This window comes from Dietzia sp. 111N12-1, assembly GCF_001658045.1.
Taxonomy (GTDB): domain Bacteria; phylum Actinomycetota; class Actinomycetes; order Mycobacteriales; family Mycobacteriaceae; genus Dietzia; species Dietzia kunjamensis.
In genome coordinates, this window is sequence record NZ_LSSV01000022.1 from 1 (window position 1) to 57,671 (window position 57,671).

General features: G+C 70.4%; 53 protein-coding genes (1 of these 53 running past the window's edge). 25 read left to right on the plus strand and 28 right to left on the minus strand.

Going from position 1 to position 57,671, the window contains the following annotated elements; genetic code table 11:
* Positions 1–197: Ku protein (locus AYO52_RS18815; protein WP_371517259.1), on the minus strand; the 197-nt coding region annotated here is incomplete at its 3' end.
* Between the two features lie 73 nt (positions 198–270).
* Here AYO52_RS18815 and AYO52_RS03835 point away from each other — a divergent pair.
* The 6 genes from AYO52_RS03835 (at position 271) to AYO52_RS03860 (ending at position 4,096) form a co-directional block, all read left to right on the plus strand.
* Positions 271–855: a YdcF family protein gene (locus tag AYO52_RS03835; RefSeq protein ID WP_253701847.1), complete on the plus strand. Its 585-nt coding sequence runs from the start codon at positions 271–273 to the stop codon at positions 853–855.
* Positions 856–973: 118 nt separating this feature from the next.
* Complete coding sequence (locus AYO52_RS03840; protein ID WP_067713474.1) at positions 974–1,252, plus strand: hypothetical protein; 279 nt, start codon at positions 974–976, stop codon at positions 1,250–1,252.
* Positions 1,253–1,616: 364 nt separating this feature from the next.
* Positions 1,617–2,480, plus strand: a complete 864-nt coding sequence (locus AYO52_RS03845) for a hypothetical protein (RefSeq protein ID WP_156523517.1) — start codon at positions 1,617–1,619, stop codon at positions 2,478–2,480.
* A gap of 18 nt (positions 2,481–2,498) precedes the next feature.
* On the plus strand, positions 2,499–3,008 hold the full coding sequence (locus AYO52_RS03850) for a GNAT family N-acetyltransferase (protein WP_067713479.1): 510 nt from the start codon (positions 2,499–2,501) through the stop codon (positions 3,006–3,008).
* A gap of 62 nt (positions 3,009–3,070) precedes the next feature.
* Positions 3,071–3,415, plus strand: coding sequence for a hypothetical protein (locus AYO52_RS03855; protein ID WP_067713481.1), 345 nt, complete (start codon positions 3,071–3,073; stop codon positions 3,413–3,415).
* Positions 3,416–3,538: 123 nt separating this feature from the next.
* Positions 3,539–4,096, plus strand: a complete 558-nt coding sequence (locus AYO52_RS03860; RefSeq protein WP_067713484.1) for a hypothetical protein — start codon at positions 3,539–3,541, stop codon at positions 4,094–4,096.
* 644 nt (positions 4,097–4,740) lie between these two features.
* On the opposite strand, the gene AYO52_RS03865 is transcribed toward AYO52_RS03860, so the two are convergent.
* Entirely contained in the window at positions 4,741–5,847 is a 1,107-nt protein-coding gene (locus AYO52_RS03865; protein ID WP_067713486.1) for a Ku protein, read from the minus strand.
* A gap of 186 nt (positions 5,848–6,033) precedes the next feature.
* On the opposite strand from AYO52_RS03865, the gene AYO52_RS03870 reads away from it, so the two are divergent.
* From AYO52_RS03870 to AYO52_RS18155, 11 genes are all read left to right on the plus strand, one after another.
* On the plus strand, positions 6,034–7,242 hold the full coding sequence (locus AYO52_RS03870; protein ID WP_067713489.1) for an Ig-like domain-containing protein: 1,209 nt from the start codon (positions 6,034–6,036) through the stop codon (positions 7,240–7,242).
* A 28-nt stretch (positions 7,243–7,270) separates the two neighbouring features.
* Complete coding sequence (locus tag AYO52_RS03875) at positions 7,271–8,512, plus strand: Ig-like domain-containing protein (RefSeq protein ID WP_082923746.1); 1,242 nt, start codon at positions 7,271–7,273, stop codon at positions 8,510–8,512.
* A gap of 40 nt (positions 8,513–8,552) precedes the next feature.
* Positions 8,553–10,739, plus strand: coding sequence for an Ig-like domain repeat protein (locus AYO52_RS03880; protein WP_067713495.1), 2,187 nt, complete (start codon positions 8,553–8,555; stop codon positions 10,737–10,739).
* Positions 10,740–11,042: 303 nt separating this feature from the next.
* Positions 11,043–11,810: a sulfite exporter TauE/SafE family protein gene (locus AYO52_RS03885; RefSeq protein WP_067713497.1), complete on the plus strand. Its 768-nt coding sequence runs from the start codon at positions 11,043–11,045 to the stop codon at positions 11,808–11,810.
* Between the two features lie 72 nt (positions 11,811–11,882).
* The gene (locus AYO52_RS03890) at positions 11,883–12,440 is read left to right on the plus strand and encodes a hypothetical protein (RefSeq protein WP_253701850.1); all 558 of its coding nucleotides are present in this window, start codon (positions 11,883–11,885) and stop codon (positions 12,438–12,440) included.
* A 216-nt stretch (positions 12,441–12,656) separates the two neighbouring features.
* Complete coding sequence (locus AYO52_RS03895; protein ID WP_067713504.1) at positions 12,657–13,622, plus strand: NADP-dependent oxidoreductase; 966 nt, start codon at positions 12,657–12,659, stop codon at positions 13,620–13,622.
* A 285-nt stretch (positions 13,623–13,907) separates the two neighbouring features.
* The gene (locus AYO52_RS03900) at positions 13,908–14,900 is read left to right on the plus strand and encodes a Fic family protein (protein WP_067713507.1); all 993 of its coding nucleotides are present in this window, start codon (positions 13,908–13,910) and stop codon (positions 14,898–14,900) included.
* A gap of 84 nt (positions 14,901–14,984) precedes the next feature.
* A complete protein-coding gene (locus AYO52_RS03905) occupies positions 14,985–17,627 on the plus strand; it encodes an ATP-dependent DNA ligase (RefSeq protein WP_067713511.1) in 2,643 nt (880 codons plus the stop codon).
* A 350-nt stretch (positions 17,628–17,977) separates the two neighbouring features.
* Entirely contained in the window at positions 17,978–18,625 is a 648-nt protein-coding gene (locus tag AYO52_RS03910) for a SipW-dependent-type signal peptide-containing protein (protein ID WP_067713514.1), read from the plus strand.
* A gap of 85 nt (positions 18,626–18,710) precedes the next feature.
* Positions 18,711–19,304, plus strand: a complete 594-nt coding sequence (locus tag AYO52_RS03915) for a signal peptidase I (RefSeq protein ID WP_067713516.1) — start codon at positions 18,711–18,713, stop codon at positions 19,302–19,304.
* Positions 19,297–21,009, plus strand: coding sequence for a hypothetical protein (locus tag AYO52_RS18155; protein WP_156523518.1), 1,713 nt, complete (start codon positions 19,297–19,299; stop codon positions 21,007–21,009). Before AYO52_RS03915 ends, AYO52_RS18155 begins: the two co-directional genes overlap by 8 nt.
* A 279-nt stretch (positions 21,010–21,288) precedes the next feature.
* On the opposite strand, the gene AYO52_RS03925 is transcribed toward AYO52_RS18155, so the two are convergent.
* A complete protein-coding gene (locus tag AYO52_RS03925) occupies positions 21,289–21,822 on the minus strand; it encodes a DUF6328 family protein (RefSeq protein WP_067713522.1) in 534 nt (177 codons plus the stop codon).
* 224 nt (positions 21,823–22,046) lie between these two features.
* On the opposite strand from AYO52_RS03925, the gene AYO52_RS03930 reads away from it, so the two are divergent.
* The 4 genes from AYO52_RS03930 to AYO52_RS17575 all read left to right on the plus strand — a co-directional run bounded on the left by AYO52_RS03930 (position 22,047) and on the right by AYO52_RS17575 (position 24,614).
* Complete coding sequence (locus tag AYO52_RS03930) at positions 22,047–22,595, plus strand: hypothetical protein (protein WP_067713640.1); 549 nt, start codon at positions 22,047–22,049, stop codon at positions 22,593–22,595.
* 34 nt (positions 22,596–22,629) lie between these two features.
* A complete protein-coding gene (locus tag AYO52_RS03935) occupies positions 22,630–23,163 on the plus strand; it encodes a CdaR family transcriptional regulator (protein ID WP_082923748.1) in 534 nt (177 codons plus the stop codon).
* A gap of 6 nt (positions 23,164–23,169) precedes the next feature.
* Entirely contained in the window at positions 23,170–23,568 is a 399-nt protein-coding gene (locus AYO52_RS03940) for a helix-turn-helix domain-containing protein (RefSeq protein ID WP_067713528.1), read from the plus strand.
* Positions 23,569–23,648: 80 nt separating this feature from the next.
* Complete coding sequence (locus AYO52_RS17575; protein ID WP_172812108.1) at positions 23,649–24,614, plus strand: DUF3039 domain-containing protein; 966 nt, start codon at positions 23,649–23,651, stop codon at positions 24,612–24,614.
* A 226-nt stretch (positions 24,615–24,840) separates the two neighbouring features.
* On the opposite strand, the gene AYO52_RS03955 is transcribed toward AYO52_RS17575, so the two are convergent.
* From AYO52_RS03955 to AYO52_RS04010, 12 genes are all read right to left on the minus strand, one after another.
* Positions 24,841–25,545: an EcsC family protein gene (locus AYO52_RS03955; protein WP_067713533.1), complete on the minus strand. Its 705-nt coding sequence runs from the start codon at positions 25,543–25,545 to the stop codon at positions 24,841–24,843.
* A 307-nt stretch (positions 25,546–25,852) separates the two neighbouring features.
* The gene (urtE, locus tag AYO52_RS03960; RefSeq protein WP_082923750.1) at positions 25,853–26,554 is read right to left on the minus strand and encodes an urea ABC transporter ATP-binding subunit UrtE; all 702 of its coding nucleotides are present in this window, start codon (positions 26,552–26,554) and stop codon (positions 25,853–25,855) included.
* The gene (gene urtD / locus AYO52_RS03965; protein WP_253701854.1) at positions 26,551–27,429 is read right to left on the minus strand and encodes an urea ABC transporter ATP-binding protein UrtD; all 879 of its coding nucleotides are present in this window, start codon (positions 27,427–27,429) and stop codon (positions 26,551–26,553) included. The genes urtE and urtD overlap by 4 nt, the downstream gene beginning before the upstream one ends.
* A complete protein-coding gene (gene urtC / locus AYO52_RS03970) occupies positions 27,426–28,580 on the minus strand; it encodes an urea ABC transporter permease subunit UrtC (RefSeq protein WP_067713651.1) in 1,155 nt (384 codons plus the stop codon). The genes urtD and urtC overlap by 4 nt, the downstream gene beginning before the upstream one ends.
* Before the next feature lie 146 nt (positions 28,581–28,726).
* On the minus strand, positions 28,727–29,611 hold the full coding sequence (gene urtB / locus AYO52_RS03975; RefSeq protein ID WP_061228856.1) for an urea ABC transporter permease subunit UrtB: 885 nt from the start codon (positions 29,609–29,611) through the stop codon (positions 28,727–28,729).
* A gap of 118 nt (positions 29,612–29,729) precedes the next feature.
* Positions 29,730–30,977 carry an urea ABC transporter substrate-binding protein gene (urtA, locus tag AYO52_RS03980; RefSeq protein ID WP_096907488.1) on the minus strand — a complete coding sequence of 416 codons (1,248 nt, stop codon included), beginning with the start codon at positions 30,975–30,977 and terminating at the stop codon, positions 29,730–29,732.
* A 441-nt stretch (positions 30,978–31,418) separates the two neighbouring features.
* Complete coding sequence (locus tag AYO52_RS03985; RefSeq protein ID WP_253701858.1) at positions 31,419–32,375, minus strand: urease accessory protein UreD; 957 nt, start codon at positions 32,373–32,375, stop codon at positions 31,419–31,421.
* On the minus strand, positions 32,372–33,007 hold the full coding sequence (gene ureG, locus AYO52_RS03990) for an urease accessory protein UreG (protein WP_061228858.1): 636 nt from the start codon (positions 33,005–33,007) through the stop codon (positions 32,372–32,374). Before ureG ends, AYO52_RS03985 begins: the two co-directional genes overlap by 4 nt.
* Before the next feature lie 175 nt (positions 33,008–33,182).
* Positions 33,183–34,043, minus strand: coding sequence for an urease accessory protein UreF (locus AYO52_RS03995; RefSeq protein WP_082923753.1), 861 nt, complete (start codon positions 34,041–34,043; stop codon positions 33,183–33,185).
* Positions 34,043–36,235, minus strand: a complete 2,193-nt coding sequence (ureC, locus tag AYO52_RS04000) for an urease subunit alpha (protein WP_082923754.1) — start codon at positions 36,233–36,235, stop codon at positions 34,043–34,045. Before ureC ends, AYO52_RS03995 begins: the two co-directional genes overlap by 1 nt.
* Positions 36,236–36,308: 73 nt before the next feature.
* On the minus strand, positions 36,309–37,193 hold the full coding sequence (locus tag AYO52_RS04005; RefSeq protein WP_067713534.1) for a hypothetical protein: 885 nt from the start codon (positions 37,191–37,193) through the stop codon (positions 36,309–36,311).
* Positions 37,190–37,510: an urease subunit gamma gene (locus AYO52_RS04010; RefSeq protein WP_067713537.1), complete on the minus strand. Its 321-nt coding sequence runs from the start codon at positions 37,508–37,510 to the stop codon at positions 37,190–37,192. Before AYO52_RS04010 ends, AYO52_RS04005 begins: the two co-directional genes overlap by 4 nt.
* Positions 37,511–37,879: 369 nt before the next feature.
* Here AYO52_RS04010 and AYO52_RS04015 point away from each other — a divergent pair, with 369 nt between their 5' ends.
* Together AYO52_RS04015 and uraH are read left to right on the plus strand one after the other, a co-directional pair.
* Positions 37,880–38,422 carry a 2-oxo-4-hydroxy-4-carboxy-5-ureidoimidazoline decarboxylase gene (locus AYO52_RS04015; RefSeq protein WP_156523519.1) on the plus strand — a complete coding sequence of 181 codons (543 nt, stop codon included), beginning with the start codon at positions 37,880–37,882 and terminating at the stop codon, positions 38,420–38,422.
* Entirely contained in the window at positions 38,422–38,745 is a 324-nt protein-coding gene (gene uraH / locus AYO52_RS04020; RefSeq protein ID WP_067713539.1) for a hydroxyisourate hydrolase, read from the plus strand. The genes AYO52_RS04015 and uraH overlap by 1 nt, the downstream gene beginning before the upstream one ends.
* Positions 38,746–38,819: 74 nt before the next feature.
* On the opposite strand, the gene AYO52_RS04025 is transcribed toward uraH, so the two are convergent.
* The 12 genes from AYO52_RS04025 to AYO52_RS04080 all read right to left on the minus strand — a co-directional run bounded on the left by AYO52_RS04025 (position 38,820) and on the right by AYO52_RS04080 (position 53,804).
* Complete coding sequence (locus AYO52_RS04025) at positions 38,820–40,121, minus strand: amidohydrolase family protein (RefSeq protein WP_082923763.1); 1,302 nt, start codon at positions 40,119–40,121, stop codon at positions 38,820–38,822.
* A gap of 17 nt (positions 40,122–40,138) precedes the next feature.
* Complete coding sequence (locus tag AYO52_RS04030) at positions 40,139–42,814, minus strand: molybdopterin cofactor-binding domain-containing protein (protein WP_067713542.1); 2,676 nt, start codon at positions 42,812–42,814, stop codon at positions 40,139–40,141.
* On the minus strand, positions 42,808–43,677 hold the full coding sequence (locus tag AYO52_RS04035) for an FAD binding domain-containing protein (RefSeq protein ID WP_067713669.1): 870 nt from the start codon (positions 43,675–43,677) through the stop codon (positions 42,808–42,810). The genes AYO52_RS04030 and AYO52_RS04035 overlap by 7 nt, the downstream gene beginning before the upstream one ends.
* Before the next feature lie 5 nt (positions 43,678–43,682).
* On the minus strand, positions 43,683–45,095 hold the full coding sequence (locus tag AYO52_RS04040; RefSeq protein WP_067713544.1) for an 8-oxoguanine deaminase: 1,413 nt from the start codon (positions 45,093–45,095) through the stop codon (positions 43,683–43,685).
* Positions 45,092–46,489: an amidohydrolase family protein gene (locus AYO52_RS04045; protein WP_067713547.1), complete on the minus strand. Its 1,398-nt coding sequence runs from the start codon at positions 46,487–46,489 to the stop codon at positions 45,092–45,094. The genes AYO52_RS04040 and AYO52_RS04045 overlap by 4 nt, the downstream gene beginning before the upstream one ends.
* Before the next feature lie 23 nt (positions 46,490–46,512).
* Complete coding sequence (locus AYO52_RS04050; RefSeq protein WP_082923757.1) at positions 46,513–47,118, minus strand: pyridoxamine 5'-phosphate oxidase family protein; 606 nt, start codon at positions 47,116–47,118, stop codon at positions 46,513–46,515.
* Positions 47,115–47,945, minus strand: coding sequence for a creatininase family protein (locus AYO52_RS04055; protein ID WP_067713549.1), 831 nt, complete (start codon positions 47,943–47,945; stop codon positions 47,115–47,117). The genes AYO52_RS04050 and AYO52_RS04055 overlap by 4 nt, the downstream gene beginning before the upstream one ends.
* Positions 47,933–49,285, minus strand: coding sequence for an FAD-binding oxidoreductase (locus tag AYO52_RS04060; protein ID WP_067713552.1), 1,353 nt, complete (start codon positions 49,283–49,285; stop codon positions 47,933–47,935). The genes AYO52_RS04055 and AYO52_RS04060 overlap by 13 nt, the downstream gene beginning before the upstream one ends.
* A gap of 70 nt (positions 49,286–49,355) precedes the next feature.
* Positions 49,356–50,531 carry a nitrate ABC transporter substrate-binding protein gene (locus AYO52_RS04065; protein ID WP_067713555.1) on the minus strand — a complete coding sequence of 392 codons (1,176 nt, stop codon included), beginning with the start codon at positions 50,529–50,531 and terminating at the stop codon, positions 49,356–49,358.
* Between the two features lie 149 nt (positions 50,532–50,680).
* Entirely contained in the window at positions 50,681–51,646 is a 966-nt protein-coding gene (locus AYO52_RS04070; protein WP_253701864.1) for an ABC transporter permease, read from the minus strand.
* Positions 51,646–52,422, minus strand: coding sequence for an ABC transporter ATP-binding protein (locus tag AYO52_RS04075; protein WP_067713558.1), 777 nt, complete (start codon positions 52,420–52,422; stop codon positions 51,646–51,648). The genes AYO52_RS04070 and AYO52_RS04075 overlap by 1 nt, the downstream gene beginning before the upstream one ends.
* On the minus strand, positions 52,419–53,804 hold the full coding sequence (locus AYO52_RS04080) for an amidohydrolase family protein (RefSeq protein WP_082923758.1): 1,386 nt from the start codon (positions 53,802–53,804) through the stop codon (positions 52,419–52,421). Before AYO52_RS04080 ends, AYO52_RS04075 begins: the two co-directional genes overlap by 4 nt.
* A 345-nt stretch (positions 53,805–54,149) precedes the next feature.
* Here AYO52_RS04080 and AYO52_RS04085 point away from each other — a divergent pair, with 345 nt between their 5' ends.
* Together AYO52_RS04085 and AYO52_RS04090 are read left to right on the plus strand one after the other, a co-directional pair.
* On the plus strand, positions 54,150–54,764 hold the full coding sequence (locus AYO52_RS04085; protein ID WP_067713561.1) for a helix-turn-helix domain-containing protein: 615 nt from the start codon (positions 54,150–54,152) through the stop codon (positions 54,762–54,764).
* Positions 54,765–55,191: 427 nt separating this feature from the next.
* On the plus strand, positions 55,192–56,826 hold the full coding sequence (locus AYO52_RS04090) for an HNH endonuclease signature motif containing protein (RefSeq protein WP_082923759.1): 1,635 nt from the start codon (positions 55,192–55,194) through the stop codon (positions 56,824–56,826).
* Between the two features lie 11 nt (positions 56,827–56,837).
* On the opposite strand, the gene AYO52_RS04095 is transcribed toward AYO52_RS04090, so the two are convergent.
* Positions 56,838–57,671, minus strand: partial view of a SidA/IucD/PvdA family monooxygenase gene (locus tag AYO52_RS04095; protein ID WP_082767711.1) — the 3' portion only. It continues 720 nt past the right edge of the window; 834 of the gene's 1,554 nt are visible here — the last part of the coding sequence; the start codon falls outside the window, past its right edge; it ends in the stop codon at positions 56,838–56,840.

The following is a 57,671-nucleotide window of genomic DNA, read 5'->3' on the forward strand; positions in this document are numbered from 1 at the left end:
TAAATCCGGAAGGGCCCGATATCGGAGAACTCGATCTCCTCTCCGTTGTCGTCCCGCACCTTCTTGCAGCGGATGCGGACCCCGTCCTTCTTGTCCACCTGCCGCGCGTGCAGATCGTGGTCCTCCGTCACCGAGTACACCTTGACCGGCACGTTGACCAGACCTAACGAGACCTCGCCCTTCCAGATCGATCGCAGGCGTGGGCCGACAAAAGCGGGCCGGGGCAACCGGGCGGACTACCCCCGGGTTCACGCTCCGTAGCCTAAATCCGTGAGACCACGCTCCCGCCGCCGCAGCAGCATCATGGCGCTTGCCCTTGCCTTGCTCTCAGGGCTGCTGGCGACTGGGTTAACTGCGGCGCAGGCCGTGCTCTTCCCGCAGGTCGACTCTCCAGGGCCCGTCGACGCGATCGTGGTGGTCGCCGGCGCGAATGATGATCGCTACGTCTACGCCCGTCACCTCGCCGAGAACGGAGTGGCCAACCACATACTTGTTTCCCGGCCGCCCAGCGCCTCCGACCGCTACGACGCCGCTATCGGCTCCTACTGTGCCTCCACGCCGGTGTTCGCCCGCGGCGGTCGTCAGATCAACGTCGAGTGCTTTTCCCCCGACGTTGACACCACCGAGGGCGAAACTACCGCCGTAACGCGCATTGCACGACAGCGCGGGTACGACTCGCTCCTCGTGGTGACCTACTGGGGGCACGTTTCGCGGGTCCGTATCTACTTCGAACAGTGCTTTGACGGACCTGTCTATGTTACGGACACGCCCCGTCCAACTCAGATTTCCCGGCGTCACGCCCTCCTCCACGAGACCGGCGGCTACTTCAAGGCATTCCTCAAGCCGGCCTGCTGAACCGCGCTGTTGGCCCGGCAACGACAATCCGCCCTAGGGCCAGACCGGTTGATCGGAGGCGACCCCGGTGGTGCCATCGGAAGGGACACACCGCCTCACTTCAGAAGGAGTGTCCGACATGTCATCCGAGTCCACCACCACGACCGACCACGACGAGATCCGTAAGTGGGTCGAGAGCAACAACGGCAAGCCCGCCTGCGTCCGCGATACCGGCAAGGGCGACGACCCCGGCGTCCTGCGTTTCGACTTCCCCGGCGGCGCCGGCGACGAATCGCTTGCGCAGATCAGCTGGGACGAGTGGTTCGAGAAGTTCGACTCGCAGGGGCTCGCCCTGCTGTACCAGGAGAAGAAGGCCAGCGGAGAAGGCAGCACCTTCTTCAAGCTCGTCAACCGCTGACCCACCACAGGGTCCGGCGCTGGCGCTCCACGGGGGTGAACCGCCAGCGGCCGCGGAAGGGGGGTCAGCGACCGCCGGCGATTCCATCGCACGACGCGCGGGTCGCGACCGGGGATGGTCCGCGTGTTCCGCGCGACGCGGCGGGGTCGGCGAGATGAGGGGGGATCATGTTTCGCCAACGAGGCCCACTATAGGAACGGCCGCGCCAGTTCACAAGCGTCAGTTATACGGAGCAAGGCTAAGTGTTTCATTGTCCGCTGTTTCGACGGTCCGAGACGCGGACAGCGACCAGCGGTGTCGCCCGGGCGCAGCGTTCCCGACCTCGGCCGACACTTCTCGCCATAAGCGTGAAATCCTCGAGGGCATGTCGGGTCCTCACCACTCCCCCTGGGCACGACCGCCCGCAGACGACCAGCCCGCCGGGCCGGCGCCGCACCGCCACCCCGCTCCCCCGCAGGGATGGCCGCAGAACGCGGCCGCGGCGTGTGCGGTGACGCAGCGCAACACTCTCGGAATCGTCGCGGTGGTGCTCGCCGGGCTCGGCATCCTCCTGGCGTGCGTGCCCGGCATCATGCCGCTCGGCTGGATCGTGCTGCTGATCGCGTTCGTCCTGAGCCTGGTCGCCGTCACCTCCACCCACAAGCGCACCGGCGTCGCGATCGCGGGCATCGGCGCCTCCCTCGGCGGGGTGCTCGTCGCCGCGCTCGCCTTTGTCGTGGCGACCGGCGTCTCCCCCACCTCGGTGCTGACCGACGACGACGAGGTGGTCGCCTCGGGCCAGGCCGGCGGCAGCACCGCGGCCGGCGGTGCAACGGGGAGCCGCGAGGACCCCGCCGCGCCCGGCGACACCGTCAGCGTGGGCGACTGGGAGATCGTCATGAACTCCTTCGACCGCGACGCCACCGAGCAGGTGATGGGCACCAATCGCTTCAACGACCCGCCGCCCGCCGGCAGCGAGTGGGCCCTGGTCGACCTCACCGCCACCTATGTCGGCGACAAGCTGGGTTCCACGACCCTCATCGGCGTCTCGTCCGTGACCAAGGACGGCACGGTCATCCAGTGGTACGACCACGTCGCCGTCGTCCCCCACGCCCTGAACGGCGAGCTGTACCCCGGCGGCACCGCCACCGGCAAGGTAGGAATAGCTATACCTGTCGACGACGACGAGGGCCTCCTCCGCCTGGGGACCCACGGTCACGCCGAGCTCGTGCGTGTCGAGGCGGGCTGACCCCGTCTTGGAAAGCGCATGACCACCTGGACCACTCGAGCAGAGACCGACGCCGACATCGCCGCGATCCGCGACATCATCCTGCGCGCCTTTCCCACTGCCGCCGAGGCCGACCTCGTCGACGCCCTCCGCGCTGACCCGGCCGCGTGGATCGACGGGCTGTCGGTGATCGCCGCGACCGCCGACGGACGTCCGGTGGGCCACGCGCTACTCACCCGCTGCCACGTCGGGGGCGAGCCGGCCCTCGCGCTGGCGCCGTGCTCGGTGCTGCCCGAGTTCCAGCGCACCGGCGCCGGCTCGGCCGCCACCCGCGCGGCCCTGGCCTCGGCTCGGGCGATGGGCGAGCAACTCGTCGTGGTGCTGGGCCATGCCAGCTACTACCCGCGATTCGGCTTCCGCCGCGCCTCCAGCTTCGGTATCCGCGCGTCGTTCGACGTCCCCGACGAGGCGTTGATGGCCCTGCCCCTCGACGACTCCTCTGCCGTCCCGGGCGGCGTCATCCGCTATCCCGCGGCGTTCGGGGTGTGACCGCGTGCGCAGTCACGGTGACCGCGGGGCCGTGAGGGGGGCGTGACCTCGTCGTCGTAGGCTTGTCGACCACGTCTGCGACCGCGAACCTACGCCAGGAGCTCGACGCCGCCCGGGATCGGTTCGAGCAGTACCGCGTCTCCGTGAGTGCGGCGTTCGACGATCGGCCCGCGGGCGAGCTGTCCCGGGCCGTCGAGGCGGTGCTGCCGGATCTGGCGTTCCATGAGGGGCAGGCGGTCGCGGCGGCCGTGGCGCTGGATCGGTTGGAAGCCGGCGCCGATCTGGCCGCGGTGATCCGGGCGCTGGATCTGCTGCTCCTTGAGCAGCAGGCCGCGCGGCGCAGCCGGGACTTCCTGGCCGGCGTGGCCCGGGTTCTCGCCAATGTGAGGCGGCGCGAGGCGGGTTAGTCGGGTGGTCGGGCGCGGGGCACGGGCTTGTCGGCCGGAGGGCGACCGCACGCACCGGCGGCCGATCGGGCAGGCGGGGGCGGCCGCGCGCACCCTGGCGGCACGACCGGAGACAATGGGTGCATGGCATCCCCGGATCAGCGCGCACAGTTCGAGCTCCTCGCCCCTCTCCTGGCCCGCGAAGGCGTCGATGTGTGGACCGCGTCCGTCGCCGACCTCGACGCCGGGATGGAGCGCGCCAAGCAGCGCCACTCCGCTGCGGTCGGCCGGGTCCGCGCTGTCCTGGACGCCCACGCCCGCGACGACATCTCCGCCGCCGGCGCCCTTCTCGAGGAGCTGGAGCTGAGCGCCGAGACCACTCCCCCGCCGATCCCCGACGCGCTGACCGTGGCGACGCGCTTAGCCCAGCTCGCCCAGACGCTGGCGCCGCAGCTACCGGCGGACGTCATCGGCGCGGTTCGGGACAAGGCACGTGTGGCCGACGTTCCGGAGGGCATGGCCGAGCTGTGCGCGACGGTCCTGCTCGACTGCGACGCTGCCACCGGCATCCGCACCGTGGTCCGCGAACACGGGCCGGCGTCCGCCCTCTACGCCGCCGCGGCCATGACAGCGGCGGTCTTCAGCCGGTGGGCCGCACACACCGGGGACACGATGGACACGGTCGTCAGCGCGCACGCCTGAGCGGCGGGCGCGCGTGGCAACGGTCAATCGCCTGCCACTCCCGGCTCGCAGAGTGGTCGCAAAGGCCGCTTTCCGGCCGGCCATGCGTCCTGGGAAAACGTGGGCGGGTTCGACCGCTCGGCGGGCCCCGCCAGGCCAACTTCACCGCCCTAATCTGCCGCGGCCATTTTGGCGGGCCCCTTTGTCGCTGCAGTCTTCTCGGCCGGCGTCTTCCCTGCCGAGCTGCTCGCGCTCATCGGGCTGGCGGCCTCACTGGCGGAGCCGGTGCGCTCGTCGTCGTTGTCGTCGTTCTCTATACGCCCCGGCGCTCCGCGCCCAGGTAGGCCAGCACCGCCACCACCTGGGCGCGTGGCCGTGAGTAGCGTCGGCTCCTCCTCCGGCGAAGTGCGGCGAGTGGTTGGCCGGGATCTCCTGACTCACCGCCCCGCGGGCGACCGCGGGGCGGTAGCGGGCGGGATCGACCGAGCCGACGGTCGGCGGGGTTGGAGGGGTGGCCATGGCGACCAGCTTGCCCCTCACGAGCGGAGAGTTGCACCGGTCCGAGGCTCACCGAGTGGGCGAAAACGCAGCCGTTCCGGCGACGCGTCCTGGGAAAACGTGGGCGGGTGTGACCGCGCGATGGGACTGCTACACGGTGGGCGCGGTCAGGCCGACTTCTTGGCCGGCGTCTTGCGGGCCGTCGACTTCTTCGCCGGGGCCTTCTTGGCCGTGGACTTTGAGGCTGTCGACTTCTTAGCCGTGCTCGAGCCGGAGCTGCCGGAGTCTGACTTGGAGGACGTCGACTTCTTGGCAATCGACTTCTTTGCCGCGGCCTTTTTGGCGGGCGCCTTCTTCGCCGCAGTCTTCTTGGCCGGAGTCTTCTTTGCCGAGCTACTCCCGCTCTTCTTGCTGGCGGTCTTCTTGGCGGAGCCGGAGTCCTCGTCGTCGTCGCTCTCGTCGTCCTGGTCGTCGGCGTCGTCCGCCTTGCCGCCCCGGTCCTTCACACTCGCCCGCAGAGCCGCGAGGAGGTCGGCCACCTCGTCGTCGCCGTCATCGTCGCCCGAGGTGTCCTTCTCCTCCACCGTGAACGCCTCTCCCCCGGCCGCCTTGGCCTCGATGAGTTCCTTGAGCTGGAGCTGGTAGTCGTCCTCGTACTTCTCCGGCTCGAAATCCGCCGCCATCGTCTCGATCAGCGACGCCGCCATCTTGACCTCCTGCGGCCGGACCTTGGCCTCCTTGTCCAGGCCCTCCAGGATCGCCGGGCGGATCTCATCAGGCCACAGCAACGTCTGCAGCATCAGGATGTCCTTGTACACCCGCAGCGCGCATAGGCGGGTCCGGTTGCGGAGCGTGAACGTGCAGATCGCCAGGCGATCAGTGGACTCCAGCGCCTCGCGCATCAGCACGTACGCCCGGTTCGAGCGAGACGCCGGCTCCAGGAAATAGGCGTTGTCGAAGGCCACCGGATCCACCTGGTCCGCCGGGACGAACTCCGTCACCTCGATCTCGTGGGACTGCTCCACCGGCAGACTCGCTAGGTCCTCCTTGGTGAGGATGACCATCTCGCCGTCCTCGGACTCGTACGCCTTGGCGATGTCGGAGAACTCGACCTCCTCGCCGTTGTCGTCACGCACCTTCTTGTAGCGGATGCGCACGCCATCCTTCTTATCGACCTGCCGCGCGTGCAGATCGTGGTCCTCCGTCGCCGAATACACCTTGACCGGCACGTTCACCAGACCAAAGGAGACCTCGCCCTTCCAGATGGATCGCATGGGATGAGTATGCGACAGACGGGGGCTCGTGGCAGCCGGACGCCGGTGCCCACGGTCGCTGTCACTTGGACCTACCTGTCGGACAAAGGTGACAGATGTAACACCAGGATGGTGCGGATGCGATGTTCTCAGTGTTCCTTTAAGCTCTTACTTAGCTTTCGGCCGACAACATTCGCGGAGACCACCATGAAGTCCTACCTCAAGCCAGCCGGCGTGCTCGCCAGCGTGCTACTCATCCCCGCCCTGGTACCTGCGGTGTCCACCGCGGCCACGATGCCCGTCACCTCCACGAAGTCCTTCGACATCACCTGCGAAGTAACGCCCTCCGCCTCCATCGTCGACCCGCTCACGGTGACGACGGAGGCAGCGATTCAGGTCACCGCTCCGGAATCGGTCGAGACCGGAGAGGTCTTCACCGTGGACCTCCAGGTCGACGGTGTCACCGTCCCGACATCGTTCGAGGGGATCAGCGCGACCGACGTCTCGCGGATCAAGCTTGACCTCGACGTACCCGACAACGCCGAGTTCATCAGCGCCCAGATTCTCGACCCAGGCTCGTTCACGGCGGGCGTGGCACCGAGCATCATCCGGATCGATGAGAACGGTGTCCCATCGACAACCGGTGACTACCTCCGACTGTCGGGGGCCAACCAGACCATCGGCAACGGGCCGAACGTGTCACGGACCTCCCCCGCGGGAATGGCGGTTCGGCCGTCCGGCGGCGACGAAACCACACTGAGTTTCCCCCGACTTCGGCTCGTGCTCGAGGCCGGTGAGCCGGGCGTCGTCGAGCCGGGCATCCGCACCGATGGACAAGCCGGCGTGTTCGGCTCGGACGAGTCGTTCGTCAGCCTTCTCGCCCGCGCCAACGCGCCGATCATCGGAACCGTCTCAGCTCCGGTGACCTGTCAGCCGCGCAGCTCGGCAACGGCCCCACTCAACGAGGGCGCGGGACCGCTCACGACTATCGACGTGCTCGAGCCCGGCCCGGTCGACCCCGGCTCCGTGATCACACGCCTCGAGGGCCCCGGCTCGACCGACGTCGGCCAGTCGGCGTCCTTCGCCGCGAATGTCGGGGTCGCGGAGGACGAAGACACCATCGCCGATGTCGACGGCGGCTCCATCCAGTTCTTTGCCGACGGCGCCCCCATCGGCGCCCCTCGGCCGGTCGTCCGCGGGATCGCACGCCTCGACGTGACCTTCAACGTGCCGGGCACGAAGCTCGTCACCGCCGAATACACCGACGCAGACGGGAACAGCGCCCCGCTCTCCAACACCCACGTACTCGCGGTCATCGGATCCGACCCAGAACCCACTGACCCCGTCGAGCCGGCTCCGGCCGAGCCCACCGGCGGCTCCCTGTCCTCCATCTTCGGCAGCCTGTCCGCCTCCTGACACCGACCCCACCTGAAGGAGCCCACCGATGACGTCTCGTCGCTTCGGTACCGCGCTTGCACTCCCCGTGCTCACTGCCGGTCTTCTCGCCACCCTCTCCCCCACCGCTACGGCGCAGGAAGCACAACCCCGCCAGGTACCGGTGACACATTCCTGCGTCGGGGTGCCCTACCCGAACCCGAATGAGGTCCTCCAGGACCCCCCGAGCTGGATCCCAAGTTGGGCGGTTGGCGCCCTCCGGCCTCTCATCTCGACCACCACGTTCAACACGAGCGAGATCTCGGACTCCGTCACGGTGACGGCTCCCGAGCGCGTCGAGCCGGAAACGGAATTCACCGTCCGACTCCAGCCGGGCGCCATGATGCGGGACCGCGAGGTCTCCCGACTCAATTACGACTTCCGAGTCCCAGCCGGTGCCACGCTCGTCGGTTCCCGCATCGTCCCCGGCACCGCACAAGGCCTCACCGGCAGTCCAACGTTGACTCGCATCAACGCCGCCGGCCAACCCTCGTCGACGGGCGAGTTCCTCAGGGTGTCTGCTGGCAACCTCACTGTTCACAACCGACCGGCATGGGACCGGACACTGAACAACGGCGGCGGCTGGGGCGAGGGGCTTCGCACCGGCGCCAATCAGCAGTTCCGCTTACCCGCCATCGAACTGACCCTGACCGGTGTAGACGGTGCCACCGTGACCACCGGCCTGCGCACCGGCCCCGTCGCTCCCGCTGCTGGGCAGGACATAAGCACCGGATTCCTCACGGAGTACAACACATACTCGGTCGGAGCCTTCGGGGTGAACTTGACGGCAACCGTGGGCCACGCGAACTACTGCTCGGCCACTGGTCTGGGCCGACAGGCGCTGTCCACCACGAAGGTCCACTCGACTTACCAGACCGACACCGAGATCGAAGTCCAGCTGGAAGCGCTCACCGGTGACGATGTCCGCGTTTCCGCAGAGGTGACCCCGAACCCCGGACGCGGTGTGGTCGAGTTCTACGACGGGGACACCCTCATCGGTCGGTCCGCCGTGGGCGAGGACGGTACCGCCGAGCTCGTGTGGAAGTTCCGCGACCCCGGCATGCATCCCGTCACCGCCCGCTATGTCGGAGACGACGAGTACCTGTCGTCCGAATCCGACGCACGGACCGTCGAGGTCACCGTCCCGGGCGAGGTCGTCGTGGAGCCCGAGCCGGAGGAGCCGGTCGACCCCGTCTTCCCCGAGCCCGAGCCCGCTCTGCTCGGCAGTCTCACCGGCAGTCTCGGCAGCTGACGCCCGCTCCATACCCATCCCCAGAACCCAGGAGTCACGTATGATCCCCACACCCACGGGCACACTGAACACGCCCCGGCAGACCTTCGCGTGGTGGACGCGCGCCACCCTCATAGTGACAGCTGTCCTCGCCCTCATGATCGGTGTTGTGCCGGGCATCGGCCCGAACACGGCAGAGGCCGGTACGGCCACGCTCGGCAACTTCCGCACCACCGTCACGGTGAACCATGCGCAGAGTGACCTCCGACCCGGCGGATATGTCCGGTACGACATCACAGCGTTGAACACTCAAGCCCGGGACACGGTCACTCGGCCAGTGTCGTGGCTCCCGCCCGTTACGACCCCCAATTACACGGCGCTTCTCTTGTACGGCATCGACGCCCCAAACGGGCTGACCTACCGCAGTTCGGGCGGAGCACTCTACTCCCCGGGGAACTGGGAGCAGGGCGGCAACTTCGTCGGTGGGCTCTCCGCAAACCTCAGCGGCATCAACGGCATCGGCGACCTGCTCCGTAATGTCGGTGACCTGGGCCCGTCATTCGTACGGGGTCAGGATTCTCGTGCAGGGTGGGTCTCCTTCAACATTCCCGCCAACGCTCAAGGCGGGACCGTCTACCGGGCGGGGGCCCGTCTTATCGAGTCGCGCATCTTCCCGTCGCCGTCAGGTCCCGCAACTCGGACATCCGCCAATATCGAGTCGTTCAGCCTCGGCGCGGTCAACTCGCAAACCCAGGTGTCCGTCCCGCCGACGGTTGCTCGCGTGGGCCAGCCGGTCGACCTCACCGCTACGGTCTCCGCCGCCGCCGGCTCCAACACTCCGGCCGGCACGATGACTTTCGCTGCAGATGGCCAGAGTGAGACCGTTCCGGTCATCAACGGAGTCGCGAACACCACCATGACGTTCGAGACGACCGGCCCCAAGCCGGTCACAGTGACCTTCACCCCGACGAACACAACCCAGTGGCAGGCGTCGTCGGGCACCGGGACAGTCCAGGTCGAGGCCGAAGCAACTGAGACGAACCTCGAGCTCGACGCCGTGGACGTCATCTCGGGTGACACCATCTCGGCGACCGCCACCGTGACTCCGACCGACGCCGCCGGCGAGGTCCAGTTCACCGTCGGCGACCAGTCGCAGACGGTACCCGTCACCGGCGGGTCCGCCAGCGCGCAGTTCACGCTCGACGTCCCGGAGAACGCCACCGTTACCGCGACGTTCGTTCCCGAGAACCCGCAGCGCTACACCACCTCCTCCGACACGGAGGGAGTCTCGGTGAGCAGTGAGCAGACCGAGACCGCCGTCGAGGTCACCCCGGAGATTGCCCGCGTGGGCGAAGACTCGACCCTGCGGGCGAACGTCACTCCCGCTGATGCTGCCGGCACGGTGACCTTCACGGTCGAAGGCGAGACCTACACTGTCGACGTCGCCGACGGAGAGGCCACCGCTGTCCACCAGTTCGGTGCCACCGGTGAGGTCCCGGTGACCGCCCAGTACACGCCAACCGACAGCAACCGGTACGCATCCAGCGCCGGCCAGACCACGGCGAACGTCCAAACGGAAGCGACCGAGACAAACCTCGAGCTTGATGCGGTCGAGGTCATCTCCGGAGACACGCTCTCGGCGACCGCGCGGGTCGCTCCGGCAGATGCCGTGGGCGACGTCGAGTTCGTCGTCGACGGTCAGACCCAGACGATTCCGCTCGTTGCCGGTGTCGCCACCGCTGAGTTCACGCTCGATGCGCCCAGCGAGGCGACCGTGACCGCCACCTTCGTACCGGCCAACCCGGACCGGTACACCACCAGCTCGGACAGCGAGAGCGTCTCCGTGACCACGGAGACCACGCAGCTGGCGATCGCGGTGGGCGACGCCGTCGTCCTGGACGAGCCCACCGCGCTCACCGCCACCGTCGCCCCGGCCGGCGCGGAGGGGACCGTCACGTTCACTATCGACGGGCAGGACTACGTCGTGGACGTGGTCGACGGTGTGGCCGTTGTCGAGCACACCTTCACCGAGTACGGCGAGTACCCGGTGACTGCGGTATTCACACCGACGGACTCCAATCGGTACTGGTCCAGTGAGGTCGAGACGACCATCGTCATCGACCCGATGACTGGCTCGCTCGACCTGGGCTCGCTCGCCATTGGAGGCGGCTCGGCGGACTGGTTCGCAACACTCGATCTGGGCAGCCTGAACGCCCTCGCCGGTAGCGCCGCTCAGCTCCCCAACTGACAGCGGCACAACGCGCGGCAGACGCCGTCGACCCTCCCGGGTCGGCGGCGTTATCCGTTTAGCGCCGCGAGCAATACACGTCGGTGCCGGTGGTTGCGATGCGCGTGGGGTGCCGGCGCTCGGTCTCTGTCAGCGTATCGCCCATGCGCTCACGGCTGGATTTCACACCGGCCCGGGCGCCCACGTGGTGTCCGGGCCGGACCGCATTTTCCGGGAAATGCGGTCGTTGTCGTTGTCGTCGTGATCACCCCCTGCACACCACCAATCTCGCAAGCGGCGCACCGCCACTGGAAAGCTGTCCCCATGCCCGCCGACGTCGGTCCCCTCCTCCTGCTCGTGGCGGCGGCGTCCGTCATCCTGGGCACGGTCCTGCAGCGGGTCAGCGGGATGGGCGTCGGGCTCGTGGTCTCGCCGACATTGGCGCTGCTGCTGGGGCCCGTCGCCGGAGTGCTGCTGACCAACATCACGACCACCGTATCCGCGGCCCTCATCGCGATCACGCTGTGGCGTGACATCGACTGGCGCCGCTATCTCCACCTGGCACCGCTGATCGTCGTGGGGTCCGTGCCCGGCGCCCTCCTCGTGGGCGCTGCCGACCGCAGCTGGCTCGAGGTGGTGATCGGCGCTGCTCTGCTGGGCACCCTCGTCTTCACAGCACTCGTGCGCATCCCGCAGGTGGGCGGCCGGTGGCCGGCTACCGTGGCCGGCACGGCCGGAGGATTCCTCAACACCGCGGTGGGCGTGGCCGCGCCCGCGATGCTGGTCTACGCGCAGGCGACGGGCTGGAACCAGCGGTCCTTCGCCGCCACCCTGCAGCCGATCTTCTTCACCATGGGCGCGACCTCCGTCATCACCAAGGTCGGCCTCGGTGCCGCCCCGATCTCCGGGTTGCCGCCGATCGGCGTGATCGGGCTGGTGGTGGCGATGGTTCCGATCGGCATTCTCCTGGGCGGCATGGTGGCCACGCGAGTGTCCGCGACGGTGGGGCGACGGGTCGCCGTCGTCGTCGTCACCCTCGGGGCTCTCACCCTCCTAGGACGAGGGATCGGGGGGTTGGCCGGGGTCCTCTGAACGGTGGGCCGGCCTCGCCGTGACGGCCGATGCGCCGCGGGCCTGTTCGCGCCGAGGGGACACAATGGGGCCATGGCATCCCCGGAACAGCGCGCACAGTACGAACGATTCGCCCCGCTCCTGGTCCGAGAAGGCGTCGATGTACAGACCGCGACCGTCGCCGACCTCCAGGCCGGGATGCAACGCGCGCAGCAGCGCCACAAGGCCGCCGTCGATCAGGTCCGGGCGGTTCTTTACGCCCACGAACGGGGCGACACCTCGGCCGCCGGCGAGCTCCTCGAGGCCCTCGAGCTGACCGCCGACGCCTCGCCCCCGCCGATCCCCGACGCCCTGACCGTGGCCTCCCGCTTCGCGCAGCTCGCCCAGTCGGTGGCGCCGGAGCTGCCCGCCGCCGTCATCGCCACGGTTCGCGACAGCGCACGGCTTCCCGACGCCCCGGACGGCATGGCCGGCCTGTGCGATGCGGTCCTGCTCGACTGCGACGCAACCGCAGGCATGCGCACCGCGATCAGCGAGCACGGGCTGGCCTCCGCCCTCTACGCGGCCGCCGCCATGACCAGCGCGGCGTTCAGCCTGTGGTCGAAGCAGTCCGGGGAGTCGATGGACGAGCTCATCGGTAGCCACGCCTGACCGGCGACGTGGCCACGCGGGTGTCGGTGACGGTGGGGCGACGGGTCGCCGTCGTCGTCGTCACCCTCGGGGCTCTCACCCTTCTGGGGCGAGGGACCGCGGGCCCGGCCGGAATGTTCCACACAGGCGCGTGGTTACTCGGCGGGGAAGCAGTCACTCGTACCACCAATCCAGCGGAGCCGTCCGGACTCACGGGGCCCGCGGGAAAGAGGAACAATGACCGTCTCAACCAGCACCGTCCGCGCCGTCGGAGTGACGACCTACGGGGGCCCCGACGCCCTGCAGGTCGTCGACGTCCCCGCCCAGGAACTCGGGCCGACCGAGGTTCGCGTCCGCGTCACGGCCGCCACCGTGAACCCCACCGACACCTACACGCGCAACGGTTCCCGTTCGAAGACCGGAACCCCGCGCGGGACAGCAGACGTCCCGGGCATGGACATCGCGGGAACGCTCGTCGAGATCGGCGAGAACGCGCAGACCTCCCTCTCGGTCGGCGACCGGGTCATGGGGATCGTGGTGCCCCGCGACGAGCACGGTGCGTACCGCGAGGACATCGTCCTGCCCTCACAGTCGATCGCCGCCGCGCCCCGCGATGCCGACGACGTCGCCGCGTCGACGCTTCCGATGAACGGGCTCACCGCCCGGCGCGCTCTCGACCTGCTGGGGTTGAAGCCCGGTGAGGTGCTCGCGGTCACCGGAGCGGCCGGATCGACCGGTGGGTACGTGGTGCAGCTGGCCAAGCATGCCGGCCTCGTGGTGGTGGCCGATGCGTCCGAGTCTGACGAGGAGCTGGTGCGGTCGCTCGGCGCCGACCAGATCGTGCGGCGGGGCGAGGGCGTCGCCGACCGCATCCTCGAGCTCTACCCCGACGGTGTGGACGGACTCTTCGACGGAGCCGTGCAGGACGCCGCCGTGCTCCCCGCGGTCAAGACCGGCGGCGCGGTCGCGACGGTGCGCTGGTACCAGGGCGACGGCAGCCGCGACCTCAAGGTCCATGCCGTGAGCGTTGCGGATATGGCCGAGGAGCAGGGCAAGCTTGACGAGCTACGGCAGCTGGCGGAAGACGGCGTCGCCACTCTCCGCGTTGCCGACAGCTACGCGCCCGAGGACGCGTGGCGCGCCCACGAGCGGCTTGAAGCCGGCGGGACGCGGGGGCGGTTGGTCATCGACTTCACGCGGTGATGGTGGGGGCGCAGCGTGGGCCCGTCGCGAGCCGGTTTCGGTCGCGGGCCGGCGTCGTCAGTCGTACCGTTCTCCCGCCGACCTCTCGCCGGCAGCGCCAACAGCTCCGATCGGTCAGCAACACCGCCGAGCCCCTCAGCGGAGTGCGAAGCCTGCTTGCCTCACCATAGCTGTACGCTCCCCGGAAAAAATTCGTACCGTACACTTTGCGAACGCCCACCAGCAATTTCACCACCAAGTCGAACGGTTCGATTACTTCTTCCCACGCGTACACATTGGAGCGACATGGCACGAGGCCGACCATCGCGTTCAGACATCTACACCCGCCTCGACACCCAGATCGCCGAACTCTGGCAGCGTCTCGGGGGACTACCGAGTCCCGCCGAGGCAGCGGACATCTGGACCGACATCTGGACAGAGGAGGCCCATCATTCGACGGCGATCGAAGGCAACACGCTCATTGGCCGCGAGGTCGAGCAACTGCTGAAAGAGGGACGAGCCGTCGGAGGGAAGCAATTGCGGGAGTACATGGAGGTCCGCGGGTACGCCGATGCCTCGGAATGGGTGTACAAGCAGGGAATTCAACCAGAGAGCTTCGACCCCGAGCGGGCCATAACACTGACGGAAATCCGCAACATCCACCACCGGGTCATGCAGCCAGTGTGGGATGTCGAGCCGCACCCCGAGGCGACCCCGGCAGAGGGGCCCGGCTCGTTCCGGCAGCACGAAATCGCCACTTTTCCGGGCGGGATGAAGCCACCGAGCTGGCCTATGGTGCCCGCCGAGATCGACAGCTGGCTCGAGCGGGTAAGCGCACTCAAACCCCGCACCCCCACGTTCGCTGAGGATATCGCCTCACTCCATCGCGATTTCGAATACATCCACCCCTTCCTGGACGGAAACGGGCGGACGGGCCGCCTGGTCCTCAACCTGATGCTTGTTCGGCTGGGCTACCCGCCCGCGATTATCTACAAGAACGACAGGTCGCGTTACCTGCGGGCGTTGCAACGAGCCGACGGCGGCGATGGTGGGGCTTTGGGGGAATTCATCGCCAGAGCAATTCTGGACAACCTCTACAAGTTCATCGTTCCAGCGATCGCCGGGCCCGCGCGGATCGTCCCGCTCGCTGCACTCGCGACACCCGAGGTGTCGGCCAGCGCCCTACGAACCGCCGCCAACCGAGGAACTTTGCAGGCGACCAGAGGGGCCGACGGACAATGGCGTTCCAGTGCCAAGTGGGTCGAGGACTACCTGACGAGTCGCTACAAGCGGCAATGACACCGAGCCCCGACAATGTGAACTGAGCCTCTAGCAGCGGGCGGGCCGGTCGCTGATGTCCGACCCGAGTGCCAGAGTGGACCCATGGCGAGCAAGGGGACCAAAGAGTCGGTCGAGGTCGACGGGCGGACCATCCGGTTCACCCACGCCGACAAGGTGCTCTACGAGGCCACCGGCACCACCAAGGCCGATGTGCTGGAGTACTACCTGGCCGTCGCCCCGCTGCTCATGACGTACGCGGGGCGGCGGCCGGTGACGCGCAAGCGGTGGCCCGACGGCACCAACGCCGACTCGTTCTTCGAGAAGAACCTCCCCTCCCACGCGCCCGACTGGGTGCCGCGCGTGGCGATCGAGCACTCCTCGCGGTCCGTCCGCTACCCGGTGCTGGACTCCCCCGCCACGCTCGCGTGGTTCGCCCAGCAGGCCGCGCTCGAGCTGCACGTGCCGCAGTGGACCCTGGAAAATGACGAGCCGGGGCGGACACGACGGATAGTGATCGACCTCGATCCGGGCGAGGACGTGGATCTGGATACGACGGCGAAGGTGGCCCTCCGCGTCCGCGACCTGCTGTCCGAGGCGGGACTCGATTCCTTCCCGGTGACCTCCGGGTCCAAGGGCATCCACCTCTACGCCCGGCTGGACAAGGCCGTCACCGCCGCCAGCGCTTCCAAGGTCGCCAAGCAGATCGCGCAGTCGCTCGCCAAGCAGACCCCCGACCTGGTCACCGCCACCATGAAGCGCTCCATCCGCGAGGGCAAGGTGTTTGTCGACTGGAGTCAGAACAGCGGCGCCAAGACCACCGTCGCGCCGTACTCCCTGCGTGGGCGGGCCGAACCGTGGGTCGCCGCTCCCCGCTCGTGGGAGGAACTCGGCGACGGCGGGCTCGCGCACCTGCACTGGGATGAGGTCCTCAAGAGCCTGGACTCCGCCGGCGACCTCCTCGACGGGCTCGAGGGGCCGGCCACAAAGAAGCCCACCAAGAAGAAGTCGACCTCCTCCACCGGTTCGGCATCGCGGGCGAAGAAATCGGGGGGCAGCAAGAAGAGCTCGTCGTCGTCGTCCGATGACGAGGACCCCGAGCGCTCCGACACCGGCTCGACCGACGCCGCTCACTCCACAGACGTGGAGGGCTGCGACGCCGAGCCCACCAGCGAGGACGCGGTGGTCACCAGCCTGGCCGAGTACCGGCGTAAGCGGGACCGTCGGAAGACGCCGGAGCCGTTCGACGGTGAGGTCGAGACCGATCGCGACGACGTCGACGGGCCGATCTTCGTCATTCAGGAGCACCACGCCCGCCGACTGCACTTCGACCTGCGGCTCGAGCACCACGGGGTGCTGGCGTCGTGGGCCGTGCCCAAGAACCTGCCGACCGAGCCCAAGGACCGGCGGCTGGCCGTCAACACCGAGGACCACCCGCTCGGTTACGAGACGTTCGAGGGCACCATCCCCAAGGGCGAATACGGCGCCGGCCACATGACCATCTGGGATCGCGGCTGGTACGAGTGCGAGAAATGGCGCGAGGACGAGATCATCGTGTGGCTGCACGGCGACAAGGTCTCCGGCCGCTTCGTGCTCGTGCGCACCAGCGCGGAGAAGAACCAGTGGATCGTGCAATACATGAAGGACCAGTCGCCGGACTCGTTCTACGGGGGGCGCGACAACCCCAAGTCGTCGTATCCCGAGGGCGATAAGCGGGCGCGGTCGGGCGGCCCGTCGTCCGGCGGCTCGGGGGGCGCGGCGTCCCGGGGCTCGTCCCGCGACCCGGACAGCGCCGACCGCCCCGACGCTCCCCCGCTGCCGATGATCCCCACCGCCGCCACGGTGACCGAGCTGCCCGACGACAAGTGGGCGTTCGAGGGCAAGTGGGACGGCTACCGGGTGACCATCGCGACCAGTGGCGCCGGCGGGCAGGCGCGCCTGGTCAGCCGCAACGGCAACTCGATGGACTGGCTGACCGACGGCTTCCCCGGGCTCGCCGATGCGCTCGAGCGGCCCGCGGTGCTCGACGCCGAGCTGGTCATCCTGGGCTCCGACGGCGTCCCGGACTTCGCGTCACTGGCCAAGCAGGCCGCGGCCGAGGGGCAGGATTCGTCGCTCCCAGCGGTCGAGCTGTTTGTCTTTGACGTGCTGGAGGTGGACGGCGTGGACCTGCGGACGCAGGCCTGGGAGCGGCGGCGCGAGGTACTGGACCTGCTCACCCCGGCGCTGACCAGCGTGGACCGGGTGCACGTGCCCGAGGTGCTCGACGGCCCCGGCGACCGCGCGCTGGCCGAGGCGGAGGACGCCGGCTGGGAGGGCATCGTCGCCAAGCGCCGGGACTCGCGCTACGAGTCGGGCCGGCGATCCAAGGCGTGGCTCAAAGAGAAGCTGCTCACCACGACCGAGGCCGTGGTGGGCGGCTGGCGGCCGGGCAAGGGCGGGCGCTCCGGATCACTGGGCTCGCTGCTGCTGGGCCTGCCAACCGAGACCGGACTGACCTACATCGGCCGCGTGGGCACCGGCTTCACCGACAAGCAGGCCCGCGCGCTGCTCGAGGAGCTCGAGCCGCTCAAGCGCAAGACCAGTCCGTTCGTTGAGCAACTGCCCGCCGACGCCCGCCGCGACGCCATCTGGGTCCTGCCCAAGCTCGTGGTGGAGGTGCGCCACCAGGGCTTCACAGACGACGGCCACATGCGCCAGTCCTCCTGGCGCGATATCCGCCGCGACAAGCTGCCCGGGGATCTGTAGGCACCGGTGCGCACCCTACGGCGGCTCTCACCGGCCGCCCGGTACTGACGGGGGCTCCCGCTGAGCCCTACCTAAGGGCGGGGAGCGCTACCGCTCCGTCGCGCTCGTTCCGCACGCTCCAGATCCGTCAATCAGGACGAGCGTCCAGACTGGTCTGTTCACCCCCGCGAAAGCCGAGGACCGCCTCAGATGCGGTGCAAATTAACGGTTGTCCCAGGTTCTGGCGGAATGTGACTTTCTGAACACTTCCCCACGCAACGGTTGCTACCCGACGGTAGATAAGCAACACTAAATGAGATGCATCAACAAGTTGAGTTGGTGCCCCAGTCGCTCTCTCAGAAAGGCTCGCCATGAGCACTGCGCCCCAGACCCCCCAGCCCGCCGCCAAGAACCAGAACCGCCGCAAGAAGGCCCGCGCCATCATGGCGTCCGGTCTCGTGCTGGGCGTCGGCGCCGCCGTCACCCTGGCCGCGTGGTCGGACACCGTCTGGGGCGCGGGCACCTTTGGTACCGCGGGCAGCGACTTCAACATCCAGGGCAACTTCACCGGCACCGAGGAAGGCTGGGATGAGTTCGTGACCGCTGATGATGCGGGCCCCATGACCTTCACCCAGAACGCCAACGCCCTCATCCCGGGCGTGCCCGTCTATCAGCTGGTCGGCCTCCGCGAGACCAAGGAGAACCTCGGCGCGGACATCACGCTGACCCGCACGACCTCCGACGCCGGCAAGCTCGCGAACCTCGTCAAGGTGGCCGTCGCCGACGCCGGCACCGCGCTCACTGCGCCCACATGCGATGCAGACGCCACCTTCGGCACAGCGACGGCCATCGGCGCAGCGATGACCGATCCCGTGCTGACAACCGACGTCGAGGCGGGCGGTTACCGCTGGCTCTGCTTCTCCGCGACCCTTGACGCCGGAGCCACCCTCGATGTCGCGAATGTGACTTCCGAGAAGATCCAGTGGCAGTTCGCCGCGACCTCCCAGGATCCCGTCTGATCCACTCGCATTGCCGTGGTGGGCGCATCGAGCCCACCACCGCAATGACTGAACACTCTTGTTCACGTTCCGGTTAGGAGACCGCATGAGCACGCCGACCGCGCCGACGCCGTCTGAGGCCCCCGCCGTTGCCACCTCGCACCGGGCCCCGCGAGGCCGGTCGGTGTGGTCGTACATCGGGGCAGGCATCGGCAATGTCCTGGCCGCCGGCGGCGTCCTCTGCGTGGTGCTGGTGATCCTCGCGATCACGATGAACATCTCCCTGATCATGTTCAAGACCGGGTCGATGTCCCCGACGATCCCCACCGGGTCAGTGGCTGTGGTCAAGGAGATCTCCGCCGACGAGATCCGGGTGGGCGACGTCATCACCGTCGATCGCGGAGAGGGCCAGCTCCCGGTCACCCACCGGGTGGTCGAGGTGTTTCCCCAGACGCCGGGCGAGGCGCTCGTGCAGATGAAGGGTGATGCCAACCCCGACGTCGACCCTGGCATGTACCGGGTAGAGACGGTGCGCAAGGTGCTGTGGTCGGTGCCCGAGTTGGCGAACGTCATCGTCTGGTTCAGCAACCCGTTTGTTCTGGGCGGGATCACCTTGCTCGCCGCGCTGGGCGTGCTGTGGGCCTTCTGGCCGAGGGACGAGAGTGATGACGAGGTCGAGAGGACGAACGCAGATGCGTAAGTTTCACCCGCAACTGCGGACCTCCTTAACGATCGCCGGAGTGTTCCTCCTCGTCGCCAGCGTTGCCCTGGTCGTCGGCTCCGTGCGTCCGACAGAGGCCAGCTGGCAGGACACCGTAACCGGAACGTCGTCATTTACGACCCACAAGGACGTCGGCAGAAACAGTGCTCGCGCGACTGCGGCGTACGGGAGCATGACCTACCGGATCGCTGACCAGGAAAACCTTCGCAAGGTCGAGGCGCTCGGCAAGTCCGATAGTGCGGAGCTCGGGCTCTCTACCGGCCCGACCACACGTAGTGTCCGGGGCGCGCTCCTCAGCATTCCCGCATCGGTCGCCGGAACCGTCTGTGCGCGTTCCACAACGACCGGTTTGATCTGTTCCGAAGACCCGCAGTCGACAGCCACCGCCTTCGCCCAGGCGCAGTCGTCCAAACTGGAAGTGTCGAGTGTGGGCCTACCACTCGTTCGCTACGCCACCGCGGACGACGCCAGGCCTTCCATCGCAACGGCAGCATGTACGCCGGGAAAGCCGGGAGTGACAGGGTTTACAAAGAACGGTTCCGTATATGAGTCCGTGTATCTCGGACGCGGGAACAGCCTTGTAGAAGTGCCAATGCCGGGTCGGAACAGCGAGACGCGAAAGCAACGGACGTACGGGAGCGTCACTTACACCGCCCGCCTACAACGCACTGAAGTGAGCGGACTCGGGTACGCCAGAGCTGAGCTCAGACTCCACGTGACCGCAGATGGTGCTACGGGTGATCCCTGGACTCTCCACCTCATCCTGGCCAACGCCGAGTGTGGTGTCTCGCGGGGGATTGAAGAGAACCTTGCACAACCGACCGCCACGAACTTCCAGTCTTTGGCACCGTCAGTTGCGTCCTTCCGCACCGCTCAGGCACTCACTGCGCTCGAGCCGATCATCGATATCGTCGACGAGGATGCGCCCGAAGGCCCTGACGACGGGAACTCCCTCCCGTCACTCGACGACGCCGCGAACGACTCGGCCACCGGTGCCACTACGAGTGCGACCACATCCGCCGAATCCCCGGGTCCGCTCGACGCCGAGACCGCGGATCTTGATCCCCGAGCCGAGTCAGGCGAGTCCGCCGGCGCGGAGACCGCAGTCCCGACAGAGAACGCTGCGCCCACAACCAGCGAGCCGACTACAGCCCTCACCGCCCCCACCGGCCCCCAGGAGCCTGAGTCAGTGCGCGTCGGGCGAGAATTCGCAGTCGTGAACCGCGACGGCGTCGAACTGGGCACCGCGAAGGTCGACGACATCGTGCGGACGCCCGGCTGCGGAGTCGAGCTCACGCTGAGCATCACCACCTCCGCCGAGGCGGGCCCGGACCGGTGGGCGTCCGTCGCCCCGGACGACTTCGCCGAGGTTCGCCCCGGCGGGTCTACCCGCGAGGCCTCACGGATCAGCTCGGACTGCGAGCGAGCCGCGCGTTCGACGACCACTTCCCTGTCACCGGGACGGGACTACGAGATCGTCATCGCCTTCCAGCTCGACGACTCCGCCGACCAGGCCATGCTCCGGCCCGACGGCACCGCCGGGTGGATCTTCGACCTACCGTCGCTGACCACTGTCGCCGTGACGACCAGCCCGACGGCCGCCACCGCCACCGAGCAGGCCCCCGGCGCGAGTACCGACACCGGCACCGAGCTGACGAGCGCGGTCGAGACAACCGAAGCGTAGGAGCCCCGCACGGAAAGCTGCCCCGGCCACGGAAGGATCGTGGTCGGGGCCGAGCCCGTCCGCCGGTTCCGCACACCGGGTGGCGGCGAACGGCGGCCGGAGCTGACCTCGTCGTCGTACTCTCCGGCGACGCACCCACAGCCCCGAACCAGGACCGCTCTCGCGGACGAGTAGTCACCCACAAGTCGCTGACCTGCGGCGCCCTGCACGGGCCCTTCACGGCACCGCAGGTCAGGGCAGTGTTCAGGGGGCGTCGTGTGCCGCGGTCCGGCTCGGCGGTCAGTCAGAGACGTACGGATTCGTCGCGGCATGACGGCCGACACGGACCGGGACCGCGAACAACATGACCGCGACGAACGCGGCCATCACGGCCGCCGCGACGAGGCCCCACGCGGTGCCCAGAACCAACGGGAACACCAACGCCACCAGACCCACCAGCGCGATGGCCAGGATCGCCAACCCGGTACGGGCCAGCCTCGCCGACAGCCGCAGCACCCGATCCTTGCGGTGGGAGCGGAACACCGCGCGGTGGATCATCACCGGCGCCAGCAGGAGCACCGTCGACGCCAGCGTCAGCGAGAGCACCGCCAGGTAGAGGGCGCGAGCGCCGTCGCCGATCTCAGCGAAACGATCCTGGAACGGCAACACCAGCAAGAAGCCGGTGAGCACCTGGCCGCCGGTCTGGACGATGCGCAACTCCTGCAGCAGCTCGATCCAGTTGCGGTCGATGCGCTGCGCTTCGGTCTCGTTGCGTTCAGAGGCCTCGTGGTGTTCGGTGGCCCGTCCGGGCTCGTCGGCTCCTTCGATGTCCATGCCGCTCCCCTCCCTCCTACGCGTGCCCTCGATGATCGTCCGGTTGCCGCGGCGGTGGGGTCCAACCGGCGATTCGCCCGGCCGGGCCGCTGACCTGGGGTGCCCTGAACGGGGTCTGCAGGGCACCCCAGGTCAGCGCGGTTGTCGGTCGCGGCTGGCGGCGTGGCAGTGGGTGGCGACGGCAATCGACGACCGCGGGCCCGGTGGTGCGGCACGATGAGCGCATGGTCAAGCCGTCCAACACCGCCGCCATCGCCTCCGCTACCGGCCGCCCGTGGGACGAATGGGTCGACTTGCTCGAGCAGGCCGGGGCTCGGGAGATGGCCCACACCGCGATCGCGCGGCTGACGCTCGAGCACATGCCGGAGTCGGTGGAACGGGCCGAATGGTGGGCGCAGGGCACCGCCATCGCCTACGAGCAGCACGCCGGCCTGCGCGTTCCGGGTCAGTCCTGCGACGGTGACTTCCAGCTCTCCACCTCGCGGACGGTCGCGGGGGACAAGGACTCGGCGCTGCAGGCGTGGGGGGAGCTCGTCGCCGGGCGCGAGGAGTTCGGCGGGATCCCGGTGGACTGCGAGGCGTCGGTGACTCGGTCGGAGAAGTGGCGCTACTGGCGCGTCCCGCTGGCCGACGGCACACGGGTCGCGGTGAATATCAGCGACAAAGCCGGCGGAAAAGCCTCGGTCGGGTTGACCCACACCAAGCTCGACTCGGCCGAGGCGATCGACTACTGGCGGCCGGTGTGGAAGGAGCTGTTGGGGCAGCTCAGCTGACCACCCGGCCGGTTCGGCCGGAGCGAGCGACTGCGTGCGGGGGTGGCGGTGGCGGCCGTTGTCGTCGTCGTACTCCCCCGATGGCTACGCGCTGCTGTTCAGTGAGGTCGACCGCGAGTTCGTCACGCAGTTCATCGAGCGCAACCTCGGCCCGGTGCGCGACTTCGACCGCACCCGCGGCACCGCGCTACTCGACACCCTCGGGGCGTGGTTCGGCGCCGACGGCAACCCCTCCGCCACCGCCGAGCGACTGTTCGTGCACGTCAACACGGTGTACCAGCGGCTCGACCGGCTCGATTCCGTACTGGGCACCGGCTGGCGCCGCGGCGACCGGGCGCTGGAGCTGCGGCTGGCGCTGCGATTGGCGGAGTTGCCGGGGGGCGTGAGACGCGGGGTGTTAACGCCGCGGCCGGCTCCCAGTGATCCACGCACCCGCCCCCTCACGAGCGACGGATGGTCTTGGCATGGGCGCTCGCCTGCCGTACGCTTGCGTCATCTGCGACATATACGACACGTGCAACATCTGCATTCAACGAAATCCCGCCTTGTCAGCGGCGAGCAGGAGTGACCTCTAATGCATGCTCTCGCGACCGAGAACGTTCCCGTCGATCAACTCGACGCCCTCGAAGATTTCGCGCGATCCGACGCTGGCCCTGAACTGCGCGACCTTCTCCTCGACCTGACCCGCCGAGTGCGTGACGGCGATGAAGTCATCACAATTGACGCTGATTCCACGCTCACCCCGAACCAGGCGGCCGAGCGACTCGGGATGAGCCGCTCCCACCTCTACAAGCTGCTGGACCGCGGGGAGATCCTCTTCCATCGAGTGGGCCGCGACCGACGCATTCGCGTGCGCGACCTTCTCGAATTCCAGTCACGCCATAACCGCGATCAGCGCGAGCTCGCCGAGCGCTTCGCGCACCAGCAGAAGACCACCGCCTCTGTCGAGGACGAAATCGCCGACCTGCTCTGACGAAGACCTCGCCCTGAGTGTCTTAGGCGTCGTGCAATATGGACGGCGTGCACAATCGTCGCGCTCGGCCAACCCTCCGCGTGCTCCGCGAGGACCTGACGTCAGATTGGGATTCGGCACTCCCGCGGCGAGCCCTGGCTGATGAGCGGTTGTCCGACCTACATCCACTCAGTGAACTTCCGCATCCGATCGTTGCGAAGGCGATGGAGTCCTTCGGCCCCGACAACGACAACGACAACTACGTCGGGCCCATAGGAGGCTCGACACGGTTGCCGCTCCTGGAGATCAAACAATCGCAGTGGCGGGGCGGGGTCTGGATAGACAGCGAGACAGGAGTCTGCTGGCTTCTGGTTGCTGGACTCGCGAAAGGCAACCATGAGGACCGCGACGACTTTTACAAGCAGGTCGCGCGGGCTGACAAGCGCGGGTCCGTCGATCACTTGCTTCCGAACGACGCTGATGTGCGACTTCTCAAGCAGGAGACTGCAGCACGCCTCCGTACCGAGTGGGAACTGGAGGCCCAGCGAACAGTTCTTGACGCACTGCGCAGTGTTCACTCCGGTGGGGAGTACCGAGCCCGAGTCCACCATCCGATCCCCGGAGTAGGCGATCTCGCTCACGTGAACTTCAGCGTGGAGGCCGTGCGCGAAGATGACTATCGAGCGGACGAAATCACCGTGGAGATCACGCCTGAGCCACGCTTCGCTGCGAGTGATCTCTTATGGCAATTGACGATTCGAATTTTGATCTCGATTGATCCGCCAGAGCAGGGCTGGGATCGCTACGGGGACATCTACTCCAACATCGCGGACCCGGGGGCATGGGCGAAGCGACGGGAGGCTCTGGCGACCTTGGTGGCAGCGGGCGACCTGGCTCTCTCTGAGCCGGGGTCGATGAGCCACTACACCCATCGTGAGCACCTTGCGGGCAAGACGATTAACGGGGAAGCCGTACGCGCACTCTGCGGCCCTTTTTTCGTCCCGCGGCAAGACCATCACTCTTTGCCCCTCTGTCCGAAGTGCGCGGAGAGATACGCGGCACTCTGAGTAGGCATCGGGGCATCGGGGCATCAGGATAGTGACACACGCTGAGGTAGCCTCATGGCCCTGCGCCGCCGACCCCCAGTGGACAACCAGCGACCCGATTGGGGACGCGGGCCCCGCTCTCCCGGAGGCGCTGACCTGCAATGCCCTGAACGGGCCCTGCAGGGCATCGCAGTTCAGCGGGGGTTTCGACGCAACGCGACAGGGGGCCGACTGTCAGACGGCAGGCTCAGACCACAGTGCCCGGAACGACCACCGGGTCAACTGCCGGGAAGTTGCTCTTCGCGTAGCCGGCGATCGATCGGATGCCCGCGATGTTGATCGTCCCGCCGACGGCCGCGCCCGCCACCGGCACGACCTTGACCAGATTGATGAACCCCGTGGTGCCGAACTTGGTGACCAGACGGAAGCCCACCGCCTTGTTGATCTTGGTCAGGACGGTGCCCGGCACCTTCTTCAGGGCCGCAATCGCCGTCTTGGTACCGATCTCGACTCCGGCCTTGGACATCGCCTCGACACCGGCGGATCCGATCAGCGACACCGCGATGACACTGCGGACCTCCTCGCTGTGGACGTCATAGCCACGCAGATGCGCAACCGCCGCAATCATGCGGGTGGCGCGGGTGTAGAAGACTGTGACGTCCGTGGGAATGGCCACCGCCATCGTGGCCAGGCCACCGAGTCCGGACACGAACCCCGACGCGCCCACGACCCGTGTGTGCGTGGCGATGATCCGCTTGATGGCCTTCTCGGCGTCGCCACCGGAGTGCTTGAGCGCCTCGTCGGCGATGGTCTCCGCACCCTTGACTGGCCCGAAGCCGTTCACTCCCGAATCCAGGATGAAGTTGATGGTCGACGTGGCCGCCGATTCCATATCGCCTTCGGAGATCGACTTGGTGATCTCCTTGACACGCTTGGGTTGGGCAATCGCCATGAGGGGGCGCCTTTCGCACAGGCCGGAGGGAACGGTTCGCTCTCACTGCGGCCGATCAGTCAGCCCGCGGCGCCGGGGAGGGAGTCTCGGCGCCGAGAAGAGAACAAGCAGTCTTTGCCCCGAGCGGTTAACGGTGTCGACAATTCGGTGTGGGACGCGCGCCCGCGGCGTGGCCGGTCCGACCCCTCTGACCTGGGGCGCCCTGCACGGGTCGTCCAGGGCACCCCAGGTCAGCGGCGGTTTCGGCGGGCGGCGGCCCGGGTGCAGGCGGAGGCGCTGTCGGGCGGCGCGGTCGGTCGGCGCGGACTCAGATCGCCAGCGCCGCCGACACCTCGTGGGCGGCGGTCGCATCAGAGGCGCCTGAGTGCGAGATCCGCCCGGACTCCATGACGTAATAGACGTCCGAGGCCCGCAGCGAGAAACCCACGTGCTGTTCGACGAGCAGGACCGACAGGTCGCCGCGGGAGGCCAGGTCCACGATGATGCGCTCGATCTCGGCCACGACGTTCGGCTGGATGCCCTCGGTGGGCTCGTCCAGCACCAGCATCCGCGGTTCGGTGATGAGCGTCCGGGCGATCGCCAACTGCTGCCGCTGGCCGCCGGAGAGCAGTCCGGCTTTGCGGTCGAGCAGCTCCTTCAGCGCCGGGAAGAGGTCCAGCGACTCGTCGATCAGCGCCTTGCCGCGCTTGCGCCCATCGGCGACGAGCTGCAGGTTCTCGGCCGTGGTGAGCTGGGTGAACGACTGCTGTCCCTGCGGGACGTAGCCGATCCCGCGGGCCACCCGAGCGTGTGGACGAAGGGAGGTGATGTCCTCGCCGTCGAACTCGATCGTGCCGCCCTTGCATGGCAACAGCCCCACCGCGGTCCGCAGCAGCGTCGTCTTGCCGGCGCCGTTGTGACCGAGGATCGCGGCCACTCCCCCGGCCGGAACCTCGAGGTCGACACCGTGGACGACCTCCGAGCCGCCGTAGCCCGCGCGGACGCCGGTCATCTTGAGCAGTGCGGTCATCGTGGGCTCTCCTCGGTCGCGGCGGCGGTGCCCAGGTAGACCTGCTGCACCTTGGGGTCGGCCTGGATCTCGGCGACGGTGCCCTCGGCGAGCACCTTGCCCGCGGCCAGGACGGTGACGGTGGTGGCGAAGGCCCGCATGAAATCCATGTCGTGCTCCACCACCACGACGGTGCGGTCGGCGGCGATCCGCTGCAGCAGTTCCCCGGTGGCCTGCCGCTCCTCGGCGCCCATCCCGGCGACGGGCTCGTCGAGCAGCATGACGTCGGAGTCCTGCACCAGCAGCATGCCGATCTCCAGCCACTGCTTCTGCCCGTGCGCCAGCACCCCGGCTTTGGTGCCGGCCAGGTGCTCGAGCCCGATGGTCTCCAGCGCCTCGGTCACCTTGTCCTCCCGGCCGTGGCGGCGCCGCAGCAGGGTGAGCGGGCCGCGGCGGGCGCCGGCGGCGATGTCGAGGTTCTGCTCGACGGTGAGGTCCTCGAACACCGACGCCGTCTGGAACGTGCGGCCGATGCCCATCTTGGCGATCTTGTGCGTCTTGAGCCCCAGCACCGGCTGGCCGGACTTGTCGACGGTGCCGGTGGCGGGCACGAGCCCGGTGATCGCGTCGACGACGGTCGTCTTGCCGGCGCCGTTCGGGCCGATGAGGAAGCGCAGGTCGCCCTGGATCAGGGTGAGGTCGACACCGTCCACGGCCTTGAATCCGTCGAACCTCACCGTCAGGTCGCGGACCTCGAGGTAGGTGCCTGCGCCTCCTTCACCGGAGCGAGTGCGGGCGGACGCGCGGGCGGCGGAGCCGGGCAGGCCGATCTCGGCGCCGGTCAGGGTGCCGGCCGACAGCGCGGCACCGATGCCGAAGGCGGTGGACGGGGTCATCGGGACTCCTCGGGGGAAGCGGCGCCTGACGCCGTCGCATCGGGTTCAGGTTCGGCGGTGCCGGTGGTGGCGGGCCGGTCGGAGGTGGCGGAGTTCGTCGTCGTCGTGGTCGTCGTGGTCGGCTCCTGGCCCTTGGCGCGCCGACGTCGCATCACGAACAGCGACGCCAGGCCGCCGGGCAGGAACCCCACCACCACGATGAACAAGATGCCCTGCAGGTAGGTCCACTGCGACGGGTAGGCCTCGGAGAACGCGGTCTGCGCCCACGCCACCCCGATCGCGCCGAGCACCGGGCCGAGCAGGGTGGCGCGGCCGCCGATCGCGACGCCGATGAGGAACGCGATCGAGGGCGCGATACCGATCGCCGACGGCGAGATGATCCCCACGATCGGCACGAACAGCGCCCCGGCGAGCCCCGCGGCGAAGGCGGCCACGGCGTAGGCGAACGACTTGACCATCGCCGGGTCGTAGCCGAGGAACCGCACGCGCTCCTCCTGGTCGCGGACGGCCACGAGCAACTCGCCGAACCGGGAATTCATGAGCTGGCGCACCAGCAGCACCACGAGAAGCAGCGCGCCGCCGGCGAGGAAGTACAGCATCCGCCGGTTGGCCGGGTCGGACAGCGCGAACCCGAAGAACCCGGTGAAGCGGTTGAGCCCGTTGGACCCGCCCAGCTCCGGCCGGCTCACGAGGAAGATCGCGGCGGCCGCCGCCAGGGCCTGCGAGAGGATCGCGAAGTAGGCGCCCTTGACCTTGCGGTTGAATACCAGGTAGCCGAACCCGAACGCCAGCAGCGGCGGGACCAGCAGGATCACCGCGAGCGTGAACCCGGGCGAGGCGAACGGCACCCAGTACCCGGGCATCTCGCGCATCCCGGCGATCTGCATGAAGTCGGGCAGCGCGTCGGCGCCTCCGCGGTCGCGGGCGTCGGAGATCTTGAGGAACATCGCCATCGCGTAGGCGCCCACGCCGAAGTACACGCCCTGGCCGAGGGTCAGCATGCCGCCGCGCCCCCACGCCAGACCGATGCCACTGGCGACGATCGCGTAGCAGAAGAATTTGGCCAGCAGGCTCAGCCGGAAGTCGCTCAGCAGCGCGGGCGCGAGAGCGAAGATGATCAGCGCGGCCACCGCGAGCGCGGCCCAGAACATCCACCGTGGCCGCTCGGCGTCGCCGGTGAGCAGGCGTCGGGCGCGGGTGCGCCGGGGCAGCGAGGCTGCGGGATCGGGGGCGGTGGTGGCAGCGGAGTCGGCGGAGTCGGCGCCGCCAGCCGCTCGGGTGACGGAGATGGTCTTGGTCATGCCAGGCTCCTGGTCTTGACGGCGAACAGGCCCTGCGGGCGCACCTGCAGGAAGATGATGATGGCGACAAAGACGAGCACCTTGGCCACCGACGCGGTGGTGGAGTACTCGAAGAACGAGTGCAGGACCCCGAGCGCGAACGCCGCGATCACGGCGCCCCGCAGCTGGCCGAGACCACCCACGACCACCACGAGGAACGCGTCGATGAGATACGACTGGCCGATCGTCGGGCTCGTTGAGCCTATGAGCGTGAGCGCCACCCCGGCGACGCCGGCCAGGCCGGAGCCGATGAAGAACGTGGTGATGTCGGTGCGGCGGGAGCTGATGCCCGACGACTCGGCGAGGTCACGGTTGAGCGTGACCGCCCGGATGCGGCGGCCCATGGGCGTGAACTTCATCGCGGCCATGACCGCGGCGACGCAGGTGATCGCCAGGACGAAGATGAACACGCGAGTCAGAGGCACCGACGCACCGAGCAGTTCGACGCTGCCGCGCAGGAACTCCGGCACCGCCACGTTGACGGCCGGCGCGCCCCAGATGTCTCGGGCGATCTGCTGCAGGACCAGGCCCACACCGAACGTGACGAGCAGGGTGTCCAGTGGACGGGCGTAGAGGCGCCGGATGAGCGTCACCTCGAGCAGCACGCCGAGCAGGCCGCCGACGACGAAACCCAGGGCCAGGGACAACAGCAGGCTCATCCCAGAGGCGGCGGTGATCTGCTGGACGACGTAGGCGGTGTAGCAGCCGGCCATGATGAACTCGCCGTGGGCCATGTTGATGACGCCCATCTGGCCGAACGTCAGGCTCAGGCCGAGGGCGGCGAGCAGGAGGATGGAGCCGATGCTCAATCCGGTCGCGAGTTGTCCGATGAGGATGTCCACATCGGCTCCTTTCTCCGGGTCCCGCCCTCCCCCTCCCCCCCTCCCGACTGACGGGCCGGGAGCGGGGTGGGTCGGGCGGGGTGGGCGGGGCTGGGTGATCCGGGCTGACGGTCGGGCGTCAGTTCCCGGACAGGTCGCCGGCCCAGTCGTAGGACTCGAGGAACGGGTCGGGCTCGATCGCCTCGCCGGAGCTCCACACCTCGTAGATCAGGCCGTCGGGGCGGATCTCGCCGACGATCGCGGTCTTGGAGATGTGGTTGTTCTCGCCGTTGATGGTGACGGTGCCCTCGGGGGCGTCGAAGCTGACGCCGTCGGCGGCGTCCTGGATGGCGTCGACGGCGAAGGAGTCCGCCTTCTCGACCGTGTTCTTCCACAGGTAGACCGACGTGTACGCGGCTTCCATCGGATCGGAGGTGACGCGGTTCGCGCCGTACTTCGCCTTGAACGCGTCGACGAACGCGGTGTTCTCCGGCGAGTCGATCGTCTGGTAGTAGTTCCACGAGGTCAGCTGGCCGTCAATATTCGCGGCGCCGATGCCCTGGACCTCCTCCTCGGCGATCGACACGCTCACCACCGGGGTGTCCTCGGCGGACAGGCCGGCGTTGGAGTACTCGCGGAAGAACGCCACGTTGGAGTCGCCGTTGAGCGTGTTGAACACGGCGTCCGGGTTGGCGGTGCGCACCTTGTTGACGATGGTCGAGAAGTCGGTCGAGCCGAGCGGGGTGTAGTCCTCGCCGAGGATCTCGACCTCGTTGGCCTCGGCCCACGCCTTGATGACGCGATTGGCGGTCTGCGGGAAGACGTAGTCCGAGCCCACGAGGTACATGGACTCCACGCCCTGCTCCTTGAGGTACTCCAGGGCGGGGACGATCTGCTGGTTGGTGGTGGCGCCGGTGTAGAAGATGTTCTCCGACGCCTCGAGGCCCTCGTACTGCACCGGGTAGTAGAGCAACGCGTTGGCGTCCTCGACCACGGGCAGCATCGCCTTGCGGGAGGACGAGGTCCAGCCGCCGAAGATCGCGGCCACGCAGTCACTGGTGATGAGCTTCTGCGCCTTCTCCGCGAACACGGCCGGGTCGGAGGCGCCGTCCTCCACCACGGGTTCGATCTGCTTTCCCAGCACCCCGCCCTCGGCGTTGATCTGCTCGATCGCCAGCGCCACCGAGTCACGCACGGTCTTCTCGGAGATGGCCATGGTGCCCGACAGCGAATGCAACGAGCCCACCTTGATCGTGTCGCCGGAGGTGTCCACGCAGGACTCGGCGGCGGCCGCGGCGGTGTCGCCGGTCCGGCTTCCGCAGGCGGTGAGCGCACCCGCACCCAGGATCACGAGGCCGGCGGTGGCCAGTGCACGCCGGGTGCGGATCGAGCGCGGCGTCTGGCTCGCGCGAGCTGTCTTCCCAGAGGAGATGGAGGTGGAGTTCACGTGGTTGACCTGACCTTCACTGACCGGCTGTCGAGTGCTCCCGCGGGCTGCGGGGCTCGAAGCGCGATGTGGATAAAGGTAAGGACATGATGTGAGTCAGCTGAGTCGCCGGTGTTTCGCCACCGTTGCCTCTACCGGTGTTGTGTGAACGCTGTGTTTCTCGTCCACCCCGCGATACAAGTGCGCGGGCGCGGCCGGCTGAGCCCGCACGCCGCTCCTGCGCGGGGTTACGCGTCCCCTTCGGCTTGTGATGCCTCTATGTACGCGTACGCGCGGGATGTGCTGGCGGAACGGTCCATAGAGGGCGCATACCTGGGCGTCGGCGGGCTGGGCGTCGGCGGGCTGGGCGGCGGCCGTCGTCTCTCGGGGCCGGCCCGGCTCTCAGCTCTTGCGCAGGTCCGGCGCCGGCGCACCGAGGAGATGGACTCGCGCGGCGGACCAGACCGCGCGCACCGCTGCCTCCACGTTCTCCTGCCCGCGGCCGAGCACCCGCAGCCAGGCGCCGCAGCCGTCGGGCAGGGTGCTCACCCCGCACCGCACCGCATCAAGGCCATCCGAGTTCGGGGTCGCGGACCCGATCGCCTCGGCCGCGTCGCGCATGACCGCCGCGAGCTCCTCCGCCGGGCCGGGCGCCACGACGAACAGGGTCCCGATCGCGTCGGCGTCTCCTGTGACCAGCGGGTGGCCGGCCTCGTCGCGGGTGATGTGGGTGGTGTCCACGGCGAGCAGGGTGCCGTCGGGGCGGGAGATCTCCACGGCCGAGACGTAGGCGGCCACGTCCCAGCTCTCCCCGCGGGCCACGCGTCCGGCGGTGAGGACGTCGCCGGCGATGAGCACGGCGTCCTCGTGCACCTCGGCCCGCAGCCGCTGCTGGAACCTGCTGCCGCCGTACGGAATGAGCGGGTCCGGCAGCCACTCGCACACCGCGCCCTCGCCCAGCGTCAGGGAGACGGTCTGCGTGGCGTAGCCGACGTCCATCCGGTGCACCCGGTTCGCGGCCTGCGTGGTGACCAGCGCCTGCGCGCCCTCGGCCAGACGGACCTCCATGTCCAGCCGGTCGCCGCCGACGATCCCGCCGCCGGTCGACATCACGTACACCGTCGGCATCTCGCGGAGGACCGGGTCGATGTACAGCGACCGCATCACCTGCAGCGGCGACTTCTGGAACCGTTCGGCCAGTACCGTGCGGCCGCGGCCGTCCCGGCGGAAGGCCAGGTCCAGCACGCCGACCTTGCCGGGCGAGCCGACGGGCAGCGCGCCGGGCCCGGACTGCGGTCCGGCGGCGACGGCGGGCCACACGAACCCCGGGTCGGCGGCCCGGGTCAGCCGGTCGCTCACCGTGCGGGCAGCAGTTCCACCCGGCGGGACTCGAAATAGTCGAGCACCTCGGCGATGCCGGTCCCGGAGAGGCAGTCGGTGAGCGCGACGGGCTTGCCCGAGCGGACGCGGTCAGCGTCCGAGGACATGATTCCCAGATCGCAGCGCACGTACTGGGCGATGTCGATCTTGTTGATCACCAGCAGGTCGCACTCGGTGATGCCGGGCCCGCGCTTGCGGGGCATCTTCTCGCCTTCGGCGGTGTCCAGGACGAAGACGAACAGGTCGACCAGTGCCGGCGAGAACGTCAGGGTGAGATTGTCGCCGCCGGACTCGTAGATGAGGGTGTCGACGTCCGGGTGGTCCTCGAGCATCTCCGCCCCCACCGCGAGGTTCATGGTGGGGTCGTCGCGCACGGCGGTGTGCGGGCACGAGCCTGTCTCCACGCCCACCACCCGGGCGGGATCGAGGACTCCGGCCAGGGTGCGGCGGACGTGCTCGGCGTCCTCCTGCGTGTAGATGTCGTTGGTGATGACGGCCGGGGTGCGTCCCCGGGCGATCAACTCTGGGACCAGCGCCTCGATGAGAGCGGTCTTGCCTGAGCCCACCGGCCCACCGATCCCGATCCGCAACACCTGCTGTGCCTCTGCCATGCAACGAACGCTAGTGCAGCCGTGTTTCGGCAGTGTTGCGCGGCGTACGCAGCGCGGCCCTGCCCTCGGCGGGATCCGCCCTGACCTGGGGTGCCCTGCAGCGCACGTTCAGGGCACCCCAGGTCAGAGCGCTACCGGGTACGCAGGTACTCCGGTCAGGAGGGTGGAGGCCGGGTCACGAGGCGAACAGCCGGGCGTCGGCGCGTTCGTGGTGGCAGGACGCCAGGTCCAGCACTGGCGCGAACCCGCCGAGTTCCTCCAGCGACCGGCTCACCGCGGCGTCGGCGACCTCGGCGATCACCGGAGCCGCCCCGCGCACCAGCGCCTGCGCGGTGCGGTGATCGGCCAGTCGTAGTCGCAGCGCGGCGCCGGACAGGCTGATGACCAACGCTGTGAGGTCTGCGGCCACGGCCTCCCGCCGGCTCAGCCCGCCGCGGGCGTAGACCACGCCCATGACCACCGACTGCGACCCCGGCGACCGGCGGGCCCGGACGTGGTCGTTCCATGCGGACACCACCGGGTCGTCGAGTAGCTCGGCGGCCAGGTCGAGCACCTGTTTGCCGGTCCGGGTGGCGCCGTCGCGGAACTCGCGGGTCAAGCGGGTGGCGTGCAGCCGCCGGTCGATGCGGGTCAGCGCGGCGAGCAGAGCAGCAGTGTCAGTGCAAGCAGGATTGGCGGCCGGCGGCGGGGCGAGCTCGTGGGTCGCCGCCCAGGCGAGGGCCAGCGCGGTCGCCTCGGCCGGGCCAGCGGAATACCGCAGGATCCCGTGCACGGCCTCGGCCACGGACCGCGCCCCGGCCCCGGCGCCGCCCTTGACAGCGCCTCCCTCCACAGCGCCCAACTGCCGGAGCCCCTCGAGCCCGTGCGAGAGCGTGTACATGCCCGAGGGGAACGAGGAGTCGGTGAACTGCAGCGCTAACAGCAGAGTCGCCAGTTCGGCACGACCCGCATCCGGCACACCATCCGGGACGCGGCGGCCCTCGTCGTCGTGGTCGTCGTGGTCGTCGTGGTCGTTGTGGTCGTCGTGGTCGGACATCACGCGAGGTAGTGGAGCTGGGCCAGCGGCAACGTGGTGGCGGGGGCGATGGTGGCGGGCTCGCCGTCGACGGTCACCACGTAGGTCTCGGGATCCACCTCGATGACCGGGCAGCGGTCGTTGCGGACCATGTCCTTCTTGCCGATCCCCCGGCAGCCACGCACGGGCAGGCACGGCGAGGTCAGGCCCAGCTCCTCGGGCACGCCGGCCTCGATCGCGGCGGCGGACAGGAACGTCACCCGCGTGGACTGCAGCGCCCCGCCGTACGCGCCGAACATCGGGCGGTAGATCACCGGCTGCGGCGTGGGCAGCGACGCGTTGGGATCGCCCATCGGCGCCCACACGATCATCCCGCCCTTGATGATCAACGACGGCTTGGCGGCAAACGAGTCGACCGGCCACAACACGAGATCGGCGAGCTTGCCTGGCTCGATCGAGCCGAGGTGGTCGGCGATGCCCGCCGCGATGGCGGGGTTGATGGTCATCTTGGCGACGTAGCGCAGGACGCGCTCGTTGTCGTTGCGGTCGCTGTCCTCCGGCAGCGGGCCCCGCTCGACGCGGCAGTGGTGGGCGGTCTGGAACGCGCGCTGCCACGACTCCCCGATCCGGCCCATGGCCTGCGAGTCCGACGAGAAGATCGAGATGATCCCCTCGTCGTGCAGGACGGTCTCGGCGGCGATCGTCTCGGCGCGCACGCGGGAGTCGGCGAAGCTCACGTCCTCCGGGATGTCGTGCGACAGGTGGTGGCACACCATGACCATGTCCAGCAGTTCGTCCACCGAGTTCACGGTGTACGGCAGCGTCGGGTTTGTCGAGGCGGGCAGGACGTTGGGCTCTCCGCACACCCGCAGGATGTCGGGGGCGTGGCCGCCGCCGGCGCCCTCGGAGTGGAAGGTGTGGATGGTGGAGTCGCCGAACGCGGCGCGGGTGTCCTCGTAGAAGCCCGACTCGTTGAGGGTGTCGGTGTGAATCGCAACCTGCACGTCGTAGGAGTCCGCGACCTCCTGCACGCAGCGGATCGCTGCGGGCGTGGTCCCCCAGTCCTCGTGGATCTTCAGCCCCGCCGCGCCGGCCACGATCTGCTCGACCGCCGACTCGGGCTGCGACGTGTTGCCCTTGCCCAGCACCCCGATGTTCACCGGCAGCCCGTCGGCGGCCTGCAGCATCCGCCCGATGTTCCACGCGCCCGGCGTGCAGGTGGTGCCCTTGGTGCCCTCGGCGGGGCCGGTGCCGCCGCCGAACAGGGTGGTCACGCCGTTGCTCAAGGCTTCCTCGACCTGCTGTGGCGCGATGTAGTGGATGTGGGTGTCCACGCCGCCGGCGGTGACGATCTTGTGCTCACCCGCCACCACCTCGGTGCCGGGCCCGATCACCAGCTCCGGATGCACCCCGTCCTGCAGGTGCGGGTTGCCTGCCTTGCCCACGGCCACGATCCGCCCGTCGCGCACACCGATGTCGCCCTTGACCACACCGAGCACCGCGTCGACGATGATCGCGCCCGTGATCACCAGGTCCAACGCGCCCGACGCCCGCGTGCCCGCCGGGTCCTGCGCCATCCCGTCGCGGATCGCCTTGCCGCCGCCGTAGACGGCCTCGTCGCCGTAGCCGCTGCTGCCGTCGGTGGTCACCGCGTTGTGGTCGGTGGCGATCTCGATCACCAGGTCGGTGTCGGCCAACTGAAGTCGGTCGCCGACCGTGGGTCCGTAGATATCGGTATAGGTGGCGCGCGAGAGCACGGTCGGCGGGCCCTCGGCTGCGGGCACAGCGTCCGGGGCGGGCGCGACCTCGTCGTCGTTGTTGTCAGGGCTGTCGCCGCCCCCGCCGCTGTGCAGGAACCCCCCGGCGACCATCCGCTCCAGCGCGCGCTCGCGCACGGCCGGGTCGTCGAGCGGGCCGTCGACCAACCCGGAGAACCCGTGGCACACGCGCTCGCCCGCGAAGTCGACCAGTCGCACCGTCCGCGTCTGGCCCGGTTCGAAGCGCACCGCCAGGCCCGCGCCGATCGCCAGGTGCCGCCCGTACGCCGCGATCCGGTCGAAGCGCAGCTCCCGGTTGGCCTCGAAGAAGTGATAGTGCGAACCCACCTGGACGGCGCGGTCGCCGGTGTTGGTCACGCGCACCTCGAGGGTCGCGCGGCCGGCGCCCAGCTCGATGTCCCCGTCGCCGTAGAGGTAGTGCACCGAACCGGACATGTGTGGCTCCTGGGGTCGTCGGGGTGGGGTGAGTCGGGGGGTGGGGTGAGTCGGGGTGGAGTGGCTGGGGCGGCTAGTGGGAGTGGGTGTAGACGGTGCCGTCGGCGGCGACGTGCGAGTGGGCGTACCCGTGGCCGTCCTCGGCGTCGAGGGCGGCGTCGATGCCATCGTCGCCGTGGTCGAGCCGGTGCACGGCCTCGCGGACGCGGGTGTCGATCACGCTGCGCAGCACGGCCGGGCTGAACAGGTACTCGCCCTCGCCGGGCAGCTCGAGTCCGGTGACCGGCGCGGGGGCGAGGGTCGCCGAGACCAGCACCGGCCGTCGGCCACCGAGGGCGCGGACGCGCTCGAGCCCCTCGGGGAGGTCGGGGTCGGGTTCGTCGCCACCGTGGAACGCCACCTCGACCAGGCCGGGCTGCCCGTACTGCCGCGCGAGCCGGGCGAGGCGGTACAGCTCGGCGTCGGCGAACGGGTCGATCGCGCGGCTCACCAGAAGCGCCGAGCACACCGCGCCGTGCCGCCGGATCACCGCGCGCAGGCGGGTGACGAGCATGGTCGCGTCGCCGAGCGGCGCCGCCAATGCCACCGGGCCCATGGAACCAGCGGAGCCCGGGGCGAGCCGTGCGCGGTCGGTGCTGCCCCGGACGTCGCGCAACGTCCGGGAGCAGTCGGCGACCATCGCGGGCGCGCGGCCGAACGTCATGGGGACGACGACGACGACACCGGCACCCTCTCCCGCCGGATCCGGTCCCCCGGGCCTTCGCGCCTGCTCCTCCACCAGGTCGGCCAGGTCGCGGCCCGGCCGTGCGGCGGGGATGTCCAGGTCCGGCATCTGCTCGGACTCCGGGCCCAACGCGAGGACGATCCGGGCGGTCGCCGGGTCGGTGTGGGTGTGGCTGTGGCCGTGCTCGTGGGTGTGGCCGTGCCCGTGGGCGTCGCCGTGCCCGTGGCCGCTCACGCGCTCTGCTCCACCGGCCCGATGGGGTCGTGCACGGTGACGAGTTTGGTCCCGTCGGGGAACGTGGCCTCGACCTGGATCATCGCCAGCCGCTCGACCACGCCGTCCATCACCCGGCCGGCGTCGAGCACCTGCCGACCGAGGTCCATGCACTCGGCGACGGTGCGGCCGTCGCGGGCGTGCTCGACGATCTCCCACGAGATGAGCGCGGTGGCCTCGGGGACGTTGAGCAGCACCCCGCGCTCGAGCCTGCGGCGCGCGACCTCGGCCGCGGTGAACAGGGTGAGCTTGTCCAACTCGCGGGGGGTGAGCTTCATCCTGGGGTCCTCTCGTGCTCGGGCGACGGCGCGTCCGGGGGCCGGCATGCGCGTCTGCGCGCGTCGACGCTTCTGAACGCTAGCGACGTTGTGTGTCGGCAGTGTTACTTGCCTCCGGTCCGGCCCTTCCTCCCGCCGTGCCCTCGCCGCGCCCTCGCTGCACCCTCACCGCGCGAGCCCCTGACCTGCGGTGCCCTGCGGGCGGCGTGCAGGGTACCGCAGGTCAGGGCGCCGGGGCCGATTGTTACGCCGTGTTACGGCTGCCGCGTCGGCGGTGTTCCGGGCCCCCGCCGCTGCGATGATGAGCCCGTGCCCGAGACCACCACACCCCCCGTTTCCTCTGATTCTGCCGAGACCGTCGATCCCGCCGTGAGCGGATTCGATGCCGCGCGCGCAGAGGAACTGATGCCGGTCCTGACCGAACTCTCCGGGTCGAAGACCTGGGCGCGCGCGGTGTTGGAGGGGCGGCCGTACGGCTCCCGCGACGCGCTACATGCGGCGGCCCGGCGGGTGCTCGACGAGCAGAAAGACGCCGAGGTGCTGGCCGCGGTCGACGCGCATCCGCCGATCGGCGCGGGTTCGGGCGGCGCGGGCTCGGGCGGCGCGGGCGGCGGCGCAGACACGGGCGCGCCCCGGGAGGTCGGTCAGGCCTCGGCGCGGGAGCAGAGCGCAGCCGCCACCGCGGACGCCGAGCTCGCGCGCCGGCTCGCCGAGGGGCAACGTCGGCACGCCGAGCACTTCGGCCACGCGTTCCTCGTGTGCGCGACCGGGCTGTCGGCCCGGGACATCGTGGCCGAACTCGACCGGCGGATCGACCTCACCCCGGCAGAGGAGCTCGCGACCACCCGTGACCACCTGGCCGCCATCAACGCCCTGCGGCTGGACCGACTGCTCGAGACCGGAGCCCTCTGATGTCGCTGAGCACCCACGCCCTGGACACCGCCACCGGCACCCCGGCGGTCGGCCTGGGCTACCGGCTCACCGACTCCGCTGGCACTGACCTCGCCTCCGGGGTCACCGACGTCGACGGCCGGGGCCCCGATCTGGCGCAGGTCGAGGTCGGGGCCGGGGTGTACCGACTGGCCTTCGACACGGGCGGCTATCACCGGGCCGCCGGAGTGAGCGGCTTCTACCCGGAGGCGGTGGTGTGCTTCGAGGTGACGGACCCGGCCGCGCACCACCACGTGCCGCTGATCCTGTCGCCGTTCGGGTACAGCACCTACCGCGGATCCTGAGGCGCGGGGCTCTCCGACGCTCTGACCTGCGGCGCCCTGCACCGGGCCTGCAGGGCACCCCAGGTCAGCGCCGGTCAGCGTCCGATGCCCCGCCGGGCGCACTGCTCGCGCAGATCCGCGGCCAGGGCCCGCTCGTCGGCGGTGACGAGCTCGAAGTCCCGCACCACCACCTGGCCGCCCACCACCACGTGGCGGGGCCGGCGCCCGGGTGCGGCCCACAACAGTCCTCGGATCGGATCCGCGACGCCGGCGTCCGCGACCCCGCTGACGTCCCACACCACCAGATCCGCCACCGACCCCGGGGTGAGCCGGCCCAATTCGGGGCGCCCCAGGCCGTCGGCGCCGCCGGCGGTGATCATCTCCAGCACCTCGAGCGCGTCCAGTGGTCGCCCGGCGAGCGGGGCGACCTGCATCGCCAGGCGCGCGTCGGCCAGGAGGTGTCCGGCGTCGTTGCTGCCACCGCCCGAGGTCCCGAGTCCCACGGTCACCCCGGCGTCGCGCAGTCGGGCCACCGGCGCCACGCCCCACCCCATCGGAAGATCGCAGGCCGGGGCATGGGTCGCGGTGACCCCGCTCCCGGCGATCGACGCGATCTCGGGGTCGGTGATGTCGCAGAGGTGGGCGAGGGTGACGTCGGGGGCGAGCCAGCCCCACTCCTCCAGCAGGTCCAGGGGGCGACGGCCGTACAGTTCGGCGGCCCGGGCCACGTCGACCTGCTCGTTGGCCTGGGTGCGCCGCCGCAGACCGAGCCGGCGCGCGACCTCCCCCATGGCGGCGAAGGTCGCGGGCCCGTCTGCGTGCACACCCGACGGCCCCACGGCCAGCTGGCGCATCCCGTCGGCGGTGGTCCCGCCGGACGCGCCGGGCAGGTGCGCAGCGTGGATCGCCTCGACCGACGCCGCTGCGGCATCCGGGTCGTCTCCGGCGGTGCCGCGGACGAAGGCCAGTCGCGATCCCAGCGCCTGCGCGCCGGCGTACGCAGCACCGGCGATCTGCACGGGGTCCGCGCCCGCCGGCCAGGTGAGGTGGTGGTCGGCCACGGTGGTGACGCCGCACAGCAGTGACTCGGCCAGCGCCACGCGGGCGGACAGTTCGACCAGCTCATCGTCGACCCGCGCGGCGACGTAGGCCTCGCGCATCCGGGCCAGCCACACGGCCATCTCCACGCCGCGGGTACCGGGCAGGGTGCGGAACGCGCTCTGCAGCAGGTGATGGTGGGCGTTGACCAGGCCCGGGGTGACGACGCCGCCGCCAGCGTCGAGGGTCTCGACCACAGCACCGTCCGGCGCGGCGGCGATCCGCCCGTCCACGCACTCCACCGTGGCGGCGACGCCGGACTCGAGCCCCGGCGACCAGACCGCCGAGGCACCGGTCATCCGTAACACCCGCGCGCTCACGCGCGGCCGCCGGTCGACACGGCGGCGGACGGGGTCCGGCCCGTCGCCGCGGGAGACCCGCCGTCGCGCGGCGCGAACGACCTCATCCACACCAGGTCCGGGGTCAGGGGGATGAGGTCCTGCCGGACTCCGGTGGCCCGCCGGACCGCGATCCCCACGGCCGCGGCGACCGGGCAGTACGGGGCCTCGGACATGGACTTGGCGCCCAGGACGCCCTCGGACTCGACGGTGTCGGCGAAGAACACCTCGGTGCGCGGGACGTCGCCCATGCGGGGTGGGTGGTAGTGCCGCAGGGTCGCGTTGGTGACCGCGCCGGTCTCGTCGAGCATCACCTGCTCGTACAGCGCCGCCCCGAGGGCCTGGGCGACGCCGCCCTCCACCTGCCCCCTCAGCTGCTGCGGGTTGAGGACCCGCCCGGCGTCGACGGCGTGGACGCTGTGCAGGACCTTCACCGTCCCGGTGTCGGGGCACACGGCCACCCGCACGCCCTGCACGGTGAACGCGGCCTGCCGACCCAGCCCGTCGGCGCACCCCTCGGCGGACACCGGCAGGTGGGCTCCGGCGCGGAGCAGCTCGGCGACCCGGGTTGCCGCGCGGTGCAGGGCGCGCCCACCGACCACGGTGCCGGCGGAGCCGAACGCACCCGTGTCGTGGGTGAGCAGGGCGGTGTCGGACGCGTGCAGGACCACCGAGTCGGACGGCACGCCCAGCGCCTCGGCGACGATCTGGGTGTGCACGGTCGCTGTGCCGTTGCCGAATTCGGCCGTGCCCACGTAGGCGTGCACGGTGCCGTCGGCGGTGATCTCGACGCGGGCCGAACCGTGGTGGCCCCCGGGCGGATTGGTGGCGATCATGCACAGCGCGATCCCGGTCCCCTCCGCCCACCCGGGCGGCGCGGTCTCCCCGCGACCGGAGGCCAGGGCCCCTGCCACCAGGTCCAGGCAGTGGTCGAGTCCGTAGGAGGACAGGGCCAGCTCGTCGTCGTCGCCCGCGGAGCTCACCAACGCGTCACCCGGGCGCACCACGTTGCGCCGCCGCAGCTCCACGGGGTCCAGCCCGGCGGCATCGGCGAGTTCGTCCAGCGCGCTCTCCAGGGCGAACCCCACCTCCCCCAGCCCGTACCCGCGGAAGGCCCCCGACGGCACGGTGGTCGTGTAGACGGCCTCGGCGGTCACCCGCTTGGCCGGGCAGCGGTACAGCTCCACGGACTCGGTGATGGAGTGGAACATCACGCCCGCGGAGTGGCCCCCGTAGGCGCCGGCGTCGGACAGCACGTCCAGCTCGAGAGCGGTGAGCCGGCCGTCGTCGTCGCAGGCCACGGTGACGGTGGTGCGGTACGGGTGGCGCACGGTGGCGGAGGTGAACTGCTCCGCGCGCGAGTACTCCCACACCACGTCGCGGCCGGTGCGCAGGGCCGCGAGCACGGCCAGGTCCTCGACGATCATCTCCTGCTTGGCGCCGAACCCGCCGCCCACCCGCGCGGCGTGGACGCGCAGCTCATCGCGGTCGAGGCCGAAGATCCACGCCAACTCGTCGCGCACGAGAAACGGCACCTGGGTAGAGGAGCGGATGTCGAGCGACCCACCGACCCGGGGCCCGCCGTCGACGTGCCGCACGATCACCGCGTGGGTCTCCAGGTGCGTGTGCTGGACCCGCGAGGTGCTCCACGTGCCGGTCACCGTGTGCGCCGCGCGGGCGATCCCGGCGTCGACGTCGCCCACCTCGCCGGACCAGTCGGCCACCACGTTGCGCGCGGGGTCGGCGATCCGGGACTCCGGACCCTTGTCGCCGTGGATCGCCGGCGCTCCGGGAGCACGCGCCGCCCGCGGGTCGAGGACCGACGGCAACACCTCGTAGCGCACCTCGATCAGCTGGCAGGCACGCCGGGCTAGTGCCTCCGACTCGGCGACCACCGCCGCCACGCGCTGACCGTGGTAGCGCACGACCGGGTCGAGCACGCGGGTGTCGTCGGGATCGTCGGTACGCCGCTGGTGGCGGGCTGTGGAGAACAGGACGTCGGGGTCGTCGTGGTGGGTGAGCACCGCGACCACGCCGTCCATCGCGAGCGCGCGGGAGGCGTCGATCGACACGATGCGGGCATGCGCGTGGGGGGAGCGCAGCACCGCGAGATGCGCGCAGCCCGTCACGTCGGTGTCCAGGGTGAAGGGTTCGGCGCCGCGCACCACACGGTCGGTGGCCGGGGCGGCGACCGGGGCCCCGATCCCCCCGGCGGCGCACGAGTTCCAGGCGCCGTCGAGGGCGTCGGAGATCGCCCGGTAGCCCGTGCAACGGCACAGGTTGCCCTTCATGGCGGCGGTCCTCGGGGCCGGCCCGCCGTCCCGGGCGCACGGCGCGTGCTCCAGCCCGGTGACCGTGGTGACCATCCCTGCCGTGCAGAACCCGCACTGGAACCCGGCGGCGCGGGCGAACGCGGCCGGCACCTCGTCGGGGACCCCGGCGGCGGTGCGGACGTCGGCGCCCTCGGCGCGGTGCGCGGGCAGCACGCAGGAATGGGTGGGCACGCCGTCGACCAGCACGGAACACGCGCCGCAGTCGCCGGTGTCGCAGCCCTTCTTCACCGCGTGCACCCCCGACTCGCGCAGCAGCGTCCGCAGGCACTGTCCGGGGCGCGGGTCGGTCTCCAGCGCGCGTCCGTCGACGGTGATCAGCATGGTGCCTCCCGGTAGATGGGGTGGGTGAGTTCGGCGACGACGGCGAGGGCCGCGATTCCCGCCACGTGACGCCGCCAGCCCGGATCGCCCTGGGGGTCGTCGTGCCAGCGGGGCAGGTCGCGCACGGCGGCCTCGGCCTCGTCGGGCGTGGGGGGCCGGTCCCAGGTGAGCACCTCCGGGGCGGGCACGGCGGCGGTCACGACGAGCGTGCAACGGCCGCCGGGGTCCAGTCGCCCGGTGACCAGCGAGCCGGAGCGGCCGCTGGGCACCAGCGAGTGCCGCCGGACCGCGTAGCGCGCCCGGCTCGCCGCCGCGGGGATGACGAGCGCGCGCAGGATCTCGCCCGGGGCCAGGCAGGTGCGACCCGGACCCACCACCACCTCGGCGGCGGGGACGGTGCGGGTGCCGCCGTCGGGGGTCCAGATCTCGGTGGTCGCGTCGAGCGTGCAGGCCGCGGCCGTCCCGGCGCCGGCCGGCAGGGCTGCGCAGAGGTTGCCTCCCCAGGTGCCGCGGCCCCAGATCTTCCACGAGGCGAGCAGGCAGGAGAACGCGTCGTGGAGGAACGGGCGCAGGGGCGCGGTGAGCGGGTGGTCGAGCACGGTCCGCAGCGTGGCGGTAGCGGCGACCCGCAGTCCGCCGTCGGGCAGCGGTTCGACGTCGGGCCAGCGCAGGTCGAGCAGGTCCACGAGCGCGGTGAGCGGGGTGGTCTCCCCCGGCGGGGCCGCGGCGCCGGCCGGGTGCAGGTGCGCCTCCCCGTGCAGGGCGGTTCCGCCGGCCAGGGCCGTGGCGCCGGCGAGCAGGGCCGCGTGCGCCTCGCCCCGGCTGCGCGGTCGGTGGAGTGCGGTGACGCTGACCAGGTCCACCGCCCTCACCCCGCCCGGGCCAGCAGCCGCCGGCGGGCGGCCACCACGTCGCGGGCCACGGCGTCGGTGTCGACGGTGAGCACGCGCCCGTTTGCCACCACCCGGCGGCCCTGCACCCACACCCCGGCCATCGGCGGGCGGGACCCCAGGACGAGCGCGGCCACCGGGTCGTCGATCCCCGCGTGGGCCGGGGTGTCCAGGCGCCACAACGCGACATCGGCCTGGTATCCGACGGCCAGCCGCCCGATCTCACCCTCCCGCCCGAGCGCGCGGGCACCGTCCACGGTGGCCATCCGCAGCGCCGTCCGCACGTCCATCGCCCGGGGCCCGCGGGTGGCGCGGGCGAGCAGGAGCGCGGTGTGCATCTCTTCCCACAGCACGCCCGACTCGTTGCTCGCCGAGCCGTCCACGCCCAGCCCCACCGGGATCCCCGCGGCGAGCATGTCCGGGACGCGGGCGATGCCGGCGCCCAGGCGGCCGTTGGAGACGGGGCAGTGCGCGGCCGCCATCCCGCCGGCGGCCATCGCGGCGATCGCCGGGTCGTCGAGGTGCACGGTGTGGGCGAACCATACGTCCGGGCCCACCCAGCCCACCGACTCCATGTACTCCATCGGCGTGCTGCCGAAGCGTTCGCGGCAGAATTCCTCTTCGTCGTCGGTCTCGGCCAGATGGGTGTGCAGGCGCACGCCCCGCTCGCGGGCGAGCTCGGCGCTGGTGCGCAGCAGGTCGCCGGTCACGGAGAACGGTGAGCACGGCGCCACGGCGATGCGGCACATCGAGTCGGGGCCCGCGTCGTGGAAGCGGTCGATCACGTCGGCGGTGCCGGCGAGGATCGCGTCGATACCCTCGACCACGGAGTCCGGCGGCAGCCCGCCCGAGCTGCGGCCCAGATCCATCGACCCGCGGCTGGGGTGGAAGCGCAGCCCCACCGTCGCGGCCGCGTCGATCTCAGCGGCGAACACGTCCCCGGCGTCGGCGGGCACCACGTAGTGGTGGTCCGTGGTGGTGGTGCAGCCGCCCAGGGCCAGGTGCGCGAGCCCACCGAGGGCGGCGGTGCGGACGTCGTCGGCGTCGATGCCCGCCCACACCGGGTACGAGGCGGTGAGCCACTCGAAGAGCGTCGCGTCGGCCGCGAGCCCCCGGGTGAGCCACTGGTACAGGTGGTGATGGGTGTTGATCAGGCCCGGGGTGGCCAGACAACCCGTGCCGTCGACACGTTCCGCGCCGTCCGGAACGAGCGCCGGATCGCACGGCCCCTCCCCCACCGCGGTGATCCGGCCGCCTTCGAGCAGCACGTGGCCGGCGGTGTACTCGGCGCCGACGCAGTCCCCGTCCCCACCCCCGGCCCCGGCCCCGGCCCCGCCCATGGTCGCGACCGCGCAGTTCTCGATGAGCACCGCCGCGGCTCCGGAGGTCATGCCCGCACCAGGCCCGGCGTGAACGCCGGGGTGAACCCCCGCGCCCGGGCCGAGCGGATCATGCGCTCGGTGAGCTGGGCGTCGGCCTCGTCGGCGAGCGGGTGCAGGCTGCGCGCACCCTCCGCGACAAGGCGTCCGCCCACGTAGACGCGGGTGAGGTTGCGCAGCGAGCACGCCAGGACGTACGTGGCGACGGGGTCCCAGATCGGTCCGGTCGCAGGCCTGGTGGGGTCGACGACGACGAGGTCCGCGTGCTTTCCCACCTCCACGCTGCCCACCCGGTCGGACAGGCCGAGGGCTTCCGCGGCCCCCAGGGTGTGCATGTGCAGGACCTCGCGGGCGGCCAGCACCGCGGCGTCGGAGTGGACGGCGCGCTGGGTGTACAGGCCGATCCGCATGTTCTGGAACGGGTCGGACACGTCGGTGCAGGACTGGTCGTCCAGGCCCATCCCCACGCGGATGCCCGCGTCCCGGTACCGGGTGATGTCGGCGATGCCCGAGCCCAGCCGGCCGTTGGAGGTGGCCTGCCAGATCACGGCGGAGTCGGTCTCCGCGACCCGGCGGACCATGTGGTCGGTGGGGTGGACGAAGTGGCCGAACGCGAAGTCGGGGCCCAGGACCCCGGCGCGGTCGTACCAGTCGAACTTGGCCCGCTGTACCTCGAGGTGCTCGGCGGTCTCGACGAAGTGCGCCTGGTTGCCCACGCCGTGGGTGGCCATGGCGTGGCGTTCACGCTCGGCGGTGACCGGCGACGACGACCACTGCACCGACCCGAACACCGACCCGCCCAGGTCCAGCTCGCGGGGAACGGTGCGCAGTCGGTGCTCGGTGACGTGGGCGAACGCGTCGAAGCACTCGGCCTCGGGCAGCTGCTCGTCGTCGAGGCGGGTGGAGGTGACGCAGCGGAGCCCGGAGTCGGCCTGGGCGTCGATCTGCCGGGTGACGAAGTCGATGTCGTGGACCCGCTCGGCGACCAGGGTCGAGGAGGCGTGGTCGAACACCGCCACGACCCGGCTCTGGGTGAAGTTGTAGGCGCTGGTCACACCGTTGCGCAGGAAGTCCAGGCAGCCGGCGAGGGTGAACCAGTACAGGTCCTCGGCCTCCGCCCCGACCATCATCTCGCCCAGCGTCGACACCCAGCCGTAGAGCGTGTCGTCGGGGGCGGTGCCGCGCATCCCGGCGGTGAACAGGTGGCTGTGCGCGGAGACGAACCCGGGGGCGAGGATGGCGCCGCCGAGGTCGTGGACTTCGCCCGGCAGGCCGAGCGGCGGGTCGCCGGGGCCGAGTCCGGCGATGATGCCGGCCTCGTCCACGTGGACCCAGCCGTGGAACCAGGCGGGCGCGGCCGGGTCCGCGGACACGGGCAGGACCAACGCGTCGGTGAAGGTGATCATGGGTTCTCTCGTTCTCTAGTGTGTCAGCCCGGAAGTTCCTCGGCCCGCCACCGCTGCCCGTCCGTCACGAAGCGGCGCCGATGGGAGGGCTCGTCGCGTCCGGTGGCCCAGAAGGTCACGGACCCGGGCCGCAGTCGCATGCCCAGCCACGTCTCGGGCGGCTGCGCCGGCGACGTGCCGAACCGCTCCACCGCCGCGGCCCACACTCGGCGTCTGCCCGGCGGGGCGAGTTCCGCCGTCGCTTGGTCGTTGGTCCAGGCCAGGAGCTTGAGGTACTCGCTGCGGGAGTGATAGCTCGCCAGGTGCTCGTCCCGATCGGTCGGCTCGGCCACCCCGGTGACCGTGAGTTGCCGCGTCCGGTCGGCGGACACCACGACCAGCGTCGCGCGCGGGTCGGTGGCCAGGTCCAGGGCCTTCTGGGACCGCGAATCAGTGTGGAACGTGGGCCCGTCGGTGGTGGCCCCGGAGACCAGCAGGTGCCGACAGTGCGGGGTCCCGTCCGGGCCGACCGTGGCCAGGACCCCCAGCGGCGGGTCCGCCGGGTCGATCGACAACCACGCGACCATCGCCTGCAGCGGGTCATCGGCGGGGCCGGGCATGGTGACCACGGGCATCTCGACGGCGGTCACAGTGCACCTCCCGTCACGGTGGCCGCGGCGGTGACGGTGGCCGCGGCGGACACCCCGCGCGCCGGGTCGAACTCGGCGATCTCGGCCAGCGCCCCGGCCACGGCGTCCACGTGATCGGCCACCAACCGCCGCCCGGTCTCGGGGTCGGCCCCGGTGGGGTCTCCGATCACCCCGGTGTCGGACAGGTCGTCGGCCAGCCAGCCGAACCTCACGGGGCCGGTGAACCCGATGTGCTGACACTCCGCGATCCCGGCCGGGACCCTCGCCTCGGCCGCCGACATGTCGACGAGCTCGGGGTGCAGGTGCAGCATCATTGACGTCTCCGCCCACCCGGCGTGGATTCCCATGCCCAGCTCGGTGGGACCCGGGACCGCACGCCCGGCGTAGAGGAAAGTGCGCAGCCCGAAGCGGCGGCGCAGTTCGCGCAGCGCCACCTCGAGCAGCGCCGAGTTGCCGCCGTGGCAGTTGACGAACAGCACCCGGGTGAACCCGCTGGCCCGCAGTGCCGAGCCGAGCTCGACCACCTCGCGCATCAGCGTCTCCCCGGAGATCCACAGCGCCCCGGTGAGGTTGGCGTGTTCGTCGCTCTTCGTATATCCCAGCGCCGGCATGAGCCAGGCGTCGACGCCCGCCTCCGCCGCGGCGGCCACCGCGTGGGCGGCCACGTGCTCGGCCACCAGGAGGTCGGTGGCCAGCGGCAGATGCGGACCGTGGGGTTCGATCGCCCCGGCCGGGATGACGGCGACGGGGTCACCGGATCCGACCCGGCCCGCCTCGACGGTCGTGAGTTCGGCGTAGCGCCGCTGCGGCCCGATCACGCCTCCCACCGCCCGGGGTTGAGCAGGCCGAACGGGTCGGTGCGGCCCGCCAGCGCGCGGACGGCCTCGGTGCCGTGGTCCACGCGGTACTGGTGCGGCGAGTGCACGCGCACCCCCAGCTCCTCCAGCTCAGGCACACCCGCGTACGCGGCCTCCGGCGAGATGTAATGACCGTTGAGCATCCCGAACATGCGCCCGTGTCCCGCCTCCAGGTGCAGGGTCCCGCCCGGGTAGACGGCCTCCACCTCGTCGAGGCGTTCCACCAGGGCGTCACCCTGGCACTCCATGTGGAACCAGGTGTCCGGCTCGGCCTTCTGCAGCCAGTGGGTGGGGTGGTTGTAGGACAGGGTCGAGACCTTGATCGTCTCGTTGACGCCCGTGCGGACCGCCTCGACCACTCCCCCTGCGGCGTCGATGATCGCCCGGACCTCGTCCACCGCGGCGGCGTCGACGATCGCCCGCAGGCTCGCCCGGCCGGCGGGGATGGCCTCGTCGGCGGGCAGGCACGAGGAGACGTGGGCGCCGTCCGCCGAGCACAGGCGCGGCGCGGGCTCGACGAGGTGGACCCGCCGTACCGCGGCGAACGCGTCGTGGTGGTCGTCGAAACTGGCGTACACGCACCGCCAGTCCTGCAGCGGTTCGATCCGCACCGTGGCGCGCACGATGATCCCGGCGACCCCGTAGGTGTGGACGAACGGCTGGGCGTCGGCACCCTCCAGGTGCACGATCTCGGCGTCCTCGTGGGCGAAGACCACGTCGAGCGCCTCGACGAACCCCTGGTGGTTGCGGCCGTGCACGATCGTGCCGGTGCCCGCCGACCCGCCGGCGAGGAACCCGCCGAGGGTCGACTGCACGGTGGACGGGTACATCCACAGCTGACTGCCGTGGTGGGAGGCCAGCCGCTTCTCGAGGGTCAGCATGCGGACCCCGGCCTCGGCGGTGACCACGCCCGCCTCCGTGTCCACGTGGTCGACGCCTCGCAGCGCGGTCAGGTCCAGGACCAGCCCGCCGTGCAGCGGGACCACCTGGCCGTAGTTACCGGTGCCCTTGCCCCGGGAGGTGATGGGCACCCGTCGGCGGACGGCCGCGCGGACCACGGCGGGCACCTGCTCCACGTCCGTCGGCCGGCACACCACCTCGGGCCGGCCGATCGGCCACTGCGCCCGCAGGATCGGGCTGAGGTAGGACCCGTCCACCGATGCCTTGTCCAGGGAGCGGTCGTCGGTGTGCACGGCATCGGGACCGAGCAGGTCGAGCAGGTCGTCGACCAGGCCGGCGACGTCTGCGGTTGATCCGGGCGATCCGGTGGGCGGGGTGGGTGTGGCGGGCGCGGTGGAGGTCGCGGTCACGAGGGGCTCCGATCGGGTGCGGGACGGGGGCGGCGGGAACTGAACGGGTGAACCGGGCAGCGGAGCCGGATCAGTTCAACCCGATGGCCGGGTCGATGAACTGGTTGGTGGCGACGGTCTCGGGCGAGACGTCTTCGGCGATCGCGACGTCGGCGGCCTCGTAGACGCCCTTGACCTTGGCCACCATGTCGGCGAGGCGCTCGTCGTCGAAGTCACCGATCGTGGCGTTGGGTCCGTTGCCCACCAGTTCGCGCTCGAGCATGGCCTCGACGGCGAAGTCGGCCAGCTCAGCGCTGTAGACCCAGCCGGTGTTGAACTGCTCGACGGCGTCCACGATCACGGCGTTGGTGCGGGCCGGGTCCTCGAAGTACTCGACCTCGGCCTGCTGCAGTACGGGCACCAGCTTCTCCAGGCACGCCGCACTGTCCTCGAGCTCGGCGCTGCGCACGGCCATCATCGACTTGTAGATCGGGTAGCCCAGGTCGTGGAGCAGCTGGTACTTCACCGGCTTGCCCCATTCGGCGACCTCGTTCTCGTAGATGAACGGCTCGGCGCTGGCGAAGCCCTGCTGGGCGACCGCACCGCCGGAGGCGACGAAGTTCGAGGGCGAACCGTCGTAGCTGCCGTCGACCTGGGCGGGGTCGAGGATGCCCTCGCCGAGGAGGTAGTCCATGTAGGCGTTGCCCTCAAAGTACAGGACCCGCGTGTTCTCGTCCTTGAGGTCGCTGACGGTCTCGACGTCGGGGTAGGTCTCGGGGTCCCACATGATCATCTGCGGGTTGATGTCCAGCGGTGCGAAGACGCCGATGGTGGGGTTGTTCAGCGAGTTCTGGACCGCCTGGTCGGCGTCCACGTAGCCGAGCATGATGTCGGTGTCCTGGTACATCTGCGCGGTGACCTGCTGGAACCCGATCGCGGGGCCGCCGGCCCGGATCTCGACGTCCACACCGGTGTACTCACCGGAGGCGAACAGCGGCCCGGAGACCGACTTGGCGCCGGCGTCGATGGTCGGCTCCGGTCCGAGGAGTTCGTAGACGTGACCGTGTTCGGCCTCGGGGTTCCAGTCCGTCTGGACCACGACCTTCTCGGGGCACACCTCGCTGAGGTCGACCGCGCCGATCTCGCCGGTGTACCCGGAGGAGGCCTCCGCGGACTCGGAGCCGCCGCAGGCGGTGAGCGTGACGGCGCCGAGCGTGCAGAGCGCGGCCACGGAGACGGCGGTACGGGGGGCGGTGGTGCGTCGCATGGGAACTCCTGGGTGTGGGTGACGGAACGACGAGATGGAAGCGAGTGCGGTATTGATGTGATCAATAAAGAAGAGTGAACCGCTGCCGTGTTTCAGTGGTGTTGCGGGTTCGGTCGGGAGTCGTTACGGCTGGTCGCCGGGGGTTACGACTAGCGGTCGGCGTCCGGGTTGTACCAGCGCCCCACGACCCGACGGGACAGCAAGCCGAAGAACAGGAACACGGCCACGCCGAGCAGGGAGGCCAGGATGATCGAGGCGAACAGTTCCGGCGACTGCAGGCGAGCGCGGAAGGTGTCGATGAGGATGCCGATGCCCGGGTCGCCCTGCTTGAAGAAGAAGTCGCCGACGATCGCACCGACCACCGACAGTCCGGCGGCCACGCGCAGGCCCTCGAACAGGGCGGGCAGCGCCGCCGGGGCCTCGAGTTTGCGCAGCACCGTCAGGCGCCCGGCGTGATGGAGCGTGAACAGCCGGCGCAGGCCCGGGTCCACGGATTTGAGGCCGAACAGCGTGTTGGACACGATCGGGAACAGTGCGATCAGCACGCACACGAACACGCGGGCGGTGAACCCGAAGCCGAACCAGAAGCCGATCAGCGGCACCAGCGCGAGGATCGGGATGCACTGCAGCACCACCGCGTAGGGGAACAGCGAGCGCTCGGCCCACTTCTCCTGGCTCATGATGATCGCCCACACGACGCCGATCACGAACGCGATCGCCAACCCCGTCAGCGCGACGGTCGCGGTCCGGCCGAGCGCCTCGAGCATGCCCGAGACGCTGGGCCCGAACAGCCCGTCGGTGACCACCACGTGCGGCGCCGGAAGCAGGAACCGCCGCGACGGCTCGAGCACCCCGTAGCTCACGAAGTACCACAGGCCCAGCACTGCGGCCAGGACTGCCAACGGGCCGCCGTAGCGGACCACGGGACCGTCCGCGGACAGTCGGAACCGACTGCGGGTCGGCGCGCTCGGCGGAGCGGCAGCGCCGGACCCGGCGGGATCGCCGGCGGGGGCCGACCCGGCCGGTTCGGCCACGGGGCCCGGGCCCACGTCCGCGGTGGTGACCTTGTCGTCGTCGTCGCTCTTCACGGTCGAGCGGGCGGTGGTTCCGTTCATCAGTGTGCCTCCTCGAGTGCCTGGGAAACCTCGCCGACGAGGTTCATGTAGTCCGCCGTGTAGCGGATGTCGGGGTCGCGCTCCGGGCCGAACGGCACGTCCACCGAGTGGACGATGCGCCCCGGCCGACCGGACATCACCACCACGCGGGTGGACAGGTACACCGCCTCCGCGACCGAGTGGGTGACGAACAGTCCGGCGAACCGCTTGGCCGCGAACAGCCCCAGCAACTCGTCGCCGAGTCGTTGCCGGGTGATCTCGTCGAGCGCGCCGAACGGCTCGTCGAACAGGAACAACTCCGGGTCCAGGGTCAGCGAGCGGGCCAGCGAGACGCGCATCTTCATACCCCCGGAGAGCTCCTGGGGCAGGGACTTCTCGAACCCGGCCAGGCCCACCAGCTCGATCGCGGCGGCCGCACGGTCACGACGTTCGGTGCGGCCGACCCCGTCGAGCTCGGCTAGCATCTCCACGTTCTGCGCGACCGTCCGCCACGGCAGCAGGGTGGCGTCCTGGAAGACGTAGCCGATGCGGTCGGTGCCGGTCTGCATGTAACCGTCGGTGTGGGTGGCGAGCCCGGACGCGAGGCTGAGCAGCGTGGACTTACCGCAGCCGGACGGCCCCACCACGCTGACGAACTCGCCCGCGCGGATCCGCAGGTCCACGCCGTCGAGCGCGCGCGTACCGTTGGGGTAGGTCACGCCGACGCCCGAGAATCCCAGGATCTCTGCGCCGGGTCGGGCGGTCTCCGCCGCCCGGGTGTCGGTGGGTGTGGTCATCGGGACTCCTCGAAGGTTGGGGTGGGTTGGTGGGCATCGCACGGAGCGGCGCGGGCCAGCGGGTCGTCGGGCGGCGTGTCGGAGGGCGGCGTGCCCCCGGGGTCGACGACGACGAGGACCTCCCTCGCCGCCACCACGCAGCCCGCCCGCAGCACGATCCGGTCGGGTGGCGCGTCGGCGATCACGTCGTCGAGCCCGCCCGCTCGGACCAGCAGCAGATCGGCCCGGAGGCCGGGCGAGGGGCCGGCGGGCGGCAGACCCATGACCTCGCGGGCACCGCCCGTGACGAGCTGCCACGCGGTGTCCATGTCGAGGTGGGCGGCCACGATCAGCAGCATCGCCGTCTCGGTGGCGTCGGAGCGGCCGACCGGGTTGAACGGGTCGCGCACGTTGTCGGCGCCGGCGGCGACTGTCACGTCGGTCTCGAGCAGGGCCCGCACCGGGGGCAGGCCGCGCGGGACCGAGGTGCAGCCGGCTCGGCCCTGCAGGTACAGGTTGGTGATCGGCAGGGTCACCACCCCGACGTCCGCCCTGCTCAGCGCGCCGGCGGCGCGGGATTGGCCCGCCCCGTCGAGCGAGCCGATGCGGCAGCAGTGCCCGGCAGTGCGGATCTGCCCCGCCGGCCAGGTCGCGACGCGGTCGGTGAACACCTCGAGCATGGCGTGGTCGCCGTCGAGGAACTCGTCCACGTGCAGGTCTATGCCGGTGCCCAGCTCTTCGGCGAGGTCCACCAGTCGGTTTGTCTCGGCGACCGGGTCGGTCGAGATGTGTGGGGCCCCGCCGATGAGGTCGGCACCGGCCGCGATCGCGGCGCGGGCCCGGTCCGACGGGTCGACCTCGTTGACCATCACCGAGATCTGCAGGTCCATCACGCCGGCGAGCTCGTCGCGGACGCGGACGAGAGCGCGGACGCCGCGCAGCGGGTCGTGGTCGTCGTGCAGGTCCACGTGGCTGCGCACCGCGGTCGTCCCGTTGGCCACGAGCTTGCGCGCTGCGGCGAGGGCGCGGGCGTGGATCTCGTCCTCGTCGACCGTCGCGGCGTAGGCCCGCCACGCGTCGATCGCCGCCCCCAGGTCGCAGCCCGGCGGCCGCGTGGCGCCCCAGCTCAGGGCCTTGTCGAGGTGGGCGTGCGGCTCCGCGGGCGCGGTGAGCACCATGTAGCCGCGGGCGTCGATCACCGATTCGCCCCCGGTAGGACCACCGCGCGTCGGGGTGGTCCCCGCATCCGTCACGGCCACGACCACCCCGTCGACGATGTCCACGTCGACCACCCGGCCGCCCTGCAGCCGGGCCCCCGCGATCCGGTCCACGTGCCGCGGCGCGACTCGCTCGGCCCCGGCTCCGCGCTGTGCATCGCGCTGTGCCGCTCGTCGTGGTTCCATCGTTCCCCTCCTCTGCCGACTCGTGCGTTCCCCGCCGACCCTCCGACTCGGCCCCTCTCGGCAGCCCGGGCTTTCTGATCGGGTGCGGCACTTGTGCATCCGACCCCGGAGCGGGATAGTGACCCCGGGTATTGATCGGATCAATAATGATGAGTGTGGTGGCCCCGTGTTTCGGCGGCATTACCCCGCTGTTCCGGCGCGGTTCCGGTGTCCGCCGATTCCGCGCCAACGCGACTACCTGCACGAATACCGACCCCGGCAGACCGCGTCCCACCAGATCCCGCCCCGCCAGACCCCAACCCGCCCCAACCCGCCCCGACCCGCCCCGACCGCAAGGGAGGCCCCATGACCACCGCACGAGGCGACTCGCTGGACCGTCTCGGCGCGCGCATCCGGCACCACCGCCGCCAACTCGGACTGACGCTCGTCGAGGTGGCCGACCAGGCCGGGATCTCGCAGCCCTTCCTCAGTCAGATCGAGCGCGGTAAGGCGGCGCCCAGCATGTCCACGCTCGAGGGTCTCGCCCACGCCCTCGGCACCACCCAGGCCCACCTCCTCGACGCGGTCACCGCCGGCGGGGCCTCCGACACCGGCGGACCCGGAGACTCCGGCCGGGACCCGGCCCATTCCGACCGGGTCGACGTCCAGCGCTCCACCGAGGGCGCCACCCTGACCCGTGCGGAGGGCACGGTCGGCGGTCACACCCGACTCCTGCCCGGAGGCCCGGGGGGCACGCAGTTCCTCGAGTTCGTGGAGACCAACCACGTCCCGGGCCGGTTCTTCGAACACCCCGGCCAGGAATGGCTCTACATCACCCGGGGCACCGTCCTGCTCGAGGTCGGCGATTCGCTCACCCGACTCGAGGCGGGCGACGTCGCGAGGTACAACGGCACCCTCCCCCACCGGTGGTACGTCCCCGACGGCGGCGAGGCGTGCCTCATCGTCGCCCGACCGGGTTGACCGCGACCGGGCCGCCCGACCTGCGCCTGACCAGCACGACCACCACGACCACCCGCCTCAGCTGCCCTGGGACATCCCCGCCCCGGCGCCCTCCCTCGCGCGCCGACCTGGGGCGCCCTGCGGGGGCCGAGCAGGGCACCCCAGGTCAGAGCACCCAAGACCGTGCGCCGCCCACGGCGCCACACCCTTCACCGAACCAAAACCCGGACCCGGACCCACCACTCCCCCGAGACCGCCCGCACCACGCATGCCCTCTACCTGCGGTGCCCTGCGGAGGGTGCGCAGGGCACCGCAGGTCAGCGGGCGCCGCGGTGATTAGCGACGACGACGAGGCCGGGCATCTCCTCCGTAATGAGATGACACTCGCTCGCGTGTTCGATCCAGTCTCCCTGCCCGCAATGTCAGACCTAGAACATATGGTCGAACCATGACGAGCACCTCCAAGTCCGACGCCCATGATTCCGCCTCCCATGCTGCGATCGTCCCCGATGCCCCCGACCCGTTCGTGCCGCCTAAGGGGTTCACCACAGCGACGGGTCCCGCCGTCGACGTGATCGTCCCGGAGGCCTACGCCCGGTGGGATCCACATCAACAGCGCGGATATCTCGCCCAACGCCTGATCAACGCGGCCGAAGGACGCACCGTCGCCTTCGCCTACGATTGCGTCCGGGTCGCGGGACAGCGCGACCGCCACCGGGACCCGTGGGAGACCGCCGCCTCGATCGTCAGCGCCTCGATGGCGTTGTCCCGGCACGGCGCCTCGCGTCTGGTCACCACCGCGGTCGAGTTGACCGAGCGGCTCCCCCGTACCGCGGCCCTGCTCGCGACCGGATGGATCGGCATCCTCGCCGCCCACACGATCGCCGAGGAGACCGCGATGGTCTCCGATGAGCTCATGCCCGAACTCGACAGGCGGATCAGTGAGGCACTGGCTCCCACCAGGCGCCGCACACACCCGCCGAGACTCGGCCCGCTACGAAAGATGCTCACCAAGACCGTCTCGGCGTGCGACCCGGTCGGGGCCGACGCCAGGGCGAGGGAGGCGCGGCGGGACCAGGACGTCGAGATGGTGCCGCTGGCCGACGACAGGGCCCTCATCACAGCGCACCTCACCGCAGAGACCGCCGTGGAGATCGCCGACCGTATCGAGGCCCTCGCGCACACCGCCTCCGAGGACGACCCGCGTTCTCTCGGTGAGTTGCGTGCCGCGGGCCTACTGGCGCTGAGTCGCGGGTGGGCCTGCCTGCCCGACGTCGACGGCGAACACCCCGGTGACCCGGACGGACAGGCGACCGCTCGGCGGGTGACCATCTACGCCTACGACGACGGCAGTCCGGACAACCGTGGCCTCACGCTGGCCGGCTACGGGCCGATCACCGGTCACACCGCCGACCAGCTGGAGCGCAGCGCTCGTCGCCGGATCGACTCACTGGCAGATCTCGCGGACCCCGACTGCTACGCGGCCCGGCGGTACACGCCCTCCGAGGCGTTGGCACGCTTCTGCAAGGGCCGCGACGGCACCTGTGTCTTCCCCGGGTGCCACACGCCGGCCGAGAAGACCGACCTCGACCACATCATCCCGTTCGACCATGACAACCCGGAGTGCGGCGGGCACACCACGTCCGATGATCTCGGCTCCCTCTGCCGCTTCCACCACCGACTCAAGACCGAGGGAATCTGGGCTTACTACCGGGACATCGACGGAACCTACGTCTGGCTCCACGGCCCCAATCACCCGGAGGCGGATCCGGGAACGCGCATCACGACGGCCCCCGGTGGACCGCTGGCCGCGCTCGCCCCGCCGCGGCATCCGGAGTCCAGCCGACGGCAGCAGAACGCGGCCGAAGCCGGCAGGACCGGCAGCGGCTCACCGGCGTCGAGGAGGCGCCCCCACCTGCGTCACCGCCGCGCGGCGGAGCGCAGCAGACTGCGGGCCCAGGCGCACCATCGTCAACAGGAACCCCGGTCAGGGCGCCCGCCGCGCTCGGCTCCCCCGCAGGATGACCGGCCCCAGCAGGACCAGCCGCGGTCCTCGGCGTTCGATGATGAGTCGCCGTTCTGATGGCGGGGCCGTCAGTAGCGGGGTCTCGTCGGGTACCAGCCGTCGTCGGGGCGGTGCGGGCCGATCGACCGGACCTCGCGGAACTCGAAGCCCGCGAAGTCGTCCGCGAGGCGGTCCCAGTTCTCGCGAGTGATCGCGGTGGTGACCGCCCCCGCGATGCGACCGACACCTCCGTAGATGCCGGACAGCTGGTTTCCGGTGACGCCCATGGACGTGCGCGCGCCGGTCGAGAAGTGGTGCAGCCTGGTCACCCAGGGCGCGGAGCCCGGTCGGCGTTCGGTGAACTCGAAACCCGGTCCGAGGTAGGGGTTGCGTCCTGCCGGGTGGCCGGCGGCGAAGTCGTGCACGTCGGCCCACAGGGCGATGTCGTCGACGAACTCCGCGAGCTCCGGGCGCAGTCGCAGGTCGACCTCGTACCCGGTCGCGGCGATCACCACATCGGCGTGGAACCGGCCGGCGGGGGTGACGATGGCGAGCTCGGTCCCGCCCGCGCCGTCGTCGACCACCGCGACCGAGTCCCAGGCACAGCCTGTGCGCAGCGCGAAGTCGGGATGGGCGAAGCACCGCCACACCGTGTGCTGGGTCGGCGGCTGCGGCAAGCCCCCGCTGAGGAGGGTGAAGTCCCACTTCGCGCGATCGTCGAGGTCGTAGAAGCGTTCCTGCATGCCGGGGAACTCCATCCACCGCAGCGGGTTGGAGTCCGGGACGGTGTCCCGCCGCATGAACACCTCCGCTCGCGCGGCGCCGTGGTCGAGCGCGGTGGCGGCGTTGTCGAACCCGGAGGCTCCGCCGCCCAGGACGGCGACCCGCCGGCCGCGCAGGGCCTCGAAGTCGATCGGGTCCTC

Coding starts and splice junctions, on each gene's coding strand:
- AYO52_RS03860 (WP_067713484.1), top strand. CDS start 3,539: ATGGCATCCCCGGATCAGCGCGCACAGTTCGAGCTCCTCGCCCCTCTC.
- AYO52_RS04010 (WP_067713537.1), bottom strand. CDS start 37,510: ATGAAGCTCACCCCCCGCGAGTTGGACAAGCTCACCCTGTTCACCGCG.
- AYO52_RS03865 (WP_067713486.1), bottom strand. CDS start 5,847: ATGCGATCCATCTGGAAGGGCGAGGTCTCCTTTGGTCTGGTGAACGTG.
- ureC (WP_082923754.1), bottom strand. CDS start 36,235: ATGTCCGGTTCGGTGCACTACCTCTACGGCGACGGGGACATCGAGCTG.
- AYO52_RS04080 (WP_082923758.1), bottom strand. CDS start 53,804: ATGGAACCACGACGAGCGGCACAGCGCGATGCACAGCGCGGAGCCGGG.
- AYO52_RS03845 (WP_156523517.1), top strand. CDS start 1,617: ATGTCGGGTCCTCACCACTCCCCCTGGGCACGACCGCCCGCAGACGAC.
- AYO52_RS03850 (WP_067713479.1), top strand. CDS start 2,499: ATGACCACCTGGACCACTCGAGCAGAGACCGACGCCGACATCGCCGCG.
- uraH (WP_067713539.1), top strand. CDS start 38,422: ATGTCGCTGAGCACCCACGCCCTGGACACCGCCACCGGCACCCCGGCG.
- AYO52_RS03915 (WP_067713516.1), top strand. CDS start 18,711: ATGAGCACGCCGACCGCGCCGACGCCGTCTGAGGCCCCCGCCGTTGCC.
- AYO52_RS04070 (WP_253701864.1), bottom strand. CDS start 51,646: ATGAACGGAACCACCGCCCGCTCGACCGTGAAGAGCGACGACGACGAC.
- AYO52_RS04045 (WP_067713547.1), bottom strand. CDS start 46,489: ATGATCACCTTCACCGACGCGTTGGTCCTGCCCGTGTCCGCGGACCCG.
- AYO52_RS04040 (WP_067713544.1), bottom strand. CDS start 45,095: ATGACCTCCGGAGCCGCGGCGGTGCTCATCGAGAACTGCGCGGTCGCG.
- AYO52_RS03875 (WP_082923746.1), top strand. CDS start 7,271: ATGACGTCTCGTCGCTTCGGTACCGCGCTTGCACTCCCCGTGCTCACT.
- AYO52_RS03890 (WP_253701850.1), top strand. CDS start 11,883: ATGGCATCCCCGGAACAGCGCGCACAGTACGAACGATTCGCCCCGCTC.
- AYO52_RS04030 (WP_067713542.1), bottom strand. CDS start 42,814: ATGCTGATCACCGTCGACGGACGCGCGCTGGAGACCGACCCGCGCCCC.
- AYO52_RS03910 (WP_067713514.1), top strand. CDS start 17,978: ATGAGCACTGCGCCCCAGACCCCCCAGCCCGCCGCCAAGAACCAGAAC.
- AYO52_RS03870 (WP_067713489.1), top strand. CDS start 6,034: ATGAAGTCCTACCTCAAGCCAGCCGGCGTGCTCGCCAGCGTGCTACTC.
- AYO52_RS04075 (WP_067713558.1), bottom strand. CDS start 52,422: ATGACCACACCCACCGACACCCGGGCGGCGGAGACCGCCCGACCCGGC.
- AYO52_RS03930 (WP_067713640.1), top strand. CDS start 22,047: ATGGTCAAGCCGTCCAACACCGCCGCCATCGCCTCCGCTACCGGCCGC.
- ureG (WP_061228858.1), bottom strand. CDS start 33,007: ATGGCAGAGGCACAGCAGGTGTTGCGGATCGGGATCGGTGGGCCGGTG.
- AYO52_RS03925 (WP_067713522.1), bottom strand. CDS start 21,822: ATGGACATCGAAGGAGCCGACGAGCCCGGACGGGCCACCGAACACCAC.
- AYO52_RS04090 (WP_082923759.1), top strand. CDS start 55,192: ATGACGAGCACCTCCAAGTCCGACGCCCATGATTCCGCCTCCCATGCT.
- AYO52_RS03895 (WP_067713504.1), top strand. CDS start 12,657: ATGACCGTCTCAACCAGCACCGTCCGCGCCGTCGGAGTGACGACCTAC.
- AYO52_RS03900 (WP_067713507.1), top strand. CDS start 13,908: ATGGCACGAGGCCGACCATCGCGTTCAGACATCTACACCCGCCTCGAC.
- AYO52_RS03955 (WP_067713533.1), bottom strand. CDS start 25,545: ATGGCGATTGCCCAACCCAAGCGTGTCAAGGAGATCACCAAGTCGATC.
- urtD (WP_253701854.1), bottom strand. CDS start 27,429: ATGACCCCGTCCACCGCCTTCGGCATCGGTGCCGCGCTGTCGGCCGGC.
- AYO52_RS04085 (WP_067713561.1), top strand. CDS start 54,150: ATGACCACCGCACGAGGCGACTCGCTGGACCGTCTCGGCGCGCGCATC.
- AYO52_RS03885 (WP_067713497.1), top strand. CDS start 11,043: ATGCCCGCCGACGTCGGTCCCCTCCTCCTGCTCGTGGCGGCGGCGTCC.
- AYO52_RS03905 (WP_067713511.1), top strand. CDS start 14,985: ATGGCGAGCAAGGGGACCAAAGAGTCGGTCGAGGTCGACGGGCGGACC.
- AYO52_RS03880 (WP_067713495.1), top strand. CDS start 8,553: ATGATCCCCACACCCACGGGCACACTGAACACGCCCCGGCAGACCTTC.
- urtE (WP_082923750.1), bottom strand. CDS start 26,554: ATGACCGCACTGCTCAAGATGACCGGCGTCCGCGCGGGCTACGGCGGC.
- urtC (WP_067713651.1), bottom strand. CDS start 28,580: ATGTTCTGGGCCGCGCTCGCGGTGGCCGCGCTGATCATCTTCGCTCTC.
- AYO52_RS18155 (WP_156523518.1), top strand. CDS start 19,297: ATGCGTAAGTTTCACCCGCAACTGCGGACCTCCTTAACGATCGCCGGA.
- AYO52_RS03995 (WP_082923753.1), bottom strand. CDS start 34,043: ATGTCCGACCACGACGACCACAACGACCACGACGACCACGACGACCAC.
- AYO52_RS03840 (WP_067713474.1), top strand. CDS start 974: ATGTCATCCGAGTCCACCACCACGACCGACCACGACGAGATCCGTAAG.
- AYO52_RS04065 (WP_067713555.1), bottom strand. CDS start 50,531: ATGCGACGCACCACCGCCCCCCGTACCGCCGTCTCCGTGGCCGCGCTC.
- AYO52_RS03940 (WP_067713528.1), top strand. CDS start 23,170: ATGCATGCTCTCGCGACCGAGAACGTTCCCGTCGATCAACTCGACGCC.
- AYO52_RS04025 (WP_082923763.1), bottom strand. CDS start 40,121: ATGACCGGTGCCTCGGCGGTCTGGTCGCCGGGGCTCGAGTCCGGCGTC.